Source organism: Paenibacillus sp. YYML68, from assembly GCF_027923405.1.
Classification (GTDB): Bacteria; Bacillota; Bacilli; order Paenibacillales; family NBRC-103111; genus Paenibacillus_G.
The window spans coordinates 625001-682671 of the sequence record NZ_BQYI01000001.1; the positions used below are offsets into that span (position 1 = coordinate 625001).

Sequence of the window (57671 nt, forward strand, 5' to 3'; positions counted from 1 at the left end):
AGGGTCCTGGGAGAGTAGGACGTCGCCAAGCGAGCCCATTGTAATGGGCGGTTATGATGCATAGCAAGGGCCCTTAGCTCAGCTGGTTAGAGCGCACCCCTGATAAGGGTGAGGTCGGTGGTTCGAGTCCACTAGGGCCCACCATAACTTTATAATAATTATGGGGCCATAGCTCAGCTGGGAGAGCGCCTGCCTTGCAAGCAGGAGGTCAGCGGTTCGATCCCGCTTGGCTCCACCATTTAAAGTGAAATTTGCTCTTTGAAAACTGGATAACGAAACGAAAGCAATAACGCTGAACATCCGCTAAGCTGCGCAAGCAGCAAAGCAGCGATGATGATCTTTTAGCTACTAGCGAGTATTTCTATTTTTAAGCGACATTTGTGCGAAGCGCAACCGGAGCGAAAAAATAGAAACGACGAGCAACATGGTTAAGCTATAAAGAGCACACGGAGGATGCCTAGGCACCAGGAGCCGATGAAGGACGTGGCGAACAACGATAACGCCTCGGGGAGCCGTAAGCAGGCTTTGATCCGGGGATGTCCGAATGGGGGAACCCGCGTGAGGTAATACTCACGTACCATGTAGTGAATACATAGCTACATTGGAGGCAGACGAGGGGAACTGAAACATCTAAGTACCCTCAGGAAAAGAAAACAAAAGTGATTCCGTCAGTAGCGGCGAGCGAAAGCGGATTAGCCCAAACCTAGCGATTATATCGCTAGGGGTTGTAGGACCTCGATGTGGCAAAAGCTTGTTAGGCGAAGTGGTCTGGAAAGGCCCGGCACAGTAGGTAAAACCCCTGTAGCCAAAAGCGAGCGTATGCCTAGAGGAATCCTGAGTACGGCGGGACACGTGAAACCCCGTCGGAATCCGGCAGGACCATCTGCCAAGGCTAAATACTCCCTGGTGACCGATAGTGAAGCAGTACCGTGAGGGAAAGGTGAAAAGAACCGCGGGAGCGGAGTGAAAAAGAACCTGAAACCGTGTGCTTACAAGAAGTCAGAGCCCGTCTTGATATTTCCTTCGGAAAATCAGGGGTGATGGCGTGCCTTTTGTAGAATGAACCGGCGAGTTACGTTTGCGTGCAAGGTTAAGGTGAGAAGCCGGAGCCATAGCGAAAGCGAGTCTGAATAGGGCGCTAAAGTACGTAGACGTAGACCCGAAACCGTGTGATCTACCCCTGTCCAGGGTGAAGGTGCGGTAACACGCACTGGAGGCCCGAACCCACGAATGTTGAAAAATTCGGGGATGAGGTGGGGGTAGGGGAGAAATTCCAATCGAACTCGGAGATAGCTGGTTCTCCCCGAAATAGCTTTAGGGCTAGCCTCGGGATTAGCGTAGCGGAGGTAAAGCACTGATTGGGTGCGGGGCCCGCCAAGGGTTACCAAGTCCAGTCAAACTCTGAATGCCGCATACGTATACCCGGGAGTCAGACAGTGAGTGCTAAGATCCATTGTCAAGAGGAAACAGCCCAGATCATCAGCTAAGGTCCCCAAGTGTGTGTTAAGTGGGAAAGGATGTGGAGTTGCACAGACAACCAGGATGTTGGCTTAGAAGCAGCCACCATTTAAAGAGTGCGTAATAGCTCACTGGTCGAGTGACTCTGCGCCGAAAATGTAACGGGGCTAAACACACCACCGAAGCTATGGGTCCATTAAGGGCAGTAGGGGAGCGTTGTATGCGGGTAGAAGCTAGATCGTGAGGACTGGTGGACTGCATACAAGTGAGAATGCCGGTATGAGTAACGAAAAGATCAGTGAGAATCTGATCCGCCGTAAGCCTAAGGGTTCCTGAGGAAGGCTCGTCCGCTCAGGGTAAGTCGGGACCTAAGGCGAGGCCGAAAGGCGTAGTCGAAGGACAACAGGTTGAAATTCCTGTACCACCGTGAACCGTTATGAGCAATGGGGTGACGCAGAAGGATAGTGACGCGGACTGATGGATGTCCGTCCAAGCAGCGAGGCTGGTTAGTAGGCAAATCCGCTAACCGTAAGGCTGAGCTGTGACGGGGAGGGAAATAAAAGTACCGAAGGTCATGAGTTCAAGCTGCCAAGAAAAGCCTCTAGCCAGGGAGAAGGTGCCCGTACCGCAAACCGACACAGGTAGGCGAGCAGAGCATGCTAAGGCGCGCGGAAGAACTCTCGTTAAGGAACTCGGCAAAATGACCCCGTAACTTCGGGAGAAGGGGTGCCTCGGTAGGGTGAATAGCCCGAGGGGGCCGCAGTGAAAAGGCCCAAGCGACTGTTTAGCAAAAACACAGGTCTGTGCGAAGCCGCAAGGCGAAGTATACGGGCTGACGCCTGCCCGGTGCTGGAAGGTTAAGGGGAGCGGTTAGGAGTAATCCGAAGCTGTGAACCGAAGCCCCAGTAAACGGCGGCCGTAACTATAACGGTCCTAAGGTAGCGAAATTCCTTGTCAGGTAAATTCTGACCCGCACGAATGGCGTAACGACTTGGGCGCTGTCTCGACGAGAGATCCGGTGAAATTTTAATACCTGTGAAGATGCAGGTTACCCGCGACAAGACGGAAAGACCCCATGGAGCTTTACTGCAGCTTGATATTGGACTTTGGTACGATCTGTACAGGATAGGTGGGAGCCTGAGAAGCCGGAGCGCCAGCTTCGGTGGAGGCGCCGTTGGGATACCACCCTGATCGTATCGGAGTTCTAACCTGGTACCGTGAACCGGTATGGGGACAGTGTCAGGTGGGCAGTTTGACTGGGGCGGTCGCCTCCTAAAATGTAACGGAGGCGCCCTAAGGTTCCCTCAGAATGGTTGGAAATCATTCGCAGAGTGCAAAGGCATAAGGGAGCTTGACTGCGAGACAAACAGGTCGAGCAGGGACGAAAGTCGGGCTTAGTGATCCGGTGGTACCGTATGGAAGGGCCATCGCTCAACGGATAAAAGCTACCCTGGGGATAACAGGCTTATCTCCCCCAAGAGTCCACATCGACGGGGAGGTTTGGCACCTCGATGTCGGCTCATCGCATCCTGGGGCTGAAGTAGGTCCCAAGGGTTGGGCTGTTCGCCCATTAAAGCGGTACGCGAGCTGGGTTCAGAACGTCGTGAGACAGTTCGGTCCCTATCTGTCGCGGGCGTAGGAAATTTGAGAGGAGCTGTCCTTAGTACGAGAGGACCGGGATGGACGTACCGCTGGTGTACCAGTTGTTCCGCCAGGAGCACGGCTGGATAGCCAAGTACGGACGGGATAAGCGCTGAAAGCATCTAAGCGTGAAGCCCCCCTCAAGATGAGATTTCCCAGTATGTAAGACCCCTTGTAGACGACGAGGTTGATAGGTTCGGGGTGTAAGCGCGGTAACGTGTGTAGCTGACGAATACTAATCGGTCGAGGGCTTATCCTAAATAATTATGGGATGTACATCTCATAAAGCTAATATAGAGCATCAGCGTGCTTGAGTTTCGTATCCAGTTTTCAAGGTGCAATAGCCTTGAAAGTATAGATCACTATGTTCCAGAGAAGAAGTTAAGCTGCAAGACCTTTCTAAGGTTGGATATTTTGCAGCGGCTTATCGAAGTAGCATGATCTATGCAAGAATCCGGTTTGGTGATGATGGCGGAAGGGAACCACGCGTACCCATCCCGAACACGACCGTTAAGCCTTCCAGCGCCGATGGTACTTGGACCGCAGGGTCCCGGGAGAGTAGGACGTCGCCAAGCAAAGAAAAAAGACCATGTATCGGCCTAGCCGCACATGGTCTTTTTTTACGCAGAACGAGAAATACTAACATGGATAATATGAATAGGGGGTGGTAGCTTGAGTTACGTCATTATTGACCTGGAGTTCAACGGACGGAAGCACTACGAAATATATCCAATGGAAATTATCGAAATCGGAGCGTTATGCGTAGATTCCAGTCTGCAGGTGATAAACACCTTTCAAAGCTACGTAAAGCCTCATTATCCGATCAACCGATTCGCTTTAGAGTATTGTAAGATCGATGGTTCAACTCTACAAAGAAGTCCGTCTTTTCCCGAAGTTATAGGAGCATTTATCGATTTTTGCGGACAATATGACAAGATCATTGCTTGGGGAAGTATGGATTTCCATAATTTATATATCGATTCGAAAGTTAATCAAGTGCCGGTTCATTGGCTGCACAACATGCTGGATATGTCCAAGCATTTCACAGGAGGTCTTCAGGAGGCATTAGTTACACATGAGATCAAGCCAATTGGACAGCAGCATTCGGCTTTGGATGACGCGTGGAACGCCTATCAGCTGCTGTGCAGGAATCCGAAAATCGTATTAATAGAGACATATTATCAATTTGATCCATTCAAAACGGCAACAGGAGGCATTAAGAAGAAGATTGCGATGTCTCTCCAGCAAGCGGCTGAAGCGAATCAATACTTGAGCTGGGAGCAATTTATGGAGGAGGAGCAAGCCAGGGATTATATCCGCATTATGAATCTGGATGCACGTGAGATCGAGATGGTCCACAAGCTATTCGATAAATATTACAAGCAGACGTACAGTCGTAAAGTACGAGAGCGCATTCGTAAGCTGAACTCCTAGCTGCAAGGCAAACACGTCCTACTGCTTGTAGCAGGACGTGTCTTGATCATTAATTTTCAGCATACCGATCTGTCTGAACTTCCGAAGCCGCAGCATCATCCACATTCTCGGTAGCAGCAGCCACACGTGCATGTACAGACCGAAGGCAAGCAGCTTCGGGTCTAGCCAAGGATACATGCAGGCGATGGCCAGCAGAACGATCCAGAGCAATTGGTGGTACAGTCTGCTTGCACGGCTTAAAGGTATGTATTGTGCTGGGACGTAACCGAACCAAGCCGCACGAAATGACCATGTCCACTTCATCGGAGCGCTCCCCTCTTTGGCGAGCAGTAATAGCCGCAGAAAGAGGAAATGCAGCAGTGGAGTAGCGATGACTATGATTATGAAATATAACGGCTCAATAAATAGCAGAGCAAAGATCCAGGCGACCAGCATAAGCAGCCAATACGTGCTTTGCTGGATGATCCCATGCCGGTAGCGCTTTAATAGCTTATAATGATAAATCGTGGAGTCTTGGGACAAGACTCGTTCTTTTTTTCCAGATACGGCCACGTGTATGTCACCCGGTATATTAGATTCTATTAGTACTTATATCGGTTCATGTGTTGTGTAATGTGAGTCCGAATGCACCCGACAAGCATTTCCGGCATAAAATTAGATAAAAGCATGTTTATTCTTGAGAGAATCGGACATACTGGTAGAAAAGAAGAATAGAGGTGAAGTCGCATGAATGAAGCGTTGCAGCATGAACTCACTTCCTCTTGCATTATATGTGGATCCGAAAATAGGAATGGCATCATGATTGTATCCGAGTTTATTTGCGAGGATTGTGAGGCGGAGATCGTTCGGACTGAGGTTGGCGATCTGAAGTACCCATTTTTTATTCGTCAAATGAAGCAGATTCTATACAAAATGAACGCCTAGCTGACGCAGCTGGTTGATTCGGTAGCTCGTTTATGTCCGAGATTGGGCGTGACGGGCTTTTTATTTTACCTTGTGATTGATACAATACTGTTCATAAGAGTTCGTCTTAGGTGCTCTACAGTCATGTATGCCGATTAAGTAGAAATAGAGGTGCTAATGATGGCTGAGAAGCCAAATATTCCGCTGCTGCAAGCGTTGGAGCGATATGCGGAGACAGAGGCGGTTCGGCTTCATGTGCCGGGGCACAAGGGTAGAGGCGAGGCATATGGATATGCCTCCAGCCATTATGAAGCGATTGTCCGGCTTGATGCCACAGAGCTGCCGGGGCTCGATGATCTGCATCATCCAGAGGAGATCATTGCAGAGGCTCAGGAGCTGGCTGCGCAATGCTTCGGGGCGGAGGTGACGTACTTCCTCATTAATGGCAGCACGGTTGGCAATCAAGCGATGATTATGGCCGTATGTGTGCCGGGCGACGTGCTGCTGGTGCAGCGGGATGCTCATAAGTCGGTCATTCATGGGCTGATGCTTGCCGGTGTTCGGGCGGTCTTCCTGCGGCCGGAGCTTGACCCAATCAGCGGACTGTCGCTTGGCATCGATCATGACGTCGTCGAGGAAGCGCTCAAGCGCTATCCGGAAGCGAAGGGGCTGCTGGTTACAAGACCAAGCTACTACGGGGTAAGCCAGGCGCTAGAGTCGATAGCGAGCCTGTTGCATGCTCAAGATAAGGTGCTGCTTGTAGATGAGGCACACGGTGCACATTATGGCTTCCATCCTGCATTGCCGAAGTCGGCGCTCGCAGCAGGCGCTGATGCCGTTGTACAATCGACGCATAAGATGCTTCCGGCGATGACGATGTGCTCTATGCTTCATGTGCAGGGATCGCGGATAAATCGGCAAGCATTACAGAAGGCGCTCGGGATGCTGCAAAGCTCGAGTCCGTCCTATCCTTTGCTGGCAAGCTTGGATATTAGCCGCCACTTCATTCAGCATCACGGAACGAAGGCGATCGAGGATACGCTTCAAGTGGTGCAAGAGCTCAAGCAGCAGCTGCAGACGTCGACACGGTGGCGGTGTCGAGCGCTATCAGCGACTCCTCGAGGTGAGCGACACGGCCGTCTGCTCGATCCGCTCAAGCTTGCTCTATACGATGAGACAGGGGCTCTAGATGGCTTCGCTCTCAAGAGGAAGCTTGAAGCGGAAGGGTGTTATGCAGAGCTCGCTGATCCGCAGCACGTGCTGCTAGCGTTCAGCCCTTCCAGCACAGGTGAGGACGCTACTAGGCTTATGGAGGCGCTGAAGCGAATAGAGGCTGAAGAGCAGCACATAGCAATGGCACTTCGGGTGGAGGCAGGCGTGAGTACGATAGCTGCAGAGGAGGATCGGACAGACTCTGCGGCTGCTGAGAAGGACTGTACAGCGTCGTCAACAAGAGTGCCGCTGTATGCCTGCGCTGCGGAAGGGGCCGAGCGGATGTCGGCGGAGCCGGTACAGCTGCATTGGTCAAGCCTGCTGCATGCGGACGACTCTAATCAACGCTACATGCCACTTGAGGCGAGCATCGGGGAGCGCTCTACGGTTATGCTCGTTCCGTATCCGCCTGGAATTCCGGTGCTGTATCCAGGCGAGCGAATAACGCGAAGCACGGTACATTATGTGATGCGTCTGTTGGATTCCGGAGCGAAGCTGCAAGGCTACCAGATGGACGAGGCACGTATGATACCGGTATGGTGTGAAGATATTCGATAGGACATGGATAGGACTATGATATTTTGGCAGAATAGGGGACAATATGGAACGGAGAGGTTATTTCATTACCGTCGAGGGCGGTGAAGGTGCGGGGAAAACGTCCGCGATCGTCGCAATTCTTGAGGAAGTTGCACGACTGGGACTGGAGGCGGTCTCTACACGCGAGCCTGGCGGAATCGAGATCGCAGAGCAGATCCGAGCTGTTATTCTGGATAGGCGCCATACGGCGATGGACGGCCGTACGGAGGCGCTCTTATACGCGGCTGCCCGGCGGCAGCATCTGGTCGAGAAGGTGATGCCCGCGCTGGAGGAAGGCTGTATCGTGGTGTGCGACCGATTCATTGACAGCAGCCTTGCGTATCAGGGCTATGCCAGAGGACTAGGCATCGATGAGATGCAGGGCATCAATGAATTTGCCATCTCGGGCTGCATGCCCGACCTGACGCTGCTGTTCGATGTGCGCCCCGAGATTGGGTTAGCTCGCATACAAGCGGACGGGAGCCGTGAGGTGAACCGACTCGACCTAGAGGCCATGCAGTTCCATCATAAGGTCCGTGAGGGCTATATGGAGGTGCTGCGCCGTTATCCCGAACGGATTATCCGGATAGATGCGGAGCAGACGGCTGATCAGGTCGAGAGGGAAGTTCGTCATATCGTGAACCAAAGGCTGTCTCGGCGAGTATACTAGCACCAGCAATGATTTTCCGAAAGTCCCGTGCTCATACATGAAGGAATTTATCGAATACTTGTCAAATTATATACTAAGGTGTTGATGCCCTGTGAAGCATCGCTTCATCGGTGTTACATCCGGGAGCTGGACTTACGGATTATGAAATCCTTGAGCAGAGGAGGCTGGGCGCATGAAATTAGTTGTCGCCGTTGTACAAGATAAAGACAGCAATCGGCTGTCGAACGCGCTGATCAAAGAGGGGTTCCGCGCAACGAAGCTAGCAAGCACAGGAGGCTTCCTGCGTGCTGGTAATACGACGTTCATGATTGGTACTGAGGATGAGCGTGTGAATGAGGTTTTGCAGCTTATTAAGTCGAATTGTAAAATCAGGGAGCAGATGGTCACTCCTGTGTCGCCGATGGGCGGATCCACAGATTCCTACATTCCGTTCCCGGTCGAGGTGCAGGTTGGCGGTGCAGCTGTATTCGTAATGCCGGTCGAGCGCTTCGAGCACTTTTAATTGCATCATATAAAGAAAGGTCGGAGGAGCTGTGAAAATTAACCCGGGCTGGCGCCCTGTCGGCGGTGAGTGGATTCGCAACGAGAATGCTTCTTCCCAGCAGCTACAGCAAAAGTCATTCCAGGACATGATGCACCACCAGGACGAGAAAGCCACCCGGGAGCAGCTTGAGCGCATGCTCAGCCAAATTGATATGCAAGGGCAGCGCCTTGCCAAATCAATGACCGTGCGGGAGCTCCGACAATACAAGCTGTTAGTCAAGCAGTTCTTAGAGGAGACGGTGCGCCGCGGTGTGCAGCTTCGGGATACGCGCGGCTGGGACCGCCGCGGCCGCTCCAAGCGGTACAAGCTGCTTGAGGAGATTGATCAAGGGCTGCTCGTGCTGGCCGACGAGATGCTGGCGACGGAGCAGGGAAGGATCGAGCTGCTGCATAGGATCGGAGAAATTCGTGGCATGCTGATCAATTTGTTTTTCTAAAGCGTCAAAGAAAGGAATTACCGTCACCATGCCGTTCCAGACGATAATCGGACAAGAACGCGTCAAGCAGATGCTTCAAGCAAGCATTCGTCAAGATAAAGTGTCACACGCCTATATCTTCGCAGGGCCGGGTGGATCAGGAAGGCGAGAGATGGCTCAAGCATTCGCAATGGCGCTGTATTGTCAGGTGTTGCCTGATGATGCATGCGGCGAGTGTCTGGATTGCCGGAAGGTGCTGCACGGCAACCATCCCGATCTGCACTGGCTAGCCCCTGACGGCGCTTCGATTAAGATTGAGCAGATCCGCGAGCTGCAGAAGCAATTCGCGTACCGCTCAACGGTGTCCGGCGTGAAGATGTATGTGCTCGAGAGCGCGGATAAGATGACGCCTCAGGCCGCCAACAGCCTGCTGAAGTTTCTGGAGGAGCCCAGCTCACAGGTTGTAGCTGTGTTGATTACGGATAATGGACAAGCGCTTCTGCCGACGATTCGTTCTCGCGCTCAATGGGTGCCGTTCGTGCCGATGGCGCGAGCGCGGATGGAGGAGGTGCTGCTTGCAGAAGGACATTCGTCCGTTCTCGTCCAAATCGCGGTGCATTTGGCAGCAGGTCCTGAGCGGGCGCGTGAGATGATTCAAGGAAATGGGTTTGCAGAAATTCGAAATCTAGTGATACAATTGGCTAGAGAGAGCTTAACCCGCTTGCCGTCGGCCTTTGTAACCGCTCAGCAAAAGCTGGCGAAGGGGGAGCTAGCAGACAAGCTCTCGTTATGGCTCGATATGCTGATTCTATGGCTGAAGGATATGGTAAGGCTTGGAGCCGGCAGTCGGGATCAGCTGATCTATTCGGACCAGGCAGATTGGATGGTGCGTGAAGCACTGAATCACCCGGTCCAGCATTGGATCGACTGTCTGGAGCAGGCGGTCGAGACGCAGAAGCGGCTGCGATTTCATGCGAATCCCCAGCTTTCGCTGGAGCATATATTGATGAAGCTGAAGGGGGTGTAGGATTGTTCTCGGTTGTAGGGGTTCGGTTTAAGAAAGCAGGGAAAATTTATTACTTCGATCCGAGCGAGCTGCCGGTTGATCGGGACAGCGCGGTGATCGTGGAGACGGCACGCGGCGTCGAATATGGCAAGGTCGTGATCGGAAGGCGAACGGTCGGGGAAGATGACGTGGTACTTCCATTGAAGAAGGTGATCCGCATTGCGGACCACCAGGATGCGCAGCTCGTGGAGGATAATAAGCAGGCAGCGAAGAACGCTTTTTCGATATGTCAGGATAAGATCAAGGATCACCAGCTCCGGATGAAGCTGGTCGATGTTGAATATACATTCGATCGCAACAAAATTATTTTTTATTTCACGGCTGAAGGTCGGGTTGATTTCCGTGAGCTTGTGAAGGACTTGGCCAGCGTATTCCGTACACGAATAGAGCTTAGGCAAATCGGCGTGCGCGATGAGGCCAAGATGCTCGGAGGCATCGGTCCTTGCGGACGCATTCTGTGCTGCTCCTCGTTCCTCGGCGATTTCGAGCCTGTATCCATTAAGATGGCGAAGGATCAGAATCTCTCGCTCAATCCTACCAAAATATCGGGGCTGTGTGGACGACTAATGTGCTGCCTGAAGTATGAACACGATAATTATGAAAGCGCCAAGGATGAGCTGCCGCGAGTCGGTAGTGAAGTCGTCACTTCGTATGGCAACGGACGTCTAATCTCGTTGAACGTGTCCGAGCGGACGGCGAAGGTACAGGTGTTCGACCTGAAGAAGGTGATGGACCTTCCGCTGGATGATGTAGTGGAGCAGCATTAATTGAGCACGAGGCAACGGTTCTTTCGATTGAGGTGATGGCAGTCGTGGTGAAAAAAGACAGTTTCGTTCAAATTGATCGAATGGAAGAACAGATGGGTGCTTTATATACAGAGCTTGGACAAATCAAGCAGCACATTATTGAACTGCTCGAGGAGAACAAGCGGTTAAGTATTGAAAATGATCAGCTGCGCAAGCTGTTGAAGCATGATACGGCAGCGGCTGCTCCCGATGAGCATACGAAGGAGCAGGCGTCGTCAGCTGCGGCGAAGGAAGTGACGGGCGAGGGGCTGGATAATCTCGCACGCATTTATCACGAAGGCTTTCATATTTGCAACGTGAACTATGGACACCTTCGTACGGAAGGTGATTGTTTGTTTTGTATGTCTTTTCTAAATAAATAAAGCGTGAACCGTAGGGAGGCAAGCCTTCTCTACGGTTTTTTTGGAGAGCGCGGCACCATCGGATGTTGGAATTTGGAGTGAGGCTCTCATTTTGGAGGCGTTGACGTTTGGATCAAGAGCAGGTACCGATCTATGAGAAGGAACGTATTGATGATTTGTTAACCCAGGATTTGAGAATTATACAGAGTGAGGAAGTATTCAGCTTCTCGCTGGATGCTGTTCTGCTGGCGAGATTTTGCTCCATTCCGCAGCGCGGACGTATTGTCGATCTGTGCACGGGTAATGGCGTCATCCCGCTGCTGCTCTCGACACGGACGAAGGCGCACATTACGGGAGTGGAGATCCAGCCTAGACTTGCGGAGATGGGTCAGCGGAATGTGAGGCTGAACGCTCTGGATGAGCGAGTCGACATTGTTCATGGCGATCTTCGTGAAGCGCTGCAGCAATTCGGGCAAGGTCAGTTCGACGCAGTGACCGTTAACCCGCCTTACCTTCCCGTGCCGAATGGTGATCAGAATGTGAATGAGCATGTGGCTGCTGCCCGTCATGAGCTGTTCTGCACACTGGAGGATGTGATTCGCATCTCGAGCCGATTGGTGCGTACCGGCGGCAAGGTGGCGATGGTGCACCGTCCAAGCCGCCTCGTGGACATCATGACGCTGATGCGTCAATACCGGCTTGAGCCGAAGCGGATTCGATTCGTTCATCCGAGGGCAGGGCAGGAGGCGAACATTGTATTAATAGAAGGTATTCGCGATGGGAGGCCGGAGCTGCGAATGCTGCCGCCGCTTGTCGTCTACAAGTCACAGCATGAATACAGCGACGAGCTGATGGACGTGTATTACGGTCACCGGCTAACGCTGGAGCACGATCCCGACACGTATTAATAGAAAAAGCCTTGCCGCTCACGCGGCACCTTCAGGTGAACCGATATTCACGGAACCTGTTATTTCAGGATAAAAACTATGCCGCTCACGCGGCACCTTCAGGTGATGAATTATCGAGGATGCCCTCAATTTGGCTTCGCCAAATTCGAGGCTTGCCATAACATCTTCCGATATTCACGGAACCTGTTATTTCAGGATAAAAGGAAACGATGAACTTGAACATTCAAAAAAGCTTTGCAGGCGATATAGGCGATAGAGGGAAGCTATACTTGGTTGGTACGCCAATCGGCAACCTGGAGGACATGACGTATCGAGCTGTGCGTATCCTACGCGAGGTGAAGTGGATAGCAGCCGAGGATACGAGGCAGACGAGGAAGCTGCTAACACACTTCGAGATTGACACTCGGCTCGTCAGCTACCATGAGCACAACAAGCAGAACAGCGGTCCCGAGCTGATTCGGCTGCTACAGGGAGGCGATGACGTTGCGCTCGTGAGCGATGCAGGACTGCCGGCGATCTGCGACCCCGGTGCCGATCTCGTGCGGGAGGCGATTGCTGCGGGCATCGCTGTAGTACCGATCCCCGGCGCGAATGCTGCCTTATCAGCGCTGATCGTATCCGGGCTTCCAACGGATCGCTTCGTGTTCGTCGGCTTCCCTCCAAGAGATGCGAAGCCGATGTCTGAGGAGCTTGCACGGTGGAAGCGTGAGGCGGCAACGGTGATCGGCTACGAGTCGCCGTATCGGATCGTGAAGACGCTGACGCGAATTGCGGAGGTGCTTGGCGAGGGCCGTCAAGTGTGTCTCGTTCGTGAGTTGACCAAGAAGTATGAGGAAGCGATTCGAGGTACGGCGGCCGAGCTGCTACAATATTTGCAGGAGCATCCGCCTCAAGGTGAGTATTGCTTTGTCGTAGAGGGCGGCAGCGCGTCTGGCTCTGAGGCAGACGCTGACGAACAGTGGTGGTCGGCGCTGACACCGGAGGCTCATGTGGCCGCCTATGAGGAGCGCGGACTTGCTCATAAGGAAGCGCTGAGACAGGCCGCCTCCGACCGGGGGTTGCCGAAGCGGGAGCTGTACAACCTGCTGCATCAATCTTGATGTAATCTCCTCGACAGCCCAAAAAAAATCCCTGATTCGTAAAACGAATCAGGGACATAGAGGAGATATGAAAAGGTTAGAATTACCGTAGTTAATGTTGCTATTTTTATTATACCCTATTTTTTTTATTTTGTCACAGGTATTGGCATTTCAGATAAGCATTCGTGACAAACAATTTTTCCCTTGAAGTAAGAAACGTTTTCTGCGTTACCACAGAAGATACATGCAGGCTCATATTTCTTCAGCATGATGCGCTCGCCATCTACATAGATCTCCAAAGCGTCCTTCTCGCCAATACCTAACGTTCTACGAAGCTCGATCGGAATAACAACGCGACCTAATTCGTCTACTTTTCTTACAATACCAGTTGATTTCATCATGATATAAATCCCCTCTCTAGAAGTTCAAGAATATAGTAGTGCAGCGGAGTAAAATTATCGTCATGTTTCGACATATTTCTTTATCTCTATGATACCAACCATTCCCATAATAGTCAACCTTAAAGTTAAGAGAATTTATAAGCAAATTATGGTATATTAGCTGTGGAAAAAGAAGTGGCGAAGCGGCGCGCTAACAGGCCGTTTTGCTTCATAATTGCTCCATATTTGGAAAAGGAAATAATCCAATTAATGTATATTTTGCGCTATGAAGCTACCAAATGAATATCGACACGATATGACATCTTTATTTGTCGCCGTGCATGCTTTGTCGAATCTAATTGTGAATAGGCAGGAGGAAGTTTCCATGCACAATCCGTTACAGGAAGAAAAAGTGTTCAAGGACCCTGTTCATAAGTACATTTACGTACAAGATCAGATTATTTGGGCTCTAATCAACACGCGAGAGTTCCAGCGGCTGCGCCGCATTCGGCAACTGGGCACTTGCTTCCTGACGTTCCATGGCGCGGAGCACAGTCGCTTCTCGCATTCGTTAGGCGTCTATGAAATTACGAGAAAAATCATTTCACAGTTCGAGCGCAACCGGTATGCGGATTGGCCTAGTGAAGAGCGTCTACTGTGTCTGTGTGCCGCGCTGTTGCACGATGTTGGACATGGACCGTTCTCTCACTCTATCGAAAAAACGTTCGGCACTCATCATGAGGAGTGGTCGTGCCGTATCGTGCTCGGTGATACCGAGGTGAACAAGGTGCTTCGACAAGTATCGCCCACGTTCCCGCAGCAGGTTGCAGGTGTGATCGCGAAGACGTACCGTCAAGAGATCGTCGTCAGCCTCGTTTCCAGTCAGTTGGATGCAGACCGTATGGATTACTTGCTGCGCGACGCATATTTCACAGGCGTGAACTATGGCATGTTCGACCTCGATCGCATCCTCCGCGTGCTGCGGCCCTATCAGGGACACATTGTCGTCAAGGAGAGCGGCATGCATGCGGTGGAGGATTACTTGATGGCACGCTACCAGATGTACTGGCAGGTGTACTTCCATCCGGTTACCCGAAGCGCCGACGTCATCCTCCATCACATCTTCGAAAGAGCGAAGCATCTGCACGAGGAAGGCTATACGTTCCGCTTCATGCTCGCGCCGCTTCCGAGCTTATTCGCGAATAAGCTGAGCGTCCAGGAGTATCATATGCTCGATGAGGCGTTCATGCAGACGGTGCTCATGCAATGGTCACTGGAGCAGGACGACATTCTCTCCGAGCTGTGCTCCAGATTTCTGGAGCGGCGGCTGTTCAAGTATACAACGCTTGAAGTGATGGATGTGCCGATGCTGGAACGGCTGAGAGATACATTCCGCAGCATCGGTCTTGACCCGCATTATTACCTCGAGGTTGATTTCCCATCCGACCAGTCGTATGATGTGTATCGACCGGGGGAGCAAGACGAGAAGCTGCCTATTCTGTTGCTAGATGCAGCTGACAGACTGACTGAAATTTCCCATAAATCTGAAATTGTTCGCTCCATCAGCGGTATTCAGATGGGGAAGTATCACTTATATTACCCGCAAGACCTTCTCTTGAAGCATGCGTCCCGATTGGATGAGGCCACGCGTCGTCTGCTCGGTCTTGTCGAAGATCAATAGCTACATATATGAAATGGAATAGGGGTTGTATTAAAGATGCTGATCGACACTCATGCTCATCTGAATGCGGAGCAATTCGATGAAGACCGACAAGAAGTGATCGCGCGTGCACAACAGAATGGAATTCGTCGAATTATCAATGTCGGATTCAATCGAGAGACGATTCCGACTTCGCTGGCGCTTGCGGAGCAGTACGATTTCATCTACTCGACGGTCGGCTGGCATCCGACCGATGCGATCAATATGAAGGATGGCGATCTGGAATGGCTCGAGTCGCTGTGCGCACACGAGAAGGTCGTAGCGATCGGCGAGATTGGACTCGATTATTACTGGGATACGTCGCCCAAGGATGTTCAGGACCGCGTGTTCCGGGAGCAGATTCGGCTTGCCCGCAAGGTGAAGCTGCCGATTGTTATCCATAATCGTGACGCACATCATGACGTCGTCGAGACGCTCCGTGAGGAGAAGGCTTCAGAGGTCGGTGGCGTCATGCACTGCTTCTCTGGCAGCTGGGAGACGGCGAAGCAGTGTCTGGATCTCAATTTTTATATTTCGTTCGGAGGGCCAGTCACCTTCAAGAATGCGAAGCAGCCCAAGGAGGTGCTGGAGAAGGTGCCTCTGGATCGTCTGCTGATCGAGACGGATGCTCCATACTTAGCCCCACATCCGTATCGTGGAAAGCGGAATGAATCGTCCTATGTTCGGCTCATTGCAGAGACTGCGGCAGAGATTAAAGGGCTTTCATTGGAGGAGCTTGCGGAGATCACAACTCGTAATGCCACTAAGTTATTTAACCTCAAAACGAGTGAAATGACTCAAAAATGAGGGTATGAGGACGACTGTTTTTTATCACGAAACAAGAGAATGCGAGATAATGAGCAATAATCGAAGGCTTGAGCGAGAAATAGGTGTGTTGGTTGCGATTTCAATTCGAAATTTGGTCCAAATTGAACGAAAATGATTCTTTTTCGGCGTGTTTGTATACTTTACAATTAAACCCCTCGCATCGTAAACTCAGTATTAACTTCATACGATTTACCAAGCTTCCAATATCGCTGAGTTTCCGAAAGGGAAACGGGGGAACCGCAGCTTCAAGCCGAATCGGGCTGGGCTGTAACAATTGGGGTGAATCTCGGACGCCTTCAAGAGGTCCGGGTAGGGCGACTCTCAAGTCCGAATCCGTCAGCTAACCTCGTAAGCGTTTAGAGAGAGGTAACGCATTGTCGTGCGCTTTATTTTCATTTGGATCAAATGAGTATAAAAGTCACGGGAAGGTTCCTCTTCTCCGCTGACTTTTTTTGTGCTGTCCTCCATGGGAGGCGGCGCGGGCATGCTCATAAGTGATCCTTCCAAAGCGGGGGTGAACGAGGCAGGCAAGTCGGCTCTGATGTCAGTAGCAAACGTTGGTAATGACAGTCATAACAATTTACCAAGTCGCGTCAGATCTTATCATGCATAACACTCGATGGCGAGGCTTTAAGGAGGACGGAACAAGTGGGAGCTGGATCACTAGAGCAACCCCATGAAAGACGATCATCCAGCATGACCTTCGCACTGCGATGGGCGCATGAAAACTTGCGTATGATTACGATAATTGCACTACTTTCATTCGCTATGGCTTTCATGTTCTTGATGATGTTGCACGGTACCGCGATTAAGCGCGTATCGGTCGTTGTAGACGGACAGGAGCTTATGTTCCAAACCCGGCAAGGGGAGCTGCAACGAATACTGGATGAGCAAGGCATAACGGTCAGTGAGCACGATCGATTATCGCATTCGCTGGATGCGGCGATTCAATCGGGCGATCGGATTACGATTACACGCACGACACCTGTACAGCTTACAGCTGACGGAGAGACCCGAACGATCTACACAGCGGGTACAACGGTGGAAGAGGCGCTAGCGGACTTGAACGTAACGCTCGGTGAGCACGATAAGGTAATGCCGGCGAAGGATGCGGAGCTTACGGCGAACGCAGCGGTTCAGGTCGTGCGCGTAACGAAGGAGCTCGGCGAGGTCGAGGAGAAGGTCGCATTCGACATCGTTAAGAAGAACGAGCCCAAGCTGCTCAAGGGCAAGGAACAGGTCGTACAGGAAGGTCAGGAAGGCATCGTTATTAAGCAGCTGGAGAAAGTATATGAGGACGGCGTGCTCGTCTCCGAGCAGGTTGTCGAAGAGAAGGTTCAGCAGGAAAGCAAGCAGCGGATCGTCGCGGTCGGAACGAAAAATCCGGTCGTTGCTTTGTCAAGCTCCTCGCCCAATGTGGATGAGGTGATGAAGAATGGCATCAACTTCGGTTATAAGCAAGTGATTAAGAACTTTACCTTAACCGGTTATTCAGCCGGACCCGCGTCGACTGGCAAGGATGTCAATCATCCGCAGTACGGCGTAACTTCATCAGGTGCGAAAGTGACAGAAGGTCGTACCATTGCAGTAGACCCTAAAGTAATTCCGATCGGCTGGTGGGTATATATCGAAGGCCTCGGCTTCCGCCGTGCGGAGGATACGGGCAGTGCCGTGAAAGGAAACAAGATCGACGTTTATTTCGACAGTCATAACTATGCCAGCCGCTTCGGTACGAAGAGTGGCTACACGGTATACATTATCGGCCCGAAGAAGCCGTCGGCGAATTAGGAGCTTGCAATTGGGCAAGACTAGATTCATTATAGATATAAAGTCAGCAGGTGAAGAAGAGGTGCCTCAGGCGGCCTCTTCTTTTGCTTGTTTATGCAGAAAGGAAGCAAGACGTGATGATCAAGGAGCTAATTGTAGTGGAGGGCAAGGACGATACGACGGCGATCAAGCGGGCAGTAGAGGCCGATACGATCGAAACGGGCGGCTCGGCCATTAATGACGCCGTGATTCGGCGCATACGGCTTGCACAGGAGCGTCGGGGAGTGATCGTGTTCACGGACCCGGACCATGCGGGCGAGCGCATTCGCAAAATTATCGCCAAGGCGGTGCCGGGCGTGAAGCACGCGTTCCTGACACAGAGCGAGGCGACCAGCAAGGGCGATATCGGCGTCGAGAATGCCTCGGTCGAGTCCATTCGAGAGGCGCTGTCGAAGGTGCGTACGGATACGCAGGCGAGCGAGTCGCTAATCGAATGGGAGGATCTGATGGATGCCGGTCTCATCGTACATCCGCAGGCGGCCTCTAGACGCCTGCTCGTAGGCAATAAGCTAGGTATTGGCTATTGCAACGGCAAGCAGTTCTATAATCGGTGCCGGATGTTCCAGATTACGCGTGAGGAATTCGAAGCGGCGGCGCGTGATCTGTACGATGCGGACCAGGAGGGGGCGGCACAATGAATCGTGAGGACATACAACCGGCAACAGCCCAAGGCGAGGTCTTGGACATCGCCTCACCGAAGCGGACGAAGGAGCTGCTGCAGAGGCATGATCTGACGCTGAAGAAGAGTCTGGGTCAGAACTTCCTGATTGATCCTAATATATTGAACAAAATCGTCGGTGCGGCCGACCTCGACCCGTCGAAGGGCGCATTCGAGATCGGGCCGGGCATCGGCGCCTTAACGCAGCAGCTGGCAAAGCGGGCGGCGAAGGTCGTCGCGGTCGAGATCGACCAGCGGCTGCTGCCGCTGCTAGAGGAGACGCTTGCGCCTTATCCGCACGCTCAGGTCGTCCATGGCGATGTGCTGGATGTCGATCTGCATGCTTTGTTCCGCGAGCATTTCAACGGGCTGGAGAAGGTGAGCGTAGTGGCGAACCTGCCGTATTACGTCACAACGCCGATTCTGATGAAGCTGCTGGAGGAGCGTCTGCCGCTCGAGAACATCGTCGTCATGATTCAGAAGGAGGTCGCCGAGCGGATGGCTGCGAAGCCTGGCGGCAAGGAGTATGGCTCGCTTAGCATCGCGGTTCAGTACTACTGCGTGCCTGAGGTCGTGACGATCGTGCCGCACACCGTGTTCATCCCGCAGCCGAATGTTGATTCGGCGGTCATCAAGCTGGCTGTACGGGAGCGTCCCCCTGTTGAGGTCGATGATGAGGCATTCTTCTTCGAGGTCATTCAGGCGAGCTTCGTTCAGCGGCGCAAGACACTGTACAACAATCTCTCCGCGAAGTACTTCACGAAGGAAACGAAGCCGGAGCTGGAGCAGCTGCTCCACGGAATCGGTATCGAGCCGTCAAGGCGCGGTGAGACGCTCTCGATGGAGGAGTATGCCAAGCTGGCCGCGGCGCTGGCTGCCTATCTGAAGCGATAGCGGGTGAGCCTCGCTACGGTGCTCTAGGGAATTGGGCGGATTGCCTGCACCAATTGCCTATACACGCCATACGATAGACGAGGAGGCGATGCAGCCATGAAACAGGGAGACCTGGTCACTCGGAAATCGTATGGTGGTGACATTATTTTCAAAATCCAAGAAGTCCGCAGTCAATATGCGGTGCTCCGCGGGGTCGAGCTTCGCCTGCTGGCGGATGCGCCCTTGCTCGATTTGGAGATGAGCCACCAGCTCGATAGCTATCACGATACGGCCATGCTGCGGCCGAAGTGGCTTGATCGGATGCGTCAGCAGGATACGGCAGCTGCGATGCCGCAGCAGAGCTGGACAGGGGCGGAGCAGCCAGCTTCGGGCGGTGCGCTTACGCCGCTGCCTAAGCCTAAGGTGAAGCCTGTCTACTTCGACATGCCCGGCAAGGTGCTTCACCTCGACGGTGATCCGAATTACTTGCGTAAATGTATGAATCTGTACGGAGAGCTGAGGGTGCCGGCTGAGGGCTATTATGTAGCGGAAGCGAATATGCCTGATGCGGTGTATCGGCTGCTTCCGCAGGTGAGACCTGACATTCTGGTCCTTACAGGCCATGACGGTATATTGAAAAATCGCGCAGGCGCCGATATTACGCAGCTCAGCAGCTATAAAAACTCGCACAATTTCGTGAACGCGGTGCGTGTCGCCAGACAGTTTGAAAAAAATCGAGACGCCCTTACGATCATTGCCGGTGCATGTCAATCGCACTTCGAGGCGCTGCTGCAGGCCGGTGCGAACTTTGCCAGCTCGCCAGCCCGGGTGCTCATACATGCGCTCGACCCGCTGTGCGTGGCGGCTAAGGTTGCGTTCACTCCAATACGGGACACTGTGAATATACTCGATGTCATCGGTTTAACATACAGTGGCTTGGAGGGGTTAGGCGGTGTCGAGTCGCTTGGCAGCTACCGCCGGGGAGTGCCCAAATTGCCATATTTGAATTCGAATTAAGCGCCTAGCAGGCGCTTTTTTTAATATCTTTGTGTACATAATAAGCGCGTAGAGAAAATAAAGTTCGACACCATTCGCGAAAACCGCCAAAACTCGCTTTTCAGGCGCGAATAATTAAAGAAAATAATAATTGACATTTAATTTGTCCCGCTGATATAATATTCGGCTTAAATTGACATACTACCTGTGTTGCGTTATAATCTAACAGGAAAGAGGTGGTAGTGGACAATGGCTAAAAATTCGCTATTGGAGATCAAACGTTGTTTGGAACCTCATGTCGGGCAAAAGATAATGCTAAAGGCGAACGGCGGCCGCCGCAAAACGGTTGAACGTTCAGGTGTCTTGGAGGAAACCTACCCTTCCGTTTTTATTGTCAAGCTGGATCAAGAACAGCAATCCTTCAAGCGCGTTTCGTACAGTTACGCGGATATTTTGACGGAATCCGTCGAAGTTACAGTATGTCAAGACGACGGGGAATTGCGTATTACCATACAGCAATAAGCTACATAAGGGCGGTTGACCGTGGCAGCGGTCAGCCGTTTTTGTTGTCGCCGCAACATTGTACAATCATTGTACCCACATGAAAAGGGTTTATTCTTTTTTCGAAGAAAATGATGGTCAGAGTCCGATATGCATGGAATTGTGTCCTTGGCGCATACTACATCACAACCTTAAAGCTACAAAACGCTAAGGGAGGTTCATATATGGGACGCAGACGAAGAGGCGTAATGTCCGAAGACTTCAAGTATGAGCTGGCGAAGGATCTTGGGTTCTACGAGCAGGTAGAGCGTGAGGGCTGGGGAAGTATTCGTACGAAGGATGCAGGTAATATGGTGAAGCGGGCGATTCAAATTGCAGAGGAAGCGCTGGTGAAGCAGATGGCTACTCAGAGCCCGACCTACAGCGGAGTCCATGCCAACACCTATCGTCAAGCACAGCCTTACCAAGCTCCTGTAGGAGCGAGACTCAGCGCGCGGGGTGTACGTGATATGGAGCCGCAGTCGAGCCAGCATGGCTATATGCCGATGCAGCCGCCGGCTTCCATTGTGCCGCAGCCAAGGCCGCAAGCGCAATCGGTTCCGGTTCATCCGCTACCTTTCTTTGTGGCAGATCAGCAGCAAGCGGCTCGACAAGGCTCGACGCATTTTTACCAATAGCAGCTCACACGGTTAAGCTAGGGTGGCGCACGGTGCCGCTTTAGCTTTTTTTTGTCCTCGATTTGGTATAGTATTAGTGCAAAGGCATTCGGCCGACAAAATGAGGAAGAAGCGTTAAGTTACCTAGAAAGTCAGACCGTGCAAAGTAGGTGTTGTATGAAGGTGTTCGAGAAGGCGCCGGCCAAGATCAATTTGTCGCTGGACGTGCTACATAAACGAAGTGATGGGTATCACGAGGTTGAGATGATTATGACGATGGTCGATCTCGCGGACCGACTGGAGATGCAGGAGCTTCCCCGCGATACGATCATTATTTCCAGTCAAGCCGGCTACATACCGCTGGATGAGAAGAATTTGGCCTTCCAGGCAGCTCGTCTGATCAAGGAGCGGTACCAGGTCAAGCAAGGGGTCTACATTCATCTGGATAAAAAAATTCCGGTCGCCGCCGGTCTAGCAGGCGGTAGCTCGGATGCGGCAGCGGCGCTGCGCGGCCTGAACAGGCTGTGGAGGCTCGGCATCGGTACAGAGGAGCTGCAGAAGCTCGGGGCTGAGCTCGGCTCGGATGTGCCCTTCTGTGTCACGGGCGGCACCGCTGTGGCGCGTGGGCGCGGTGAGAAGCTCGAGCATATCGAGTCGCCTCCCCAGTGCTGGGTCGTACTGGCGAAGCCTCCGATCAACGTATCGACGTCGGAAATATACGGCAAGCTGAAGGCTTCGGAGATTCAGAGGCATCCATCGACTGCGAATGTGATCCAAGCGATTCAGGAGAAGCGATTCGACCTGCTCTGCCAGGAGCTCGGCAACGTGCTGGAGGAAGTGACGCTTCGTCTGTATCCGGAGGTGCGTCAGCTGAAGGACATTATGACACGTCTGGGTGCAGACGGTGTGCTTATGTCGGGCAGCGGCCCGACGGTGTTCGGCCTGGTGTCGAAGGAAGCTAAAATTCCGCGCATCTATAATGGGCTTCGCGGCTTCTGTAAAGATGTATACGTCGTTCGTCTTCTCACATGATGATGTAATTATTTATAACATATATGTAACAAAAAAAATCATGAACCTTCTTGATCAAAGCCGTATAAAGATGTTATATTTTCAATATAATATTCGGATTTTTGTGGCTTGTGGTCCGGCATAAGGGGGTTCTCCATTGAAAAAACTAAAAAGAAGCGCAAGATTGGTGGAAATGACTCAATACTTGCTCATTCGCCCCCACACTCTGATTCCGTTAACGACCTTTGCAGACCGATATTCTTCGGCCAAGTCTTCGATCAGCGAGGATCTGGCTATCATAAAGGAAGTTTTCGAGGAGGAAGGCCTCGGGGAGCTGCAGACGCTTGCGGGTGCGGCAGGAGGCGTACAATACATACCGAAGGTGGCGCCGCATAACGCTCTTGAATTCGTGCAGCAGCTGTGTCGCCAGCTCGAGCAGCCTGAGCGTATTTTGCCTGGGGGCTACTTATATATGTCTGATGTTCTCGGTCAGCCGATGATTCTGAATGAAGCGGGCAAAATATTCGCCTCTGCGTTCGCGAGGAAGGACATCGATGTCGTCATGACCGTGGAGACGAAGGGGATTCCGCTCGCCTATGCGACGGCAACTTACTTGAATTTGCCTGTCGTCATCGTCCGCAGAGACAGCAAGGTGACCGAAGGCTCGGTCGTGAGCATTAATTACGTATCCGGCTCGACGAAGCGGATTCAGACGATGTCGCTTGCGCGTCGCGCGTTGAAGGAGCAATCCCGCGTCCTCATTATCGACGACTTCATGCGTGTCGGCGGAACGATTCAAGGGATGATGGACTTGCTGCAGGAGTTTAAGGCATCGGTAGAAGGCGTCGGTGTTTTTGTCGAATCCGGCGAGGTCGAGGAGCATTTAGTCGAAGATTATATTTCGCTGGCGAAGCTCTCGGCCGTCGATGCGAAGTCGAAGCAGATCAAGGTCGTGCCTGGCACCTACTTCAACAATGTGACAGCGGACGATCTCAGCTAGATATGATTTCAGGAGGGAGTAATGATGATGTCGATTCAGATTATTAAGACGGAGCAGGCGCCGGCGGCGATTGGTCCTTATTCGCAGGCGATTCAATACGGAAGTCTCCTCTTCACGTCCGGTCAGATTCCGCTTGGCGTTGATGGGCAGGTGGTGCAGGGCGGCGTTGAGGAGCAGACGCATCAGGTGTTCCGTAACTTGCAGGCAGTGCTGGAGCAGGCAGGCTCTTCATTCCAGCAAGTCATCAAGGCGACGGTGTTCATCAAAGATATGAACCAGTTCGCACAGGTGAACGAGATTTATGCTTCCTACTTCGGCGATCATAAGCCAGCAAGATCGACGGTTGAAGTCGCGAGACTGCCGAAGGATGTACTGGTCGAAATTGAGTTGATTGCCGCGATTGCTGTCGAATAATTTTGAAAGTATTAAGAATTTGTAAAATTGACTAAATTCGTCGGATGGAAGAAGGATTTTGCACTAAAATGTGGAATTACTACCTCAAGTCTTCTAGATGGGAAAAGGTGGTGAACCTAGTGCAAATTACAGACGTCAGGCTGCGTCGGGTCAACTCCGAAGGCAGAATGAAAGCCATTGCTTCCATTACTATTGATAACGAGTTTGTCGTACACGACATTCGCGTCATTGACGGTAACAACGGCATGTTCGTGGCAATGCCAAGCAAGAGAACTCCAGACGGTGAGTTCAGAGACATCGCGCATCCGATTTCCTCCACAACGCGGGAGAAAATTCAGGCCGCTGTTCTCGCGGAGTACGATCGTGCCGCAACGGAAGAAGAAGTTATCGAAGAAGGTGCTTAATTCAGTCTCTCGGAGAGCCGGACAGGCTCTCTTTTCTTTTGTACCAAACTAGGCTATATTCAGGATGGATTCGATATTCAACGGTTAGGGGATGAACGAGCTTTGAAGCATATGGGTATCGTACTGGCTGCCGGTCAAGGCAAGCGGATGAAGTCGAAGCTGTATAAGGTGCTGCATCCGGTATGCGGCAAGCCGATGGTCGGGCATGTCGTGTCAACGCTGGAGAAGCTGCAGGTTTCCCGTACAGTTGTCGTCGTCGGTCACGGCGCTGAGATGGTCAAGGGCTACCTTGGGGATCGTGCCGAGTACGCGCTGCAGGCTGAGCAGCTCGGCACAGGTCATGCTGTGCTGCAGACGAAGGAGCTTCTAGCCGAGGAGGAGGGTCTGACGATCGTCATCTGCGGTGATACGCCGCTCGTGTCGGTGGAGACGCTCGAAGGCATGATGACGCTCCATAAGGAGCGGGGAGCAGCGGCGACCATATTGACCGCGGTCGTCGACCAGCCGAAGGGATACGGTCGCATCATTCGCGACGACTCCGGTTACGTGACGAAGATTGTGGAGGAGAAGGACTGCAGTGAGGAGCAGCGCCTCGTGCAGGAGATTAATACGGGCACGTACTGCTTCGATAACCGCAAGCTGTTCGCGGCGCTGTCACAGGTGACGAATCAGAATGCGCAGAATGAGTATTACATCACGGACGTCATCGCCATCTTGAACGGGCAGGGGGAGCGGGTTGACGGCTACGTGCTCGCCGATAGTGCCGAGTCAATCGGCGTGAACGATCGTCTGGCGCTGGCCGAGGCGGAGCAGGCGATGCGCACGCGCATTAACCGCAACCATATGCTGAACGGCGTCACGATCATCGATCCGGCGAGCACTTATATCGAAGCGGATGTGCAGATCGGAGCGGATACGGTCATCTACCCAGGCACAGTGCTGCGCGGCGAGACGGTTATCGGCGAAGACTGTGTGCTCGGACCGCAGACCGATATTGCGGACAGCCGTCTGGATGCGGGCGTCACGGTGAAGCAGTCGGTGCTGCAGGAGGCCGTCGCAGGCAAGGGCTCGACAATCGGGCCGTTCGCTTACTTGAGACCGGGAGCAGAGCTTGGGCAGAAGGTGAAGATCGGTGATTTCGTTGAGATCAAGAATGCGAAGCTCGGCGACGAGACGAAGGTATCTCACCTGAGCTACGTCGGCGACGCGGTCATTGGGCGTAATGTCAATGTCGGCTGTGGCGCGATCACGGTCAATTACGACGGCTTCAACAAGCAGGTGACGATCGTCGAGGACGACGCGTTCGTTGGCAGCAACGTCAACCTGATCGCGCCTGTCGTTGTCGGTAAGGGCGCCTACGTCGTGGCGGGCTCGACGATTACGCACAATATTGAAGCTGGCGACCTTGCGATTGCCCGGGAGCGCCAGGTGAACAAGGCGGGCTACGCCGACAAGCTGCGGGCGAAGTTCGCTGCCAAGAAGGCTCAGGAGAAGAAGTAGTCCACTTGGATAACAGTAGGCTCTGAGAGATCTTGGTTCTGGCTACGCCAAATGCATTTATATTTTTTTAAGCTGGAAGGTTTTAGACCTCCTTCGATTTGGGCAAAGTAGTAGAAGCTACGCATGTGCCCAATTGAAGGAGGTCTATTGATCATATGGCATCTACATTGAAAGCAGAAGCGCGCAACGGCAGTACGAAGGGTGACCGCAACAAGCTGCGCGCGCAAGGTAAGGTTCCGGCGGTCGTCTACGGCAAGAAGGTGTCCCAGACCTCGATTGCGATCGACCAGAAGGAGCTTCTCGCCCTCTTGAAAATTAATCCTCATGCGATCATTGAGCTGGACGTGCCAGAGGTCGGCAAGCAGCCGGTCATGATTAACGAAATTCAGCGTGATTATATTACGCGCCAGCTGCTCCATATCGACTTCCACCAGATCAATATGGATGAGCCGGTCAATACGACCGTTCGCTTGGACTTCGTCGGCGATCCTGCAGGCGTTCAGGCTGGAGGCATTCTGCAGATTCAGCGCCACGAAATCGACATTCGCTGCTTACCGACGCAAATTCCGTCGTCGATCCCAGTCGACATCAACGGACTTGAGGTGGGCGAAAATATGTTCGTATCGCAAATTCAGGTGCCTTCCCATGTCGAAATGAAGACCGACGCCAACGACGTTGTCGCGACGATCCTCAGCCCGCAGAAGGCGGAGCCGGAGACGTCACCTAGCGAGCCGATTGAGGTAGCGGATACAGCCGTTGCCAAGACCGAGGCGGAGAAGGCCGAGGAGCCAGTATAAATCTCAAGCTCGTGACCGTATGACCACGTCATCCCATTGAACGTCAAGCGCAGCATGTCTCAAGTGATCCTTGAGCGTCCTGCGCTTTTTTCATTAGAACGGGCCGGGGAAGGGAGGATGTGGCAAGGGCTGAGCAATTCAGGTATGATGGGAAGCAAGTAGCGTTGAAGGGAGCAGGCGAAGTTGAAATGGTTTGTAGGACTCGGGAATCCGGGCAAGCAGTATGAATCGACGCGCCACAATATTGGCTTTATGGCGCTTGATCGGTTTGCGGAGCGGCATAGCATCAAGATCACTTCAAGCAAGTGCAAGGGACTGCTCGGTGAAGGGGTTATCGGCGGGCAGAAGGTGTATCTGCTGAAGCCGCAGACGTATATGAACTTGTCGGGGGAGTCGATGCGCTCGTTCATGGACTTCTATAAAGCGTCGATTGAAGATCTGATCGTCATTTATGACGATCTGGACACGCCGTTCGGCAGCATCCGGCTTCGGTATCAGGGCAGCGCGGGCGGACATAACGGCATCAAGTCGACGATTGCACATCTCGGTACCCAGTCGTTCAATCGGATTCGGATGGGCATCTCCCGGCCTGCGCCGGGGCGTGATATTGCTGATTACGTGCTGCACACGTTCTCGAAGGAGGAATTCGCGGGGATGCCGGCTGTACTGGATCGTACCTGTGACGCGATGGAGCATGCGCTGTCGCATCCGTTCGAGACGACGATGGCGAAGTTTAACGCTTAGCGAACGGTTGGTCGAGCTGGGTACGTACCAGGCGGGATACGTGGCAGTAGCCTGTATGATAGGTGTGGATACAGTATGCATTTTTGCCATGAATGGCTAATCTCCGACTCGGATGGGAATAATGGTGCTAAGTACCGCTTTGCTCGGTGAAGCGCTAGGGAGGTTAGCCGTATGGCCATTACGTACAAATGTCGACATTGCAGCACGCTTATTGGAGAAATTCGTCACGGCGAAGTGAATGAATTTCAGCTCGGCTTCCATTTCTTGACCCCTGAGGAACGTAGAGATATAATATCGTATGACCCATCTGGGGATATCACCGTTAAGGTGGTTTGCGATTACTGCAAGCAAGCGTTGGAAGCCAACCCGGAGCTATCGCTCCTCGCGAACCCGTTGCAATAAGCGCTCGCGGTCGTCCGTCTTGCAGGCGGAAGCCCGACGCAAGATAGGGTATCGCGTATCGGCTGAACGGCTTACAGGATGAAGACCGGCCTAAAGCGATTGTCGCTCTAGGCTTTTTTTAGAGTTCAGGCAACGATGCCGCCCGCATGGTACATTGTTTTAGAGCATGCATGTAAGTCGAGGAAGGTCTGCTGCGTTGCTGTTGGGCGTAGAGGCTGTGTATACGGGATGCATAAGAAGCTGGCGGTAATAGGTGGAGAGGGGTGTCCCGGTTGCAAGCATTAATCCAAGCGTTCTCTGCTGATCCGGAATTTAAGAGCATTGTATCCGGCATCCGGTCGGGAATGAGAGAGCAGTTGATCTCCGGTCTTACCGGTTCGTCGCGGCAGGTGATGCTGGCCTCGCTATATGAGGAGCTGCGTCAGCCGCTATTTGTAGTTACACACAATATGTTCGCCGCGCAAAAAATGTTCGAGGACCTCGTCGAGCTGCTGCCGCCAGGTCAGGCGCTGCTGTTCCCGGCGCAGGAGCTGCTCGCAGCCGAGGCGGCGATTGCCAGCCCCGAGATGCTGGCGCAGCGCATTGATGCCTTATCCCGGCTAGCCTCAGGCTTTCGCGGGATTGTCGTCGTGCCTTATGCGGGCATGCGCAGACTGCTGCCGCAGCGCGAGGCGATTGAGTCGGCACGGCTAACGGTGCAGGTCGGGCAGACGCTGGAGCTGGAGGCGTGGATGGCCCGCCTCGTCGAGTTCGGCTACGAGCGCGTAGACCGCGTCGAGACGAAGGGTGAGATGAGCGTGCGCGGAGGGATTATCGACCTGTTCCCGCTCACCTCGCCTCATCCGTACCGGATCGAGCTGTTCGATGTAGAGGTCGATTCGATTCGCTCATTCGATGTGACCGACCAGCGGTCGATCGACAAGGTGGAGGAGCTCGTCATTACGCCGTGTCATGAGATCGTCGCAGATCGGAACCGTTTACAATCGGCGGCGCAGCACGCCTATGAGCTGCTGCAGGAGCAGCTGGGCAAGGTGACCGATCGTGCGGTTAAGGACCGCTTGCTCGAGCATGTGGGGCACGAGGTGGAGCTGCTGCGGCAAGGGCAGCACTTCCAGGGTATGTTCAAGTATGCGGGCCTTATTTACCCGGAGAAGGAAACGCTGCTCGATTATATGCCGAAGGATGCCGTCCTCATCGTCGATGAGCCGGCCCGTCTGCTCGAGACGGCGAAGCAGCTGGAGAAGGACGAGGCCGAATGGATGACCGGCTCGCTGTCAGACGGCAAGTGCTTGCCGCAGCTGACGCTGTCGAAGCCGTATGAGTCGCTGCTTCATCGTAAGCCTTACCCGACCTTATACATGTCCTTATTCTTAAGACAGGTTCCGAACACGACACCGCAGAACATCGTCAACTTCATGTGCCGTCTGATGCAAAATTTCCACGGTCAGATGAATGTGCTCAAGAGTGAGATGGAGCGCTGGAAAAAATCCGGTGCCCAGGTGATGCTGCTCGCCGGCGATGCAGACCGGGTGGAGCGGATGCGCCGCGTGCTTGCCGATTACCAGATTGAGGCTCCGCCTATCGTGGAGGGCAATCTTCAGACCGGCTTCGAGCTGCCAAGCATTCATCTGGTCGTCATCACCGAAGGCGAGATGTTCACGCAGAAGCAGCGCAAGGCGCGCAAGCTCGACAAGAAGATCGAGAACGCGGAACGGATCAAGAGCTATCAGGAGCTGAAGGTTGGCGATTATGTCGTACACGTCAATCACGGGATCGGGAAGTTCGTCGGGATCGGTACGCTCGAGGTCGGAGGCATTCATAAAGATTATTTGCACATTATGTACGCCGGCGGCGATAAGCTGTCCGTGCCAATCGATCAGATCGATCATGTCCAGAAGTATGTCGGCGCGGAGGAAGGTAAGGAGCCGAAGGTCTATAAGCTCGGCGGCACCGACTGGAATCGGGTCAAGACGAAGGCACGCGCTTCGGTGCAGGACATTGCCGACGATCTGATCAAGCTGTACGCGGAGCGTCAGGCGACGGTCGGTTATGCGTTCAGTAAGGACAGCACGTACCAGCAGGAATTCGAGGGCATGTTCCCTTACGAGGAGACGGGCGACCAGCTTCGGGCCATTGAAGAAATTAAGGTCGATATGGAGAAGCCGCGGCCGATGGATCGTCTGTTGTGCGGCGACGTCGGCTACGGCAAGACGGAGGTTGCGATTCGTGCAGCGTTCAAGGCGGCGATCGATGGCAAGCAGGTAGCGGTGCTCGTGCCGACGACGATTCTCGCCCAGCAGCACTATGAGACGTTCCGTGAGCGCTTCGCGGGCTATCCACTGAATATTCAGGTGCTTAGCCGCTTCCGCTCGAAGAAGGAGCAGACCGAGACGATGAAGGGCGTGAAGACGGGCGCCGTTGACGTCATCATCGGGACGCACCGGCTGCTGTCGAAGGATGTGCAATTCAAGGAGCTCGGCTTGTTGATTGTCGATGAGGAGCAACGGTTCGGCGTGTCCCACAAGGAGAAGCTGAAGCGGCTGAAGACGAACGTCGACGTGCTCACGCTGACGGCGACACCGATTCCGCGGACGCTGCACATGTCGATGCTCGGCGTGCGCGACTTGTCCGTTATTGAGACGCCGCCGGAGAATCGATTCCCGGTGCAGACGTACGTCGTGGAGTACAGCACCTCGCTCGTGCGCGAGGCGATCGAGCGGGAGCTTGCCCGGGAAGGGCAGGTGTACTACTTGTACAACCGTGTGCAGGGCATTACGCAGATGGCGGAGCAGATCTCCATGCTCGTGCCTGATGCGAGAGTGACCGTAGCTCACGGGCAGATGTCCGAGCAGGAGCTGGAGAAGACGATTCTTGACTTCCTCGACGGTGAATTCGACGTCCTCGTCAGCACGAGCATTATCGAGACCGGCGTCGATATCCCGAACGTGAACACGCTGATCGTGCACGATGCCGATAAGATGGGCTTGTCCCAGCTGTACCAGCTGCGCGGCCGCGTCGGGCGATCGAACCGAATCGCTTACGCCTATTTCACGTATCAACGGGATAAGGTGCTCACCGAGGTAGCGGAGAAGCGTCTGCAGGCGATCAAGGAATTTACAGAGCTCGGCTCAGGGTTTAAAATTGCTATGAGGGACTTGTCCATTCGCGGAGCAGGCAACCTGCTTGGTGCGGAGCAATCCGGCTTCATCGCCTCGGTCGGCTTCGATCTGTACTCACAGATGCTGGCGGAGGAGATTCAGAAGCGGAAGCAGGAGATGGGCGGCGAGGAGGTTCAGGAGGTCAAGGTCGGCTCGACGCAGCTGGATATTCAGCTTGACGCTTACATCCCAGGCGACTACATCTATGACAGCGTGCAGAAAATTGAGATTTACAAGAAGGTGGCTGCCGTTCAGACGCTGGAGGAGGCGGCGGAGCTCCATGATGAGCTCGTCGACCGGTTCGGTGACTTGCCGGATGCGGTGCACAACCTGCTGCTGGCCGCAAGGCTGAAGGTGTACGGCTCGATGTATGGTATTGAAGTCATTTCACAAAAAGGGCTGGATTATGAGCTGACGTTCCACGCTGACCGTAACGGCAGTCTGGACCCGGAGGCTTGGGCGCAGTTGACCGAACAATTTCAACGCGTGAAGCTTGTGAACGGACCTCACATGGTTATCGTGACTAGCGGAAAGGGATTGACGCCAGAACAATCCATCGAATTGCTCGAAAAGCTTCTGGTACAATACAAGCGTGCGCTGAAATCGAAGGGAGAACTGCAAAATGCATCAAAATAAACGGAACAAAAAACGGGTAATCGCGCTGCTAATGGCGCTCGCGCTGGCCTCGAGCCTCGCTGTAGGCTGTGGGAAGAAGGACGAGGCAGCACCGGCTCCAGGAGCCGAGACGCCAGCAGCTCCAACAGGAGATGCGTCCGAGGTGCTCGTCGCGTACAAGGGCGGCAAAGTCACCCGGGCTGAGTTCGATAAGTTCGTAGGCATCAACATGGTGTTCTACCCGCAGTATGAGCAGTTCAAGACCGACGCTGCGTTCCAGCAAGATATTATGAACCAGCTGATCGTATTCCGCATTATGGGCGCTCGCGCGAACGATACGGTCAAAGCGGAAGCCGACAAGAGAGCAACCGAGCAGATGGAGCAGATCAAGATGTACCTGGGCATGCAGGAGGGTGGCATGGACAAGGTGCTCAAGGATGCGAATGTGACGGAGCAGGATCTGCATGAGTTCGTGAAGGGCAGCATGATGGCGATGATTCAGGCGGAGAGCGAAGTGACCGAGGATAAGGTGAAGGCCGCTTACGACAACAACCTGAAGCAGGATGCTGACATGTATACGGTCGCAACGGTTCGTCATGTGCTCGTCGGTACGACAGATGCGGCAACAGGTCAGGCATCGCGCACGAAGGAAGAGGCGCTGGCACGCGCGAAGGAAGTGCAGCAGAAGCTGACGGGCGGCGGAGATTTCGATGCGCTGGCGAAGGAATATTCCGACGACCCGGGCTCCAAGGACAGCGGCGGCAAGTATGAGAACGCCGAAGTATCCCAGTGGGTACCGGAATTCAAGAAGGCGGCAATCGAGCTGCCGATCGGCAAGATCAGCGATCCGGTCGAGACAAGCTTCGGCTACCACGTTATGAAGGTCGAATCGCGCAGCACGAAGAGCTACGACGAGGTGAAGGAAGGCCTTCGCTCGGAGGCCGCTCAGAACGTCATCTACGACTTCCTGGAGAAGGAGCTTCCGGGTCTGATCGAGTCGAACAAGCTGCCGAAGCCAGAACCAGCAGCACCGGCTCCAGCTACGGAAGCACCGAAGACCGAGGAGAAGAAGTAACAATTACCAGAGCGTCCCGCAGGGGCGCTCTGTTTTGTTTTGTCAATAATGGACATAATGAAGACAGCGGCAGCCTATACATAGCGCTTGGGGCAGCTGCAGAGCCACCAGACGGGTCGTGCATAACCTTCTGGGAATCGAAGAATACTATGGTCAGTCGAATTCCCTCCATTGTATACAAGGGTAATCCAGTCTGTATCACATTCTTCAAGGAAAGCGAGGCATCTAGATTATGAAAGCAACTGGAATCGTTCGTCGTATTGACGATCTTGGCAGGGTCGTGATCCCCAAGGAGATCCGCCGTACTCTGCGTATCAGGGAAGGGGACCCTCTTGAAATTTTCGTAGACCGCGACGGAGAGGTCATTCTGAAGAAGTATTCTCCGATCGGCGAGCTCGGGGATTTTGCTAAGGAGTATGCCGAATCGCTCTTTGAAAGCACGAATCACATTACCATGATATCGGATCGCGATACAATGATTGCGGTGGCAGGCGGCTCGAAGAAGGAGTACTTAGACAAGGCAGTAGGTAGCCTGATTGAGACTTGCATGGAAAACCGGAAGGCGACGCTGGAGAGCGGCGCAGGCACTTATGAGCTGTGCAAGGACGCTGCAGAAGTATATGGCTCTTATGTTATCGCGCCAATCGTAGCGGGCGGAGACCCGATCGGTTCGGTCGTACTGGCTTCGAAGGATGAGAACGTGAGAATGGGTCAGATGGAGCTGAAGATGGCAGAGACAGCCGCAGGCTTCCTGGCTAAGCAGATGGAGCAATAACCGGAGCAATACGGATGAAGGGCTCGACGGCAACACCACAAAGGCAAGCTTCCTGATGTTCTTCCGAAAGGGAGAGGCAGGAAGCTTTTTCTTGTCTAGGGATAGACTCTGCACTAGAATATAAGGCAGCGCGGTGCATTCAAGTATATGAAAGATAGAGCCGAATTGGTAAATGATTAGGGATGCGCTATAATGGTGGGGCTGATTGGCACGCACGGGAGGCAGATGTAAGGATGCAGCTACAGAAGGAATGGATGAGGCTCTGCCTACGACGGACAGGCTGCCTATGGCGAGGGGGCGGCTATGGAAGGGGAGCATAAGCCTGATCAGCGCGAAGGCGCATCGGGTCATGTAACTTCAATGAAGAGGGACAGTGCGTCCGGCGGTGCGGGGCGCACGATTCTGAAGGGAGCGGCTGTGCTCGGCATCGCAGCGGTCATCACGAAGCTGCTCGGCACGCTGCAGAAGATACCGCTGCAGAACCTCGCGGGAGACGAGGTATTCGGCATATACAGCGCCATCTATCCGCTGTATACGATGCTGGTCTATGTCGCGACAGCGGGCTTCCCGATCGTCGTCTCAAGCTTCGTTGCGGAATACGCGGCTAAGGGGCATCACGAGGAAGGCAAGCGCGTGCTGCGTGTCGCTTGTATCGTACTGCTGGTGTCGGGAACGGCGGGCTTCCTGCTTCTGTATGGCAGCGCTCCTCAGCTGGCGGGCTGGATCGGCTCCTCACGCGCGGAGCCTGGCATTCGTGCGATCTCCTTCGCGCTGCTGCTTGTGCCGGTGATGTCGGCGCTTCGGGGTTATTACCAAGGCTATGGGCGGATGGAGCCGACCGCGTGGTCGCAAGTAATTGAGCAGGCGGTGCGGGTAGCGGCGATGGTCGCCTTGCTGTTCGTGCTGCTGGAGCTGCAGGCGGGGCCTGCGACGATCGCTGCAGGCGCCACGTTCGGCTCTGTCGTCGGGGCAGCAGCAGGACTAGTGGTTACGATGACGTATTGGCTGCGGGAGCAGAGACTGCAGGGCGGGGTTAAGCCCAGGGCGGCTTCTCAACTTCGGTGGCGCGACGATATGAGACTGGCAAGACGGCTTGCGGTATATGCGATCCCCGTATGCTTAGGTGCGTTGACGACGCCGCTGCTCGGACTTGTGGACGTATTCATGATACCGCGCTTGCTTCGCAGCTCGGGTCTTGATGAGGCGCAGGCGATGTACGCCTTCGGCCTGTACAATCACGGGCAGCCGCTCGTGCTGCTCGTGTCGATGATTGCCGCCTCGATGGCGGCGGCGATCGTCCCGGCCATTGCCGAGGCGCGGCATCGTGGTGACCGCGAGGCGGTGCGTGCGCGTGCGGGCTATGCGCTGCGGCTGACGTGGCTGCTCGGTCTGCCAGCCTCGGTCGGGCTCGCGATGCTGGCGGAGCCGATCAATGTGATGTTCTTCCGCACGAGCGAAGGGACGTCGGCGATGCAGGTGCTGGCGTTCACCGCGGTGCTGTCTGCGGTGAATCTCGTCGCGGGCAGCGTGCTGCAGGGGCTCGGCGCCGTGCGTGCGCCGGCGCTGTACCTGCTGGTCGCCACGCTGGCGAAGCTTGCGCTGAACGCGGCTCTCGTGCCGCGTCTGGGCATTGACGGCGCCGCCTGGGCCGCCGTCGGCGCGTTCGCGCTCGCGGCTGTGCTCGCGCTCGCGCACAGCCTGCGTGCCGCAGGCGTCCAGGCGCCTCGCGGCCGTGCGCTCCTGCTGCCGATGCTAAGCATCGGCAGCATGGCGCTCGGCCTCGCGGCCTGGACGCACGGCGCAGCGCCGCTTCTCGCGCGACTGGCGGCAGCGATGCCCCCGCGGGGCATCGCTGCGCTCGTCGCGCTCGGCGGCGTAGCTGGCGGCGCGCTGCTGTACGCGCTCGCGTTGTTGCTGCTGCGCGTCATCACCGCGCAGGATCTCGCGCACGCGCCGCCACTGCAGCGCGTGCTGCCGCAATGGCTGCAGCGGCGGCTGCGCTAAGCCGCGTGCTCACGCTGCGCGCGGGCGGTACGCAGCCGCCCCGCACATCGAGCTGGCGCACGGCATGTCTGCTACAGCCGCGTTCGCACGCACACATCGAGCTGTGGCTGAGCATGGCGAGTTACAGCCGCCTTTTGCACACCTACATAGAGGCTATGGATAGAGGAGGAGAGAGCATGAGCGCTCAACCGCAAATAACGGTCGTCGGACTGGGTACCGGCGACGAGAACCAATTGACGCTAGGCGTATGGCGCAAGCTGCAAGCAGCTGGCAACCGGGGAGGCGCGGTGTACTTACGCACGAAGGAGCATCCGATGGTGACGCTGCTTGATCATCACGGCATCCGCTACGAAACGTTCGACGCGGTCTACGAGGCCCATGAAGGCTTCGAGGCAGTCTATGAGACGATTGCGGAATCGCTCCTCGCGAAAAGTGTCGAGCCTAATGCAGGAGAGCTGCTCTACGCCGTTCCCGGTCACCCGATGGTAGCGGAGAGAACCGTACAGCTGCTGCGGGAGCGCTGCTCGTCAAGGGGCGTTCTGCTCACGATGATGGGCGGAGAGAGCTTCCTGGATCAAGCGTTCTTGCGGCTCGGCTTCGATCCGATTGAAGGCTTCCAGCTGCTGGATGCGACAGAGCTGAAGGCATCGGCGATGAACCCGCGTATGCATACGCTGATCGGACAGGTGTACGATACGTTCACCGCCTCAGATGTGAAGCTTACGCTGATGGAGCTGTATCCCGACGATTATCCGGTAACGGTCGGGCATTCGCTTGGTGTAGCTGGTGAGGAGCGAGTCCGAGAGGTGCCGCTGTATGAGCTGGACCGCGTCGAGGGCTACGGTAACCTGTCACTCGTCTGGGTGCCGAGAACGGATCGGGATGACGTTCGGAATCGCACGTTCGAGCGGCTGCACGAAATCGTTGAAATCTTGCGCAGTCCGGACGGCTGTCCGTGGGACCGCGAGCAGACGCATGAGTCGCTGCGGCGTAATCTGATCGAGGAAGCGTACGAGGTGTTGGAGACGATCGAGGAGGACGACCCGGAGCATATGCGCGAGGAGCTCGGCGACTTGCTGCTGCAGGTGATGCTCCATGCACAGATCGAGGCCGATGTCGGTTCGTTCACGGTGTACGACGTCATTGCAGAGCTGAACGAGAAGCTTATTCGCCGTCATCCGCATGTGTTCGGAGCAAGCCAAGCCGAGGATGCCGAGGAGGCGCTCGTCAATTGGCAGCAGATTAAAGCAGAGGAGAAGCGTCTTAAGGGCATTGAGCCAGGCAGTCAGTCGGTGCTGGGCGGTGTTCCCCGCGGGCTGCCGGGCCTCATGAAGGCGTACAAGCTGCAGAAGAAGGCGGCTGAGGTCGGCTTCGACTGGAAGACGCTCGAGGACGTGCTGCCTATTGTGCAGTCCGAGCTGGATGAAGTGATCGAGGCGATCCGCACGAGCGGGAAGGCCGAGCAGCATGAGGAGCTGGGCGATCTGCTCTTCGCCGTGGTGAATCTGGCGCGCTTCCTGAAGGTCGAGCCGGAGGAAGCGATGGCTGACGCCAGTCGCAAGTTCGTCATGCGGTTCCAGTACATTGAGGAGCAGCTGAAGCAGAGGGGCTTGACACCGCAGGAGGCGGACCTGCAGCAGATGGAGGATTTGTGGCAGGAAGCAAAAAAAGTTCTCAAACGTAGTAGTGAATAGAAGGATTTTCCTATAAAACAAAGAACTTATAAGTTCAGTGTGATCACAGAGGAGGCAATTGACCTATGAACAAAATGGATCTGATCAACAACATTGCTGAAAAAAGCGGCATGTCCAAAAAAGACGTAGAATCCGTATTGAACAGCTTCATCGGCGAAGTAACCGATGCGCTGGCCACTGGCGATAAAGTTCAACTGATCGGCTTCGGTACATTCGAAACGCGCAAGCGCTCGGGACGTACCGGTCGCAACCCGCAGACAGGTCAAGAAATAGTGATCCCAGAATCGAACGTGCCTGCCTTCAAGGCTGGCAACAAGCTTAAAGAAGCGGTGAAGTAATGAGGCTCGATAAATTTCTGAAGCTCTCGCGGCTGATCAAGCGGCGTACCGTAGCGAAGGACGTATCCGAGCAAGGCCGCGTATGGATTAACGGCAGAGAAGCGAAGCCGAGCAGCGCGGTGAAGGTCGGAGACGAGCTGACGGTGCAGTTCGGGCAGAAGCTCGTCACGATTCGCGTCGAGCTGTTGAGCGAATCGACGCGGAAGGAAGATGCCGCGAAGATGTACACGCTGTTGAAGGAAGAGATGAATAAGCAGGAGACGGATTCTTTATTCTAAGCGGACCTCCGTCCTCTTGCGTGAATGCTGCTGGCAGCTTTGCCGCCTTGAGGAGTGCGCTTTCGATGGTACGGCGAGGTATGGCAAAGCTTTTTTCGTCGTATGAAGCGCGGTGGCTTCAGCCTCTGGGCACACTAACCATGCCGTTCTCTATTGCACACATAGAGCGCTTCACGGCGCGTTCCTTGGTCAAGGTTCTAAATACATGTCTCCTCCCATAGCCTATAGTAAACAAGCTTTGGCTCAGGGCTGCTTCTTAATTGAAGCGGGCTGGGCAAGGCGTCAGGAGGGGACGAACCTATGGTGGAGCAACCGGGCAAGGTGAAACGTCAGGAGATCAAGATGCTGAATCGCAAGCTGCTCGAAGTATCTGGCGTCCTGAACGTAGAGAGCTTCGACAGCGAGGAGTTTTTGCTGGAAACCGACAGCGGCTATCTGATGATTAAGGGGCAGAACCTGCATATCAAAAACTTGAGCCTTGATCAAGGGTTAGTGGCGATTGAAGGCTATGTCCATGAGCTGGCGTATCTCGATTCGAACGGGCAGGGCAAGTCCAAGGGGCTGTGGGGGAAGCTGTTTAAGTGACGCTACACGTCCAATTCCTTACGCTGGGCATGATGTGCGCGGGAGGCTTGTCACTAGGCGGCTTATTCGATCTGTACCGGGTGCTCTCTGGCCAGCTGAGAGTGCCGGTATGGCTTCGGGCCGTTCTCGATCTCGTGTACTGGCTCGCTGGAACCGTTATCGTATTCCTTCTGCTCTATGAGAGCAATTGGGGGGAAGTTCGCCCTTTCATCTTTCTCGGTCTAGGCATTGGTGTAACGCTTTACTTTTTGCTGTTTAGCCGTTCGGTGATCTGGGTAATTAACGGCATGATCCGCATCGTGCTATGGATCGCGCGTCTTCTCCGCCAGCTGGTCATTATTTTCATTATACGACCAGCCATAGGACTGTATCGGCTTGCGCTTATTTTGTTTGGTTTTGTGTGCGCTGCCGCTATTTTCATGTACCGAGTTGTGTTACAATTGCTATACCCATTGTGGCGACTCGTTACTTGGCTGCTTCGACCGCTGGGCAGATGGCTGCGTATTCCAGTTCCAGGCTGGCTGCGGCAAGGGTATGAACGGGTTGTGCGCCTGATCCGCAAGCTTTTCCAATGAATGAAGGAGGATTCTGAAGGATGCAACCCAATTCTAAAGCCGTTCAGACTCAACTTCAGAGCAAAGGTGTCATTCGCAGACGCCGGTTGGTGATGCTGGTGATGATATGCTTTTTGAGCTGGGCAGGCGTAACGCTTTGGAATCAGAATGATAAGATTCACGCACGCAAGGAGCAGGTTGCCGCATTGCAGGCGAAGCTGGCGGAGACGCAAGCGACGAATGACAGTGTGCAGCGCGAGCTCGAGCGGCTGAACGATCCGGAGTATGTGGAGCAGATGATTCGCAAGGAGCTGCAATATGTGAAGCCCGGCGAAACATTGTTTTATACCCCTCAATCAGGGGGCCGATAACGATAAGCCGCACACAGCATTCCTTTGTTGACCGCAATGCATGGGTGCGTTATAATCGGCATAGCTTCGTTTTCTTATGTTTTTCTAACTATTTAAGGGAGGAACAGTTTACTTTATGGCAATTGAAGTGGGCAGCAAGCTGCAAGGTAAAGTTACAGGCATTACTCACTTTGGGGCGTTCGTTGAGCTATCCGAGGGAGTGACAGGGTTAGTTCATATCTCGGAGATTGCAGATAACTACGTCAAGGACGTGAACGATCATCTGAAGCTAGCCGATATCGTTACGGTGAAAGTGATTAATGTCGACAAGGACGGCAAGATCGGATTGTCCATCAAGCAAGCGGTGGACCGCCCTGCAGATGCCGCTCCTCCAACAAGGCCCGCTCGTTTTGAACGTCAAGGCGGAGACCGTGGCGGTGATCGTGGAGGCTTTAACCGAGGTGACCGTGGGGACCGCGGCAATCGTGGAGGCAAGCCACCCGTTGGCCGACTCAGCTTTGAGGACAAGATGGCGCGTTTCTTGAAGGATAGTGAAGATCGAATTTCCTCCCTGAAGAAGAATACGGAAGGCAAGCGTGGCGGACGCGGTGCGCGTCGCGACTAGTCTGCTCCTAAGGTGACAGCCTGCTGTACGACTAGCGTGTGTCATCAGCACGATCAACTGAATATAACTGACAAGCCGTTCGTACCTGCCCAGGTGAGCGGCTTTTTTGCGTCCTGTCATCCAGTAAGCGTCGCTATAGCAAGCCTTGACAATCAGCTTCGCACTAAGCTATACTGATGCTTATTGTGGCGGCGTAGCTCAGCTGGCTAGAGCGTACGGTTCATACCCGTAAGGTCGGGGGTTCGATCCCCTCTGCCGCTATTAGGAATGTACAAGAAGACCCTTGGTTCCGATGCACCGTTGTCGGAATGAGGGTCTTTGTTTTGTTGCTGAGCTTACCAGGCTGCTGGTCGCGTTTATCGACTTGCATGGTCCTTGTCACACTGCCATTCGCCCTGTGCAGACTAGTTTTGTCGAGACAAGGTGCCCGCCTTGTGCAAATCGACATGTAAACACGTTTTCGCCATTCATTCGAAGCGAACGGCCTGCGAACGTGCGGTGACGAGTCTGTTTACATATTTATGTGTATGCGCTTACAACATTGGCTATAGAAGCACTCCTTCACATTTCGCAGGCTACCTGATTTTGTCGGAAAAAACTTTGAGCCGACTTCCTGATTATGACAAACTTTCTGTTGTGTAAAGGATATACTAAGCCTACTAATAGCTTATGGGTGGTGTATCGAAATTATGCTAAGAAATCAGCTCTTCAAACGAATGAGCTCGACAGGCTCGGAAAGCACGAGAAAACTGCGGGCATCCATCAAGGCTGCCTTCAATGAAAACAGACTCGTCCAAGCTGTCGTCGGTAAGAAGTGGTCGATCCTGCTGTTGTTCATGGCTTTCCTCCTCGGTCGGGCAATGATTCTCGACGAGCTGGCTCCATTCGGTGTCGCGATCTTTGCGGTCATGTACTTCCTGCGGCGAGAGCTGCTGCTATGGACGGCCGTGTTCGTGGCGGCGGGCAGCCTGTTCTCGGCAGATCCCGTGCATACGGGCTACGTGCTGGCGGAGATGGTCGTGTTCTTGCTCATGCAGAAGGGCGTTGAGCGGTTCCAGCGCTCCGATATCTCCTACGCCCCAGCGATGGTATTCATGACCGTATTCTTCGTGCAGATGTTCGCCTCTCTGTCAACTGAGGGGATGAGCTGGTACACGCTGATGATGATCGGCGTCGAGGCGCTGCTGAGCTTGATTCTGACCCATATCTTCCTGCAGGCGCTGCCTGTATTCACCTTAACTCGTAAAAATTATAGTCTCAAAAATGAAGAGGTCATCTGTCTCATTATTCTGCTCGCCTCGGTCATGACCGGAACGGTCGGCTGGACGGCCGGCTCACTTACGATTGAGCATGTGCTGTCGCGCTACTTGATCCTGCTGTTCGCCTTCGTCGGCGGGGCACCTCTTGGCGCCTCCGTCGGTGTCGTGTCCGGGCTCATTCTCAGTCTGGCCAACTCCAGTGCGATCTACCAGATGAGCCTGCTCGCCTTCGCCGGCATGCTCGCCGGATTGCTGCGGGAAGGGCGAAGGATGGCCGTTGCCTTCGGCATGCTGCTCGGCACGTCGATCTTATCGGTCTACCTCGGTAATCAATCGGAGATTATGAGCTCGACCTGGGAATCGGTGGCGGCGGCAGCACTGTTCCTGATGACCCCGAGGGGTGTAATTGAGATGCTTGCGAAGTACGTGCCGGGCACTCAGGAGAATCTGAAGTCGCAGCACGATTATGCGAAGCGGGTTCGCGATGTGACGGCCCATCGGGTCGAGCAGTTCTCGGAGGTGTTCCGTCAGCTGTCGCGCAGCTTCAAGCAGATTACGGTCGATTCGCAGCCGCTCCGCAAGGAGGAGGAGGTCGGCCACTTCATGAATTCCGTCGCAGAGAAATCGTGCGCCACGTGCTGGAAGCGACAGCAATGCTGGGACGAGCGATTTTACCAGACGTATAAATATATGACCGATATGATGACCGAGGTAGAGCTGAACCCGGGTATGTCGCGCAAGGAGCTATCCAGTGAGTGGAAAAAAATATGTATCAAGCCCGATCAGGTGCTCGGCGTTATGCAGCAGCAATATCATATGTACAAGAACGATCAGCACTGGAAAAGGCAAATCATGGACAGTCGCCAGCTAGTCGCTGACCAGCTGTCCGGCGTCTCCCAGGTGATGGAGGATCTCGCGAAGGAGATCAAGCGGGAGGGGCAGGAGCTGTTCATGCAGGAGGAGCAAATTCGGTCCGCGCTGGAGGAGCTCGGCTTATCGATTCATTCGATCGATATTATTAGCCTTGATGAGGGCAATGTGGAGATCGAGATTATCCATCAGTACACAAGAGGCTTCGACGAGTGCCGTAAAATTATAGCGCCGCTGCTATCGGAAATCGTGGGCGAGCATATCGCCGTTAAGGAAGAGCAGCCGCTCGAGCGCAAGGAAGGCTACAGCACGGTCGTGTTCGGCTCGGCGAAGGAGTTCGAGGTCGAGACGGGGGTGGCAGGAGCGGCCAAGGGCGGCGACCTGCTGTCGGGCGACAGCTTCAGCACGATTGAGCTGGGCAACGGGAAGTTCGCGGTCGCGCTTAGCGATGGGATGGGCAACGGCGAGCGGGCACGTGCGGAGAGCAGTGCGGCGCTGTCGATCTTGCAGCAGCTCTTGAAGTCTGGGATGGATGAGAAGCTGGCGATTAAGTCGGTCAATTCCGTACTGATGCTGAGATCGTCCGACGAGGTGTTCGCCACGGTCGACGTCGCACTCATTGACCTGTATAGTGCGAATACGACGTTCATGAAGATCGGCTCGACGCCTAGCTTCATTAAAAGAGGCGACGAGGTGTTCCCGGTGACGGCGAATAACTTGCCAGTCGGCATTCTGCAGGATCTCGACATCGATCTAGTCAGTGTACCGCTCAAGCACGGGGACGTGCTCATTATGATGACAGATGGCATCTACGACGCACCTGGTCATGCGGTGAACAAGGAGCTGTGGATGAAACGGGTGATTTCGGAGATTGAGGCGGACCATCCACAGGACTTCGCTGACATTTTGCTGGAGCGGGTCGTACGTTACCACCACGGGGAAATCTATGACGATATGACGGTGATGGTCGCGCGCGTAGAGAAGTTCCAGCCGGAATGGGCGACCTTCCGAACGCCTCATGTGCAGCGTATTGAGCGCCCGAGAACCGTTAGCTAATGAGCATATATGTCGAACGAGCCGTCTGGCGCTTATCGCGCGCAGGCGGCTTTCTTTTTTTTGACGCGTGCAAGTTTAGAATTCTCTCACCCCGCCCACACTAATATAATAGGATGTTCGAGGCTTGCCTACGAGATTCGAGTTCTCCAGGAGGGGTATCATAATGAAGCAAATCATATTGATTACAGACGGCTGCTCGAACGCAGGCATTAGTCCAGTTATCGCGGCGGCGCAGGCGAAGGCCGAAGGCATCATTGTTAATGTGATCGGAGTGTCGGACCTCGGTGAGACGGGACGGCTCGGCGCTTCGGAGATTGAAGAGATTGCGAAGGCGGGCGGCGGCATTAGTCGGATGGTGCGTCCGGTACAGCTGTCGCAGACGGTGCAGATGATGACGCGCAAGACGGTGATGCAGACGGTACAGCGTGCCGTAGGAGAGGAGCTTCGAGTCATACTCGGGCATAGCCGTGTCGAGGCGCTGCCTCCTGAGCAGCGGTCCGAGGTTGTTCGGGTGATGGATGACTGGGCAGAGAGGGCGAGCCTCAAGGTGGCTTTGCTCATCGACGCCAGCGCCAGTATGAAGCCGAAGCTGCAGGCAGTGAAGGAAGCGATCTACGATTTGCAGTTAAGTCTGCAGTCGAGAGAGGGGGAGAGCCTGCTGTCTGTATTTCATTTCCCAGGTAATGGCTCTGGTAAAGAGGAGGTCGAGTTGGACCTCGATTGGACGAGAGATGTTGCAAACCTGAATCGATTGTTCTATAAATTAAACATGAAGGGTACGACACCGACCGGGCCCGCCCTCATAAAGGTCATTCAATTTATATCCGGTTCAGCCGATGATAAAGGTAGACACGAACGTTCGAGCGTCGTTTCCTACGGGCACAGCAGCCCGGCTCAACGGCAAGGGGAAGGGATATGGAGTGACTACATCGTATAAGCCCTCGTTACCGACTGGAGCAATCGTAACAGGCACGTGGAACGGAAACCGATATGTCGTCGAACGGCTACTAGGTGAAGGTGCCAATGGTAAGGTTTATCTCGTCCGGCGTGGCAGCAAGACGTACGCGCTGAAGCTCGGCTTCGACACCGTCGATCATCAATCGGAGGTGAATGCGCTGAAGTCGATCGCGCGAGCGTCCGAATTTCGCAAGCATTGGATCGAAGCGGATGATCTCGACTGGCAGGGCAAGACGTATCCGTTCAGTGTGATGAGTTATATTAAAGGTAAGCCGCTGCATGAATTCATTCGTGACAACGGTACAGATTGGATGTACGTTATCGGCTTGAATCTGCTTCGCAAGCTGACGCAGCTGCATGCATGCGGTTATATATTCGGCGACCTGAAGCCGGAGAACGTGCTCCTTACGTCCTATGGTGAGGTGGAGCTGATCGATTTCGGAGGCGTGACGGCGAAGGGGCGTAGTGTGAAGCAATTTACCGAAGCATATGATCGAGGGTATTGGAATGCAGGCGGTCGTGTCGCGGATGAGGCTTACGATCTGTTCGCCTTCGCGGCGTTACTGGTGCATGCTGCCGGAGACGGCCGCCGCTTCGAGCAGGCGATGGGGATGCTTCCGCAAACCCGGAGTAGCGAGGGACTCGTGGAGCTGGTGTCGAGCACGCCGCCGCTGCGCACGGTCGAGCCGATCCTGCGGCAGGCGCTAACAGGCCGATACGACAGCTCACGTAAGGCGCTGGCGGACTGGAGAGCCAGAAGCGTACACGCCGCACGTCCTGCACAGCCGGTCCGTAAGCAGCATGGGGGATGGATCCAAGTCTGCTTCACCGCCTCCGTCGTGCTGTTCGCGGCAGCGATGTACTTCGCGTGGCCCTAATGAGCCCAGTATGAATGAGTTATAGTGATGAGTGATGGAGAAAGGTCGGGAATCTACATTGAAGGATGCGCATGCGCTGCAAACGAAAATCGGACGTTTCATCGAGGATGAAGCGCTGCTGAAGCAGGGAGAGGGAGTAGTCGTGGCGGTGTCAGGAGGACCTGACTCGATGGCGCTGCTCCATCTCTTATTCGCGTTGTCGAACTCGTACGGCTGGAGCATTGTTGCGGCTCATGCCGACCATGGGTTCCGAGGCGAGGAGTCGGCAGAGGAAGCGTCCTTCGTCATGAGCACGGCTGCGGCCTGGGGCATTCCTTGCTTCGTGACACGGCTCGATATGCCGGCCTACTTGCAGCAGCATGGCGGCAACCCGCAGGCGGTGTCCCGGGAGCGTCGCTATGCGTTCCTGCGAGATATGGCCATACAAGTAGGCGCGACGAGCATAGTGCTGGCCCATCATGCCGACGATCAGGCGGAGACGGTGCTCATGCGGTTACTGCGCGGTACGAGTCTGTCCGGACTTGGAGGTATTCCGGTGCGCCGCATGTATGAGCCGGGCATCGAGCTGGTGAGGCCGCTCATTCGGGTCTATAAGCAGGAGCTGCTTGACTATTGCGAGGCTGTGGGCATCCCATACCGCACAGACAGCAGCAACCTCGATACGAAGTATACCCGCAATCGGATTCGGCTTGAAGTTATGCCTTTCCTATCCCGTTACGAGGAACGGCTGCCGGAGACGCTGAATCGATTGGCGCTAGTCGCCGCTGATGAGAACGACTGGCTAGAGGCGCAGACCCGAGAGGTCTGTAAGTCGAATATTACGTTTGGCGACGGGGAGGCTGCTTGGTCGGCGCAATGGTTCGGCGGGGTCCACGTTGCTTTACAAAGGCGATTGATTAAACTAATATTAAGTTATCTCAAGTATGATCCGGAACGCGTCGTCTTCGAACGGATCGAGCATATCCGCAGCTTCGCGCTTCAAGGCACCGCAGGCAACGCACTGCTCCTCATTGAGCCTTCACTCACGCTACGCAGGGAATATGATCGGGTCATTTTACATACTATGGTGTTACCAACAGGCTCATACTGCTACGAGGTGCATGAAGGGCAAGCTGAACTGAGCATTGCGAAGACGAGGACGCGACTGTCCTTTCTGTGGCTGGATCGCGCTGAAGCGGTAGTGGGGCAGCCTGCAGACGACGAAGCGGTGTTCGATCTTGCGAACATTTCTCTTCCTATATACATCCGTAGCCGCAGAGATGGGGATCGAATGTCTCCGTTTGGGTTAAACGGGTCCAAAAAGGTGAAAGATATGTTCATTGACGCGAAGGTGGCAGCACGTAATCGGGAACGTACACCGATTATTACGGATGGTGAGGGTCGGCTGCTGTGGCTGCCCGGTGTCCGCAGATCATCGCTGGCACCGGTAACGGAAGAGACGAAGCGGCTTCTGGTGATGAGGCTTTATTTCGATTAACTTACTGTAGGAGGATCTCTTTTGCAAAACGATGTACTGGAAGTTCTATACTCAGAAGAGCAAATTCAAGACAAGGTCAAGGAAATGGGCGAGCTGATCAGCCGCGACTTTGAAGGGCGCAATCCGCTCGTCATTTGCGTATTGAAGGGCGCGTTTATTTTTATGTCCGATCTCGTGAAGCGCATTACGATTCCGCTCGAGCTTGACTTCATGGCGGTATCGAGCTATGGACATTCGACCAAGTCGTCGGGCGTCGTCAAGATTATCAAGGATTTGGACATCTCCGTAGAAGGGCGGCACGTCTTGATCGTTGAGGACATTATTGACAGCGGTCTGACGCTCAGCTACCTCATCGATGTACTGGAGCGGCGCAATGCGTTATCCATTACAGTCGCAGCCTTGTTCGATAAGCCCGCTCGCCGGACGGTGGAGCTCGATGCCGATTACAAGGGCTTCGTCATTCCTGATGCCTTCGTCGTTGGTTATGGACTTGATTACGCGGAGAAGTATCGGAATTTGCCTTATGTCGGCATATTGAAGCCTGAGGTTTACTCCCACTAGCATTTCTTGAGAAGCCAAGACGTGCTATGGTACAATATACAAAGTTGCCGTTTGTAGAGAGGAGGTAGGGGATGAACCGCATCATTCGCAATACAGGCTTTTATCTGCTTATCTTTCTGGTCACTGTCGGAATCGTTTCCTTCATTAGTAACCGTGGAGAGCAGAAGACCGTTATCAGCTACGATCAGCTCCGCCAGCATCTAATCAGCAAGAACGTGGAATCGATCGTAGTGAAGTATGATGCTCAGACGTATTTGGTCAAAGGGGAGCTTAAGTCTGCGGAATCGCCAGAGAAGAAGAAGTTCGAGGCTCGAGCGCCGTATGAGGAAAGCAGCGGAAACATATTCCGTCTGATCGAACAAAGCGACATTCCCTCGGGAAACGTTTACATTGACAAGATGGAAGGGGACAATGTTTGGATCAGCTTCCTTACCTCCATTATCCCGTTCGTCATTATCTTTATCCTGTTCTTCTTCCTGCTCAATCAAGCCCAAGGCGGCGGCGGGAAGGTCATGAACTTTGGAAAAAGCCGGGCAAGGCTGTATAACGAGGAGAAGAAGCGCGTTACCTTCGAGGACGTTGCCGGGGCAGACGAGGAGAAGCAGGAGCTGGTCGAGGTTGTCGAGTTTTTGAAGGACCCGCGCAAGTTCGCCGCAGTCGGAGCTCGTATTCCGAAGGGCGTCCTGCTGAATGGACCTCCGGGAACGGGTAAGACGCTGCTTGCTCGTGCTGTAGCAGGCGAGGCGGGCGTACCTTTCTTCAGCATCAGTGGCTCCGACTTTGTGGAAATGTTCGTCGGGGTTGGTGCATCCCGTGTACGTGACTTGTTCGAGAATGCGAAGAAGAATGCTCCTTGTATCATATTCATAGATGAAATTGATGCCGTTGGTCGTCAGCGCGGCGCCGGTCTTGGCGGCGGTCACGATGAGAGAGAGCAGACGCTCAACCAGTTGCTCGTCGAGATGGACGGCTTCGGGGCCAACGAGGGCATCATCATCGTAGCAGCGACGAACCGTCCGGATATTCTCGATCCGGCCTTGCTTCGTCCGGGACGCTTCGACCGTCAGATTACAGTCGATCGCCCAGATGTGAAGGGCCGCGAGGCTGTCCTGAAGGTGCATGCGCGCAATAAGCCGCTTGCCAAGGATGTGAAGCTGGATCAGCTGTCCCGCTACACGACCGGGTTCACCGGTGCGGACCTCGAGAACCTGCTGAATGAGGCGGCACTCATCGCAGCTAGGCGTAACCGCAAGGACATCTCTATGGCTGAGATCGATGAAGCGTTCGACCGCGTCATCGTCGGTACGCAGAAGAAGAGCCGTGTCATTAGTGAGCGTGAGAAGCGGATGGTCGCTTTCCACGAAGCAGGACATACCGTAGTCGGACTTCACGTCGAGGACGCGGAGATGGTACACAAGGTAACGATCATCCCTCGCGGACGGGCAGGCGGCTATGTGATGATGCTGCCCAAGGAAGGCGAAGACCGGATGATGCAGACGAAGAACGAGCTGCTCGATAAGGTGACAGGACTTCTCGCAGGACGTGTTGCCGAGGAGCTGTTCATCGGTCAGATCGGTACAGGGGCGTATAGCGACTTCCAACGCGCAACTGGTATTATTCGCCGGATGATTACTGAATTCGGGATGAGCGATAAGCTCGGTCCGATGCAATTCGGCACGTCCCAGGGTCAAGTATTCCTCGGCCGGGATATCGGTCATGAGCAGAACTACAGCGATGCTATCGCGTACGAGATCGATCAGGAGATGCAGTCGATGATTCGCGGCTGCTACGATCGTGCGAAGGAGATCTTGACCACGCACAGCGACCAGGTCAAGCTGATCGCCGAGACGCTGATGGAGAAGGAAACGCTGGAGAAGGATCAGATTCAAGAGCTGATCAAGAACGGCAAGCTCGGAGAGAAGCAAGAAGCGGAGGATGCAGCGCCGCAGCAGCTGAGCTCTGAGGATTTGAAGATCAGCATTCAGCCAAGGGATGATGAGTCAGCAGGTAGTAAGCCAGGCTCCTCGGATGACGAGGCGAAGTAATAGAAGAAAGTCGGTGCCTATAGGTGCCGGCTTTTCCTTTTTTATTGTAGGCTAAGAACGGTCCGAATACGGAAAACTATGCACATGAACACGCTATGCACGTTACGGCTCGAATAAAGGCGTTTTTCTATAGTGGAGCACCGATTTTAGTCATTGACATCACGTATGTGCACGTGTAAATTAGGTTTAAATCTTTATTATGCTTGTGAACATTTTCACCAGCTTGGTGATGAATAGGAAGGTGTGCCATGGAAGCACTAGCGCTAGAGAGGAAGGCTGAGCAGCAGCGAGAGCTGAAGGAACGGATTGCCCAGCTGAAGAAGGAACGGAACGCCATTATACTTGCTCATTATTATCAGCGTGATGAAATACAAGAGGTCGCGGACTTCCGCGGAGATTCCTTCTTGCTCGCTCAAAAGGCAGCTTCGACGGATGCAGAGGTGATCGTCTTCTGCGGTGTTCACTTCATGGGGGAGAGCGCGAAGATCTTAGCGCCGAACAAGACGGTGCTTATTCCCGATGAGCGTGCTGGTTGCCCGATGGCGGACATGGTCAATGTGGACGGCTTGCGCGCACTGAAGAAGCAGCATCCGAATGCGAAGGTCGTCGCCTACATTAACACGTCGGCTGATGTGAAGTCGGAGACGGATATTTGCTGTACGTCAGCGAATGCGATTAAGGTTATTGAGTCGGTTGACTCAGATGAAATTATTTGGGTGCCGGATAAGAACTTGGGCGACTACGTGTCTAAGTTTACGAACAAGAAGATGATTATATGGGAAGGCTATTGCAATACGCATGACATGCTGACGGTCAAGGACGTTGAGGAGATGAAGGCTCAGCATCCGAATGCACAGTTCGTCGTCCATCCGGAATGCCGCCCAGAGGTCGTGAAGCTAGGTGATTTCGTAGGCAGTACGACTGCGATCATTAAGTATTGCAAGGAGTCGGATTGTCAAGAGTTCATCGTTGGAACGGAGGACGGAACTGGCTATCAGCTGCGACTAGACAGCCCTAATAAGACATTCCACTTCGCTACTAAATATCTCGTCTGTCCGAATATGAAGGTGAACAATCTGAAGAAGGTTGTGAAATGTCTGGAGACGAACAGTCCGCAGATATATGTACCGCAGGACGTTGCCGATAAGGCCAGAGCTTCTCTAGAGCGCATGCTGCTTGTTAAGTAGCATGCGCTACTTCTCTGTTAAGAAGGTGCAAGCTATTGATTCCTCGTTATCTCGTTAATTTTGATACCGAGTCCATTCCGTGTGTATACACGGATGTCATTGTGATCGGCGTAGGCATCGCCGGTCTTTTTACCGCACTTAAGAGCGCGGAAAAGCACAAGGTGCTGATGGTGACGAAGAAGTCTTTGCTCGATAGTAATACCCGTTATGCGCAAGGTGGCATTGCTGCCGTCATCTCGGATGAGGATTCCCCGGCGTACCATCGTCAAGATACACTTATTGCAGGAGCAGGGCTCTGTTCGTCGTCAGCGGTCGATGTCCTCGTCCATGAAGGGCCTGCTGGTGTCGAGGATCTGATTCGTATGGGCACCGAGTTCGATATGGAGGACGGACAGTACGCATTGACGAAGGAGGGCGCTCACAGTCAGCGCCGTATTCTGCATGCGCAAGGGGATGCGACGGGAGCGGAGATCGTACGGGCGTTGTCCGAGAAGACGAAGCAGGACCCGAACATTGACATTTGGGATGATCACTTTGTTATCGATCTGATCACTGAGAACGGAGAATGCTTCGGTGCGTTGATTCAGAAGCCGGACGGTCAGAAGGTGCTTGTCTGTGCTAATGCAACGGTACTCTGCTCTGGCGGGGCTGGACAGCTGTATCGATATACGACCAATCCTGACATAGCGACAGGAGACGGTATCGCGATCGCTTACCGTGCCGGCGCGAACATTCGTGATGTGGAGTTCATTCAATTCCATCCGACGGCTCTCTGTTATTCCGGAGCGCCACGATTCCTCATCTCCGAGGCGGTTCGAGGGGAAGGGGCTGTGCTGCGCAACATTCATGGAGATCGCTTCATGGAGCGCTATCATCCTCAGCTTGAGCTGGCGCCGCGGGATATTGTTGCTCGTGCCATCGTGAGTGAGATGGAGCAGACAAGCTCGATGTTCGTCTATATCGACTTTACCCATGAGTCGGAGGAGACGGTGAAGCATCGATTCCCGACGATCTACGAGACATGCTTGAACTACGGACTGGACCTGTCCAGCGATTGGATTCCGGTCGCTCCGGCTGCGCATTATATGATGGGCGGTGTCGAGACAGACTTGTATGGAGAAACGGTGATCAAACGTTTGTTCGCCTGTGGTGAAGTGTCATCAACCGGTGTACATGGCGCGAATCGACTCGCTAGTAATTCACTATCGGAGGCGATCGTCTTCGGCAGGCGAATCGTGGAGCGAATCGACCACCTGAGCTCGGTCGGAGCGATGCCAGCGCTGTCTGTTAACGATGAAGGCAAGGAGCCGATGACTCAGCCAGTCGTGGAGAAGAAGCTGAAGCTGCAGAAGCTGATGCTTCGGTACGTCGGTCTGAAGCGCAGCGGAACAGGGCTTGCGAAGGGCTATGAGGAGCTGAAGCGTCACGAATCATTTTTCAACAGTGTGCTATCTAAGCGTGAGGAGTACGAATTTGCCAATCTGCTTACGTGCGCATTGCTGACGACAGAGGCTGCACTTATCCGGGAAGAAAGTCGCGGTGGTCACTATCGAGAAGATTTCCCAGAGCGGGATGATCTAGTATGGCGCAAGCATACCGTCTTCAATCGGATGAACGGGATGACGGAGGGACGAATCGATGAATATTGAGCTGAATGTGGCAGCACTTGAGGCAAGTATACGAGCTTGGCTGGAAGAAGATATCGGGATGGGCGATGTGACGACGATGTCGACCATCGCTGCCGATTCGCTAGGAATTGGAATTATTCATGTGAAGGATACGGGTCTTGTTGCGGGTGTACCCGTAGCAGAGGCCGTATTCCGCGTCGTAGATTCGAGTCTGCGGTTCGTGCCGAAGGTGTCGGACGGACAAGCTGTTGAGTACGGAGCTGTGCTTGCTGAAGTGTACGGGAGTACACGGAGTATTCTGCTCGGCGAGCGGCTGGCACTCAACCTCATGCAACGTATGTCCGGCATTGCTACGCGAACGCGGCAATTCGTCGAGCGTCTCGACGGGCTGCCGACACGTCTAGTCGACACGAGGAAGACGACACCTGGCCATCGCATGCTGGAGAAATACGCAGTACGAATCGGCGGCGGTCATAATCACCGATTCGGCTTGTACGATGCTGTGATGATTAAGGATAATCATATCAAGGGTGCCGGAGGCATTACACAAGCGATTCAAGCCGCAAGAGGCAGCATCCCGCATACGATGAAGATTGAGGTCGAGGTGGAGAGTCTGGAGCAGCTGGAGGAGGCGCTTGCCGCGAGGCCCGATATTATTATGCTAGACAATATGACACCGGATCAGATGCGCACAGCTGTCCATCGCATGAAAAGCACGGCTCCGCATATCATGGTAGAGGCATCGGGAAGCGTAAGCCTGGACAATATCCGAACAATCGCCGAGACTGGCGTCGACGTCATCTCTGTAGGACGGCTGACGTACTCTGTGCAGGCACTCGATATCAGCCTTGACCTGAACGAGCAGAAGGCGCCGGGTACATCGCTATGATCCTTGTCGCCGATGTGGGGAATACTAACATCGTGCTTGGCTTATATGACAAGCAGGAGCTGCTGCACCATTGGCGTCTAAGCACGAATCGCTCAACTACTGCCGATGAATATGGAATCATGATGTTTAATTTGTTCCAGCACGCGGGCATCTCCTTGGAGCAGGTTGAAGGCGTTATTATCTCGTCTGTGGTGCCGCCTCTCATGTTTGTGCTGGAGCAGTTGTGTTTAAAATATTTGAAGAAGGCGCCGCTGATCGTCGGTCCCGGCTTGAAGACCGGGCTAAATATACGCTCGGAAAATCCTCGCGAGGTGGGTGCTGACCGTATTGTCAACGCAGTCGCCGCGATAGAGCTGTACGGTCCTCCTTGCATCGTAGTTGACTTCGGGACGGCTACGACGTTCGATTACATCGACGAACGGGGTCAATATATAGGAGGTGCCGTTGCTCCAGGCATTGGCATCTCGACGGAGGCGCTGTATCAGCGAGCGGCGAAGCTTCCGCGAATCGAGCTGGTGAAGCCGCGCAGCGTCATCGGGCGTAATACGGTTAGCTCTATGCAGGCTGGTATTATTTATGGCTTCGCGGGGCAGGTGGACGGCATAGTTGAACGAATCAAGCAGGAGAGCGGTCAGTCCTCAAGGGTCATTGCGACGGGTGGCTTGGCGGAGCTGATTGCAAGCGAGTCCCGCACGATTGAGCTGGTTAATCCGCTGCTGACACTTCAAGGGCTTCGCATCATTTATGAACGAAATATGTGAACTTTTTGAACGGTAAGTACGTCCATACATATTGAAGTGAACAAAGGAGCAAACAATGCGCGATTATTTAATTCGAGCAACAGCTTGCGGTGGGCAGGTACGTGCCTTCGCGGTTCGAACGAAGGCGCTCGTGGAGGAGCTGCGCACCCGTCATTCGACGAGCCCGACGGCAACGGCCGCACTAGGTCGAACAGTTACGGCGGCCGCGATGATGGGAGCTATGCTGAAGGGCGAGGAGAAGCTGACAGTCCAGATTAAGGGTGGGGGCCCGATTGGTCAAGTGGTCGCAGACGCGAATGCAGCCGGTGAAGTACGCGGCTACGTGGATAACCCGGAGGTCGAGCTGCCCTTGAACACGGCTGGCAAGCTGGATGTGGCCGGCGTTGTCGGTACCGATGGCTTCCTCTATGTAACGAAGGATCTTGGGCTCAAGGAGCCGTATCGTGGCAGTGTGCCGATCATCAGCGGCGAGCTGGGTGAAGATTTTACGTACTATTTTGCCCAGTCCGAGCAGACGCCTTCTGCTGTAGCACTTGGCGTGCTGGTCGATGTCGATTACACGGTGAAGACTGCGGGAGGCTTCATTATACAGCTGCTGCCAGGTCTGAAGGATGAGGAGATTGCGGCTTTGGAGAGACAGCTGGGCGCGCTTCCTCCAATTACCCGATTGCTGGACGAAGGCGCAAGCTTGGAGCACATTTTGCAGACGCTGCTGCCGGATGTGCAAATATTAGAGACGCGGGACGATATCCGCTTTCAGTGCAAGTGCTCTCGTGAACGCGTCGAGCAGACGATGATCAGCCTCGGTCGCGAGGAGCTTGAGCAGGTGCTGGCAGAGCAAGGTCATGCTGAGGTGGTGTGTCACTTCTGCAATGAGAAATACTTGTTTAACGGAGATGACTTGAGTGTCTTGATCAAGGCGCTTAGCTAGCGGCTCCGAACGGAGTACGGATTGCCGATGACAGAGTGTGGATAGATGAGGGGATTCGAACATGCGTAATGTGAAGCTCTTATGGGGAGTGATTATCGTGCTGCTCGTGGTAGTCGGCACCCTTCTCTCCGTATTGACGGCCCGAACCTCACACCTGAACGCTGACGAACCAGAGATGAACCCGCCGAATCAGGCCGATGATAAACGAATGGTTGCCCATGTGGGAGAACGTACCATCACGATGCGAGAATTGCAAGCACAGCTGCTTGCGAAGCACGGCAAGGAAACGCTCATTCAAATGATTGACCATGAAGTGATTCGTAACGAAGCGGAAGCATCCGGCATTCAGATCAGTGAGCAGGAGATGAAGCGCGAGCTTGAACGGATGCGGCAAGGCTATGATAGTGAACAGCAATACTATGAAGCGATGAAGGAGCAGCTTGGGCTAACACGGGAGCAGCTCGAAGCGGATGTCAGACACCGTCTGCTGGTCGAGAAGCTGTCGATCCGAGGTATCCAAGTTACGGACAGGGAAGTCAGTGCATATATCGCCGAGAACCAGGATGAGTTCAAGGATATCGTCAGCCTGCGCTTCAGCATGATCGTGACGGCATCGAGAGATCACGCTCAGCGGGCCATTAGCGACTTGAACAAGGGCATACCGTTCGACAAGGTCGCGTGGGAGCGCTCGCTGGACGATGTGACTCGGGAGTCTGGCGGTGATATGGGCTGGCTGGAGGAGGAGGACCCGTTCGTTCCGCCGGCTATTATGAAGGCTGCCAAGCAGCTGCAGCCAGGACAGATCAGCAAGCCGCTTGAGGTAGAGGGTCAGTATGTCGTACTGATGCTGACCGAACGCAAGGTGCAGTCCAAGGGCTCGCCCGAGATCATCCGCGAGCAGGTGCGCAAGGAGCTCGCGCTTCGGATCGCGCCATCGACGAAGGAGACGCTGGCGAAGCTGCGAGACAAGTGGAAGGTTCGTATTGTGGAGAAGTTTCAGGATACGAATGGTAACTTTTATGTTGACAACCTTGGCAAGGGTTGATAAGATTGATCTATTAATACCTAGCAGAATACTCGGATATTATAATCGCTCATAAGGAGGACTAATTACATGGCTAGATTAGTACAAAATGTGACTCAATTGATCGGAGACACTCCACTCGTGAAGCTGAACCGCGTTGTGCCAGAGGGTAGCGCGGAGGTATATGTCAAGCTTGAGTTCCAGAACCCTGGAGCAAGCGTGAAGGACCGGATTGCGATTAGCATGATTGAAGTAGCCGAGCAAGAGGGTATTCTGAAGCCGGGCGCAACGATCGTGGAGCCGACTAGCGGCAACACAGGTATCGGTCTTGCGATGGTAGCGGCAGCGAAGGGCTACAAGGCGATCCTCGTGATGCCAGAGACGATGTCGATGGAGCGTCGCAACCTGCTTCGCGCTTATGGTGCACAGCTCGTGCTGACACCTGGAGCGGAGGGCATGAAGGGCGCGATCAAGCGTGCAGAGGAGATCCATGCGGAGAACCCGGACTACTTCATGCCGCAGCAGTTCAAGAACCAAGCGAACGTGAAGGTTCACCGTGAAACGACAGGTCCTGAGATCGTCGAAGCGATCAAGTCGCACGACGGCAAGCTGGATGCATTCATCTCCGGTATCGGCACGGGCGGTACGATTACCGGCTCCGGCGGTGTGCTGAAGGAGAGCTTCCCTGACATTAAGATCTACGCGGTGGAGCCTGCGGCATCTCCGATTCTGTCCGGCGGCAAGCCAGGTCCTCATAAGATTCAAGGCATCGGCGCTGGCTTCGTGCCGGATATTTTGAACACAGGCATCTATGACGGCGTGATCACAGTCGAGAACGAAGAAGCGTTCGAGACGGCTCGTCGTGTGGCGAGAGAAGAAGGCATCCTTGGCGGAATCTCGTCCGGCGCGGCGATCTTCGCAGCGCTGAAGGTAGCGAAGGAGCTCGGCGCAGGCAAGCGCGTTGTTGCCGTTGTTCCAAGTAACGGCGAGCGTTACTTGTCCACGCCGCTGTACCAGTTTGAAGAATAAGTTAAGATGGGGCCTGCTCGCCTGAGCGGGCTTTTTTTCATGCTCATTTTCAAGTATACTAATTCCAATATCAATCCGAACGGAAGAAAAGGCGGAATGGCGAGTGCTGCACACATCTTATGACGCTTGGAACAGTTGGGCAATGACATACACCGTGCTGCCGTATGTGCGAAGCTTCCCCATCGAGCAATCGACAGTCATCTCCTGGGCACCAGCTTGGCAAGAAGCTGAGCCCGGGTCGTTCGTACTAGAAAGCGGGAAGGGAGGACGATATACGTTTCTCGGCCTTCAGCCGGAATCCGAAATACGGGGGTATGGTCTGGAAGCTACGATCACGGAGCGGGAACGGCAGCCTGTGCAATGGCACGGGAAGCCGCTCGAGCTCGTGAAGCGATGGATGGAGCCTTACAAGGCTCCGCTAGTAGAGGGAGTGCCTAAATTTACCGGTGGCTGCGTCGGCTACTGGGGCTACGATGTCGCCCGTACGCTGGAGCGACTGCCCGAGCAGGCGGAGGCGGACTTGCCCGTCCCGGACTACGCGTTCGTTCGAGTGGACGAGCTATGGATCGTCGATCATCACGAGCGCAGATTGTATTGCGCGGTGAGTACGCATGTTCCTGAGGCTGGCCGTCCGGATGAAGCTTGGCTGAGGCAGCAGTATGCCAGCGCAGAGCGCCGGACAGCTGCGATGAAGGCGAAGTGGGATAAGCTTGACGCTGGACGCGAGGATGATGTGCTCCAGCAGAGCTACGAGCGCATGCGTGCGAGCATCGAGGCGGACAAGCTGCATATTGACCTAGATGCACTGGAGGTCGTGCAGGCGGACTTCTCCAAGGAGGCGTTCGTGGACGCGGTACAGCGTATTCAGCACTATATTGGTGCAGGCGATGTGTTCCAGGTGAACTTGTCCGTTCGCCAGCATAAGCCGCTAGAGACAGCTCCCGAGGATATTTACGAATGGCTTCGTCTTGTCAATCCGTCCCCGTATATGGGACTGCTTCGCTTCTCGGACTTCCAGCTCGTATCCGGCTCGCCAGAGCTGCTCGTGCAGCTGGAGCGCGGTGTTGTTCGCGCACGGCCGATCGCAGGGACGAGGCGGCGGGGACAGGATGAGGCCGAGGACCAGCGCCTCGCTGATGAGCTGATCGGTCATGAGAAAGAGAGGGCCGAGCATATTATGCTCGTCGATCTGGAGCGCAACGATCTCGGACGCATCTCGGCGTACGGCACTGTGCGGGTGACTGATCTGATGGTCATTGAGTATTACTCGCACGTGATGCATATTGTGTCTCAGGTGGAGGGACGACTTGCTATTGGTAAGGATG

The 57671-nt window shown here is 54.2% G+C and carries 53 protein-coding genes, 3 tRNA genes, 3 rRNA genes, 1 pseudogene and 1 riboswitch (2 of these 61 running past the window's edge); of the genes and pseudogenes, 58 read left to right on the plus strand and 2 right to left on the minus strand.

Annotation, left to right across the window (positions count from 1 at the left end):
• The 6 genes from rrf (PAE68_RS02725) to PAE68_RS02750 all read left to right on the plus strand — a co-directional run.
• Positions 1-31, plus strand: a 5S ribosomal RNA gene (gene rrf / locus PAE68_RS02725) (it extends 86 nt beyond the left edge of the window).
• Between the two features lie 36 nt (positions 32-67).
• Positions 68-144 (plus strand) — tRNA-Ile (locus tag PAE68_RS02730).
• Between the two features lie 18 nt (positions 145-162).
• A tRNA-Ala gene (locus PAE68_RS02735) sits at positions 163-238 on the plus strand.
• Positions 239-426: 188 nt separating this feature from the next.
• Positions 427-3358, plus strand: a 23S ribosomal RNA gene (locus PAE68_RS02740).
• Positions 3359-3557: 199 nt separating this feature from the next.
• Positions 3558-3674, plus strand: a 5S ribosomal RNA gene (gene rrf, locus PAE68_RS02745).
• Positions 3675-3771: 97 nt separating this feature from the next.
• On the plus strand, positions 3772-4533 hold the full coding sequence (locus PAE68_RS02750) for a 3'-5' exonuclease (RefSeq protein ID WP_281883816.1): 762 nt from the start codon (positions 3772-3774) through the stop codon (positions 4531-4533).
• An 18-nt stretch (positions 4534-4551) separates the two neighbouring features.
• Here PAE68_RS02750 and PAE68_RS02755 read toward each other — a convergent pair whose 3' ends face one another.
• Positions 4552-4836 (minus strand): hypothetical protein, encoded by a 285-nt coding sequence (locus PAE68_RS02755; protein WP_281883818.1) that lies wholly within the window; start codon positions 4834-4836, stop codon positions 4552-4554.
• A 423-nt stretch (positions 4837-5259) separates the two neighbouring features.
• Between PAE68_RS02755 and PAE68_RS02760 the strand changes: the two genes are divergently transcribed.
• The 10 genes from PAE68_RS02760 to rsmI all read left to right on the plus strand — a co-directional run bounded on the left by PAE68_RS02760 (position 5260) and on the right by rsmI (position 13074).
• Positions 5260-5457 carry a sigma factor G inhibitor Gin gene (locus PAE68_RS02760; RefSeq protein ID WP_281883820.1) on the plus strand — a complete coding sequence of 66 codons (198 nt, stop codon included), beginning with the start codon at positions 5260-5262 and terminating at the stop codon, positions 5455-5457.
• A gap of 159 nt (positions 5458-5616) precedes the next feature.
• A complete protein-coding gene (locus tag PAE68_RS02765; protein ID WP_281883822.1) occupies positions 5617-7206 on the plus strand; it encodes an aminotransferase class I/II-fold pyridoxal phosphate-dependent enzyme in 1590 nt (529 codons plus the stop codon).
• Between the two features lie 43 nt (positions 7207-7249).
• Positions 7250-7894, plus strand: a complete 645-nt coding sequence (gene tmk, locus PAE68_RS02770; protein ID WP_281883824.1) for a dTMP kinase — start codon at positions 7250-7252, stop codon at positions 7892-7894.
• A gap of 172 nt (positions 7895-8066) precedes the next feature.
• Positions 8067-8396: a cyclic-di-AMP receptor gene (locus PAE68_RS02775; RefSeq protein WP_281883826.1), complete on the plus strand. Its 330-nt coding sequence runs from the start codon at positions 8067-8069 to the stop codon at positions 8394-8396.
• Positions 8397-8427: 31 nt separating this feature from the next.
• Positions 8428-8874 (plus strand): YaaR family protein, encoded by a 447-nt coding sequence (locus PAE68_RS02780; protein ID WP_281883828.1) that lies wholly within the window; start codon positions 8428-8430, stop codon positions 8872-8874.
• Positions 8875-8902: 28 nt separating this feature from the next.
• The gene (gene holB, locus PAE68_RS02785; RefSeq protein ID WP_281883830.1) at positions 8903-9880 is read left to right on the plus strand and encodes a DNA polymerase III subunit delta'; all 978 of its coding nucleotides are present in this window, start codon (positions 8903-8905) and stop codon (positions 9878-9880) included.
• Between the two features lie 2 nt (positions 9881-9882).
• Positions 9883-10686: a PSP1 domain-containing protein gene (locus PAE68_RS02790; protein ID WP_281883832.1), complete on the plus strand. Its 804-nt coding sequence runs from the start codon at positions 9883-9885 to the stop codon at positions 10684-10686.
• Between the two features lie 44 nt (positions 10687-10730).
• Positions 10731-11087, plus strand: a complete 357-nt coding sequence (yabA, locus tag PAE68_RS02795; RefSeq protein ID WP_281883834.1) for a DNA replication initiation control protein YabA — start codon at positions 10731-10733, stop codon at positions 11085-11087.
• Between the two features lie 107 nt (positions 11088-11194).
• Positions 11195-11974, plus strand: a complete 780-nt coding sequence (locus PAE68_RS02800; RefSeq protein WP_281883836.1) for a tRNA1(Val) (adenine(37)-N6)-methyltransferase — start codon at positions 11195-11197, stop codon at positions 11972-11974.
• Positions 11975-12183: 209 nt separating this feature from the next.
• Positions 12184-13074, plus strand: a complete 891-nt coding sequence (gene rsmI / locus PAE68_RS02805; RefSeq protein WP_281883838.1) for a 16S rRNA (cytidine(1402)-2'-O)-methyltransferase — start codon at positions 12184-12186, stop codon at positions 13072-13074.
• Between the two features lie 125 nt (positions 13075-13199).
• Here the strand turns inward: rsmI and PAE68_RS02810 are convergent, their stop codons facing one another.
• Entirely contained in the window at positions 13200-13454 is a 255-nt protein-coding gene (locus tag PAE68_RS02810; RefSeq protein ID WP_010501678.1) for an AbrB/MazE/SpoVT family DNA-binding domain-containing protein, read from the minus strand.
• A gap of 364 nt (positions 13455-13818) precedes the next feature.
• Between PAE68_RS02810 and PAE68_RS02815 the strand changes: the two genes are divergently transcribed.
• The 42 genes and pseudogenes from PAE68_RS02815 to PAE68_RS03020 all read left to right on the plus strand — a co-directional run.
• On the plus strand, positions 13819-15114 hold the full coding sequence (locus PAE68_RS02815) for an HD domain-containing protein (protein ID WP_281883856.1): 1296 nt from the start codon (positions 13819-13821) through the stop codon (positions 15112-15114).
• 36 nt (positions 15115-15150) lie between these two features.
• Entirely contained in the window at positions 15151-15939 is a 789-nt protein-coding gene (locus PAE68_RS02820; RefSeq protein ID WP_281883858.1) for a TatD family hydrolase, read from the plus strand.
• Between the two features lie 218 nt (positions 15940-16157).
• Positions 16158-16331, plus strand: a riboswitch (cyclic di-AMP (ydaO/yuaA leader).
• Positions 16332-16656: 325 nt separating this feature from the next.
• Positions 16657-17748: a 3D domain-containing protein gene (locus tag PAE68_RS02825; protein ID WP_281890878.1), complete on the plus strand. Its 1092-nt coding sequence runs from the start codon at positions 16657-16659 to the stop codon at positions 17746-17748.
• Between the two features lie 116 nt (positions 17749-17864).
• Positions 17865-18425: a ribonuclease M5 gene (gene rnmV, locus PAE68_RS02830; RefSeq protein WP_281883860.1), complete on the plus strand. Its 561-nt coding sequence runs from the start codon at positions 17865-17867 to the stop codon at positions 18423-18425.
• Positions 18422-19339 carry a 16S rRNA (adenine(1518)-N(6)/adenine(1519)-N(6))-dimethyltransferase RsmA gene (rsmA, locus tag PAE68_RS02835; RefSeq protein WP_281883862.1) on the plus strand — a complete coding sequence of 306 codons (918 nt, stop codon included), beginning with the start codon at positions 18422-18424 and terminating at the stop codon, positions 19337-19339. Before rnmV ends, rsmA begins: the two co-directional genes overlap by 4 nt.
• A 96-nt stretch (positions 19340-19435) precedes the next feature.
• Complete coding sequence (gene yabG, locus PAE68_RS02840; protein ID WP_281883864.1) at positions 19436-20335, plus strand: sporulation peptidase YabG; 900 nt, start codon at positions 19436-19438, stop codon at positions 20333-20335.
• 228 nt (positions 20336-20563) lie between these two features.
• Positions 20564-20836 (plus strand): biofilm formation stimulator Veg, encoded by a 273-nt coding sequence (gene veg / locus PAE68_RS02845; RefSeq protein WP_281883866.1) that lies wholly within the window; start codon positions 20564-20566, stop codon positions 20834-20836.
• A 203-nt stretch (positions 20837-21039) separates the two neighbouring features.
• Positions 21040-21213 (plus strand): annotated as a pseudogene (locus PAE68_RS02850) (small, acid-soluble spore protein, alpha/beta type); the annotation flags it as partial.
• 435 nt (positions 21214-21648) lie between these two features.
• A complete protein-coding gene (gene ispE, locus PAE68_RS02855) occupies positions 21649-22503 on the plus strand; it encodes a 4-(cytidine 5'-diphospho)-2-C-methyl-D-erythritol kinase (RefSeq protein WP_281883868.1) in 855 nt (284 codons plus the stop codon).
• A 136-nt stretch (positions 22504-22639) separates the two neighbouring features.
• Positions 22640-23482: a pur operon repressor gene (gene purR, locus PAE68_RS02860; RefSeq protein WP_281883870.1), complete on the plus strand. Its 843-nt coding sequence runs from the start codon at positions 22640-22642 to the stop codon at positions 23480-23482.
• A gap of 24 nt (positions 23483-23506) precedes the next feature.
• Positions 23507-23896 carry a RidA family protein gene (locus tag PAE68_RS02865; protein WP_281883872.1) on the plus strand — a complete coding sequence of 130 codons (390 nt, stop codon included), beginning with the start codon at positions 23507-23509 and terminating at the stop codon, positions 23894-23896.
• Between the two features lie 119 nt (positions 23897-24015).
• Positions 24016-24300, plus strand: coding sequence for a septation regulator SpoVG (gene spoVG / locus PAE68_RS02870; RefSeq protein WP_068605342.1), 285 nt, complete (start codon positions 24016-24018; stop codon positions 24298-24300).
• Positions 24301-24411: 111 nt separating this feature from the next.
• Positions 24412-25800, plus strand: coding sequence for a bifunctional UDP-N-acetylglucosamine diphosphorylase/glucosamine-1-phosphate N-acetyltransferase GlmU (gene glmU / locus PAE68_RS02875; protein WP_397379373.1), 1389 nt, complete (start codon positions 24412-24414; stop codon positions 25798-25800).
• 155 nt (positions 25801-25955) lie between these two features.
• A complete protein-coding gene (locus PAE68_RS02880) occupies positions 25956-26597 on the plus strand; it encodes a 50S ribosomal protein L25 (protein WP_281883879.1) in 642 nt (213 codons plus the stop codon).
• 183 nt (positions 26598-26780) lie between these two features.
• On the plus strand, positions 26781-27341 hold the full coding sequence (gene pth, locus PAE68_RS02885) for an aminoacyl-tRNA hydrolase (protein WP_281883882.1): 561 nt from the start codon (positions 26781-26783) through the stop codon (positions 27339-27341).
• A gap of 171 nt (positions 27342-27512) precedes the next feature.
• A complete protein-coding gene (locus tag PAE68_RS02890) occupies positions 27513-27743 on the plus strand; it encodes an anti-sigma-F factor Fin (protein WP_281883884.1) in 231 nt (76 codons plus the stop codon).
• Between the two features lie 272 nt (positions 27744-28015).
• The gene (mfd, locus tag PAE68_RS02895) at positions 28016-31537 is read left to right on the plus strand and encodes a transcription-repair coupling factor (RefSeq protein WP_281883886.1); all 3522 of its coding nucleotides are present in this window, start codon (positions 28016-28018) and stop codon (positions 31535-31537) included.
• Complete coding sequence (locus PAE68_RS02900; protein WP_281883888.1) at positions 31524-32591, plus strand: peptidylprolyl isomerase; 1068 nt, start codon at positions 31524-31526, stop codon at positions 32589-32591. Before mfd ends, PAE68_RS02900 begins: the two co-directional genes overlap by 14 nt.
• A 232-nt stretch (positions 32592-32823) precedes the next feature.
• Positions 32824-33366 (plus strand): stage V sporulation protein T, encoded by a 543-nt coding sequence (gene spoVT / locus PAE68_RS02905; RefSeq protein WP_281883890.1) that lies wholly within the window; start codon positions 32824-32826, stop codon positions 33364-33366.
• A gap of 303 nt (positions 33367-33669) precedes the next feature.
• Positions 33670-35370 carry a putative polysaccharide biosynthesis protein gene (locus PAE68_RS02910; protein WP_281883892.1) on the plus strand — a complete coding sequence of 567 codons (1701 nt, stop codon included), beginning with the start codon at positions 33670-33672 and terminating at the stop codon, positions 35368-35370.
• 176 nt (positions 35371-35546) lie between these two features.
• Positions 35547-37064, plus strand: coding sequence for a bifunctional methyltransferase/pyrophosphohydrolase YabN (gene yabN / locus PAE68_RS02915; protein WP_281883894.1), 1518 nt, complete (start codon positions 35547-35549; stop codon positions 37062-37064).
• 65 nt (positions 37065-37129) lie between these two features.
• Entirely contained in the window at positions 37130-37402 is a 273-nt protein-coding gene (locus tag PAE68_RS02920) for an HU family DNA-binding protein (protein ID WP_281883896.1), read from the plus strand.
• Positions 37402-37680: an RNA-binding S4 domain-containing protein gene (locus PAE68_RS02925; protein WP_281883898.1), complete on the plus strand. Its 279-nt coding sequence runs from the start codon at positions 37402-37404 to the stop codon at positions 37678-37680. Before PAE68_RS02920 ends, PAE68_RS02925 begins: the two co-directional genes overlap by 1 nt.
• 300 nt (positions 37681-37980) lie before the next feature.
• The gene (yabP, locus tag PAE68_RS02930) at positions 37981-38265 is read left to right on the plus strand and encodes a sporulation protein YabP (protein WP_281883900.1); all 285 of its coding nucleotides are present in this window, start codon (positions 37981-37983) and stop codon (positions 38263-38265) included.
• Entirely contained in the window at positions 38262-38840 is a 579-nt protein-coding gene (yabQ, locus tag PAE68_RS02935; RefSeq protein WP_281883902.1) for a spore cortex biosynthesis protein YabQ, read from the plus strand. Before yabP ends, yabQ begins: the two co-directional genes overlap by 4 nt.
• A 20-nt stretch (positions 38841-38860) precedes the next feature.
• Positions 38861-39190, plus strand: coding sequence for an FtsB family cell division protein (locus PAE68_RS02940; RefSeq protein ID WP_281883904.1), 330 nt, complete (start codon positions 38861-38863; stop codon positions 39188-39190).
• Positions 39191-39305: 115 nt separating this feature from the next.
• A complete protein-coding gene (locus PAE68_RS02945; RefSeq protein ID WP_281883906.1) occupies positions 39306-39794 on the plus strand; it encodes a S1 domain-containing RNA-binding protein in 489 nt (162 codons plus the stop codon).
• A gap of 187 nt (positions 39795-39981) precedes the next feature.
• Positions 39982-40055, plus strand: a tRNA-Met gene (locus PAE68_RS02950).
• 455 nt (positions 40056-40510) lie between these two features.
• Positions 40511-42979, plus strand: a complete 2469-nt coding sequence (spoIIE, locus tag PAE68_RS02955; RefSeq protein WP_281890879.1) for a stage II sporulation protein E — start codon at positions 40511-40513, stop codon at positions 42977-42979.
• Positions 42980-43142: 163 nt separating this feature from the next.
• Positions 43143-43916, plus strand: a complete 774-nt coding sequence (locus tag PAE68_RS02960; protein WP_281883908.1) for a vWA domain-containing protein — start codon at positions 43143-43145, stop codon at positions 43914-43916.
• The gene (locus PAE68_RS02965; protein WP_281883910.1) at positions 43900-44814 is read left to right on the plus strand and encodes a serine/threonine protein kinase; all 915 of its coding nucleotides are present in this window, start codon (positions 43900-43902) and stop codon (positions 44812-44814) included. Before PAE68_RS02960 ends, PAE68_RS02965 begins: the two co-directional genes overlap by 17 nt.
• 34 nt (positions 44815-44848) lie before the next feature.
• The gene (tilS, locus tag PAE68_RS02970) at positions 44849-46291 is read left to right on the plus strand and encodes a tRNA lysidine(34) synthetase TilS (RefSeq protein ID WP_281890881.1); all 1443 of its coding nucleotides are present in this window, start codon (positions 44849-44851) and stop codon (positions 46289-46291) included.
• A gap of 21 nt (positions 46292-46312) precedes the next feature.
• Entirely contained in the window at positions 46313-46852 is a 540-nt protein-coding gene (hpt, locus tag PAE68_RS02975; protein ID WP_281883912.1) for a hypoxanthine phosphoribosyltransferase, read from the plus strand.
• Between the two features lie 71 nt (positions 46853-46923).
• Positions 46924-48897, plus strand: coding sequence for an ATP-dependent zinc metalloprotease FtsH (ftsH, locus tag PAE68_RS02980; RefSeq protein ID WP_281883914.1), 1974 nt, complete (start codon positions 46924-46926; stop codon positions 48895-48897).
• Positions 48898-49145: 248 nt separating this feature from the next.
• A complete protein-coding gene (gene nadA / locus PAE68_RS02985) occupies positions 49146-50084 on the plus strand; it encodes a quinolinate synthase NadA (RefSeq protein WP_281883916.1) in 939 nt (312 codons plus the stop codon).
• A 35-nt stretch (positions 50085-50119) separates the two neighbouring features.
• Positions 50120-51733 carry an L-aspartate oxidase gene (gene nadB, locus PAE68_RS02990; RefSeq protein WP_281883918.1) on the plus strand — a complete coding sequence of 538 codons (1614 nt, stop codon included), beginning with the start codon at positions 50120-50122 and terminating at the stop codon, positions 51731-51733.
• Entirely contained in the window at positions 51723-52601 is an 879-nt protein-coding gene (nadC, locus tag PAE68_RS02995) for a carboxylating nicotinate-nucleotide diphosphorylase (RefSeq protein ID WP_281883920.1), read from the plus strand. The genes nadB and nadC overlap by 11 nt, the downstream gene beginning before the upstream one ends.
• Positions 52598-53362: a type III pantothenate kinase gene (locus PAE68_RS03000; protein WP_281883922.1), complete on the plus strand. Its 765-nt coding sequence runs from the start codon at positions 52598-52600 to the stop codon at positions 53360-53362. The genes nadC and PAE68_RS03000 overlap by 4 nt, the downstream gene beginning before the upstream one ends.
• A gap of 55 nt (positions 53363-53417) precedes the next feature.
• Positions 53418-54293 (plus strand): Hsp33 family molecular chaperone HslO, encoded by an 876-nt coding sequence (gene hslO, locus PAE68_RS03005; protein ID WP_281883924.1) that lies wholly within the window; start codon positions 53418-53420, stop codon positions 54291-54293.
• Between the two features lie 61 nt (positions 54294-54354).
• Positions 54355-55338 carry a SurA N-terminal domain-containing protein gene (locus tag PAE68_RS03010; protein ID WP_281883926.1) on the plus strand — a complete coding sequence of 328 codons (984 nt, stop codon included), beginning with the start codon at positions 54355-54357 and terminating at the stop codon, positions 55336-55338.
• A gap of 69 nt (positions 55339-55407) precedes the next feature.
• Positions 55408-56346: a cysteine synthase A gene (gene cysK / locus PAE68_RS03015; RefSeq protein WP_281883928.1), complete on the plus strand. Its 939-nt coding sequence runs from the start codon at positions 55408-55410 to the stop codon at positions 56344-56346.
• 142 nt (positions 56347-56488) lie between these two features.
• Positions 56489-57671, plus strand: the 5' portion of a protein-coding gene (locus PAE68_RS03020; RefSeq protein ID WP_281890882.1) for an anthranilate synthase component I family protein. The gene runs 335 nt beyond the window's last position; only the first 1183 of its 1518 coding nucleotides appear in the window; its start codon is at positions 56489-56491; the stop codon falls past the right edge of the window.

Coding starts and splice junctions, on each gene's coding strand:
- PAE68_RS02765 (WP_281883822.1), top strand. CDS start 5,617: ATGGCTGAGAAGCCAAATATTCCGCTGCTGCAAGCGTTGGAGCGATAT.
- spoVT (WP_281883890.1), top strand. CDS start 32,824: ATGAAAGCAACTGGAATCGTTCGTCGTATTGACGATCTTGGCAGGGTC.
- PAE68_RS02925 (WP_281883898.1), top strand. CDS start 37,402: ATGAGGCTCGATAAATTTCTGAAGCTCTCGCGGCTGATCAAGCGGCGT.
- PAE68_RS02760 (WP_281883820.1), top strand. CDS start 5,260: ATGAATGAAGCGTTGCAGCATGAACTCACTTCCTCTTGCATTATATGT.
- rsmA (WP_281883862.1), top strand. CDS start 18,422: ATGAATCGTGAGGACATACAACCGGCAACAGCCCAAGGCGAGGTCTTG.
- PAE68_RS02940 (WP_281883904.1), top strand. CDS start 38,861: ATGCAACCCAATTCTAAAGCCGTTCAGACTCAACTTCAGAGCAAAGGT.
- ftsH (WP_281883914.1), top strand. CDS start 46,924: ATGAACCGCATCATTCGCAATACAGGCTTTTATCTGCTTATCTTTCTG.
- PAE68_RS02945 (WP_281883906.1), top strand. CDS start 39,306: ATGGCAATTGAAGTGGGCAGCAAGCTGCAAGGTAAAGTTACAGGCATT.
- PAE68_RS02865 (WP_281883872.1), top strand. CDS start 23,507: ATGATGTCGATTCAGATTATTAAGACGGAGCAGGCGCCGGCGGCGATT.
- tmk (WP_281883824.1), top strand. CDS start 7,250: ATGGAACGGAGAGGTTATTTCATTACCGTCGAGGGCGGTGAAGGTGCG.
- yabG (WP_281883864.1), top strand. CDS start 19,436: ATGAAACAGGGAGACCTGGTCACTCGGAAATCGTATGGTGGTGACATT.
- hslO (WP_281883924.1), top strand. CDS start 53,418: ATGCGCGATTATTTAATTCGAGCAACAGCTTGCGGTGGGCAGGTACGT.
- PAE68_RS02815 (WP_281883856.1), top strand. CDS start 13,819: ATGCACAATCCGTTACAGGAAGAAAAAGTGTTCAAGGACCCTGTTCAT.
- rnmV (WP_281883860.1), top strand. CDS start 17,865: ATGATCAAGGAGCTAATTGTAGTGGAGGGCAAGGACGATACGACGGCG.
- nadA (WP_281883916.1), top strand. CDS start 49,146: ATGGAAGCACTAGCGCTAGAGAGGAAGGCTGAGCAGCAGCGAGAGCTG.
- tilS (WP_281890881.1), top strand. CDS start 44,849: ATGGAGAAAGGTCGGGAATCTACATTGAAGGATGCGCATGCGCTGCAA.
- PAE68_RS02810 (WP_010501678.1), bottom strand. CDS start 13,454: ATGATGAAATCAACTGGTATTGTAAGAAAAGTAGACGAATTAGGTCGC.
- nadC (WP_281883920.1), top strand. CDS start 51,723: ATGAATATTGAGCTGAATGTGGCAGCACTTGAGGCAAGTATACGAGCT.
- veg (WP_281883866.1), top strand. CDS start 20,564: ATGGCTAAAAATTCGCTATTGGAGATCAAACGTTGTTTGGAACCTCAT.
- yabN (WP_281883894.1), top strand. CDS start 35,547: ATGAGCGCTCAACCGCAAATAACGGTCGTCGGACTGGGTACCGGCGAC.
- cysK (WP_281883928.1), top strand. CDS start 55,408: ATGGCTAGATTAGTACAAAATGTGACTCAATTGATCGGAGACACTCCA.
- PAE68_RS02900 (WP_281883888.1), top strand. CDS start 31,524: ATGCATCAAAATAAACGGAACAAAAAACGGGTAATCGCGCTGCTAATG.
- PAE68_RS03000 (WP_281883922.1), top strand. CDS start 52,598: ATGATCCTTGTCGCCGATGTGGGGAATACTAACATCGTGCTTGGCTTA.
- holB (WP_281883830.1), top strand. CDS start 8,903: ATGCCGTTCCAGACGATAATCGGACAAGAACGCGTCAAGCAGATGCTT.
- ispE (WP_281883868.1), top strand. CDS start 21,649: ATGAAGGTGTTCGAGAAGGCGCCGGCCAAGATCAATTTGTCGCTGGAC.
- PAE68_RS02880 (WP_281883879.1), top strand. CDS start 25,956: ATGGCATCTACATTGAAAGCAGAAGCGCGCAACGGCAGTACGAAGGGT.
- PAE68_RS02755 (WP_281883818.1), bottom strand. CDS start 4,836: ATGAAGTGGACATGGTCATTTCGTGCGGCTTGGTTCGGTTACGTCCCA.
- yabP (WP_281883900.1), top strand. CDS start 37,981: ATGGTGGAGCAACCGGGCAAGGTGAAACGTCAGGAGATCAAGATGCTG.
- PAE68_RS02960 (WP_281883908.1), top strand. CDS start 43,143: ATGAAGCAAATCATATTGATTACAGACGGCTGCTCGAACGCAGGCATT.
- glmU (WP_397379373.1), top strand. CDS start 24,412: ATGGGTATCGTACTGGCTGCCGGTCAAGGCAAGCGGATGAAGTCGAAG.
- PAE68_RS02775 (WP_281883826.1), top strand. CDS start 8,067: ATGAAATTAGTTGTCGCCGTTGTACAAGATAAAGACAGCAATCGGCTG.
- rsmI (WP_281883838.1), top strand. CDS start 12,184: ATGAACTTGAACATTCAAAAAAGCTTTGCAGGCGATATAGGCGATAGA.
- PAE68_RS03010 (WP_281883926.1), top strand. CDS start 54,355: ATGCGTAATGTGAAGCTCTTATGGGGAGTGATTATCGTGCTGCTCGTG.
- PAE68_RS02920 (WP_281883896.1), top strand. CDS start 37,130: ATGAACAAAATGGATCTGATCAACAACATTGCTGAAAAAAGCGGCATG.
- PAE68_RS02825 (WP_281890878.1), top strand. CDS start 16,657: ATGACCTTCGCACTGCGATGGGCGCATGAAAACTTGCGTATGATTACG.
- PAE68_RS02890 (WP_281883884.1), top strand. CDS start 27,513: ATGGCCATTACGTACAAATGTCGACATTGCAGCACGCTTATTGGAGAA.
- PAE68_RS02820 (WP_281883858.1), top strand. CDS start 15,151: ATGCTGATCGACACTCATGCTCATCTGAATGCGGAGCAATTCGATGAA.
- PAE68_RS02910 (WP_281883892.1), top strand. CDS start 33,670: ATGGAAGGGGAGCATAAGCCTGATCAGCGCGAAGGCGCATCGGGTCAT.
- spoIIE (WP_281890879.1), top strand. CDS start 40,511: ATGAGCTCGACAGGCTCGGAAAGCACGAGAAAACTGCGGGCATCCATC.